Raw genomic sequence first — 51317 nt, 5'->3', positions numbered from 1 at the left:
CTCGTGAACCAACCCACCGTCCGCGACAGATCCGCCCCCGCAACCACACCCTCCTCACGCCCATGCCCCTCCAACCGCACCAACACCGACGCCTCATCCACACCCCGCGCACGCCGCCACCCCACCACCGCCAACGCCAGCCCCGCCAACAACCCATCCACCGCACCACTGCGGAACACCGCCGGCAACCGCGTCAACAACGCCTGTGTCACCCCCGGCGACAACCGGGCCCAGACGTGGTCCACCGTGGACACGACGTCCACCGAGGGATCCAGGGGCCGTCGGCCGAGCTGCGGGTCGGGGCCCTCGACCACCGAGCGCCACCAGGCCAGTTCCGCGACACGCGACTCCGAGACCGCCTCATCGGCCAGCGCATGCGCCCAACGACGCACCGACGTCACCACCTCCGGCAACACCACCCCACTCCCCGCCCGCACCCCACGCCACGCCTCCGCCAGATCCGGCAGCAGAATCCGCCACGAAACCCCGTCCACCACCAAGTGATGCAACACCAACAACAACCGACCCGCCGGAACGAACCACACGCACTGCACCATCACCCCCGCCACCGGATCGAGCCGCCCCGCCGCCGCCTCCAGTTCCGCGGTCGCCAGCTCCTCCCAGGGGCCGTCCTCGTCCACCCGGTGGACGAGGGATGCCGCATCGGCCGCCGGGTGCCCGACGACCTCCAGGGCGCCGTCCACCAGCCGTGAACGCAGCACGTCATGGCGGGCGAGCACCGCGTCCAGCGTGGCGTGCAGGCCCGGCGCGTCGATGCCGTCCGGCAGGTCGACCACCATCGACATGGAGAACCGGCCGATGCCGCCGCCCAGTTCGCACAGGTACTTCGCGACCGGCAGCAGCGGCATCCGGCCCACGGCGCCGCCCGCCAGCTCCGCGAGCCGCACGCCGACGGCCCCCGTGCTGCCCGCCACCAGGGCGAGCTCGGCCACCGTCCTGCGCTCGAAGATCTGCCGCGGGGTGATCTCCACGCCCTGGGCGCGGGCCCGCGACACCACCTGGATCGAGCGGATGCTGTCCCCGCCGACCGCGAAGAAGTCGTCGTCGACACCCACCCGCTCCAGGCCGAGCACCTCCGCGTACACCCCGGCCAGGATCTTCTCCGTCACGGAGTCCGGCGCGCGGTACGTGCCTCCCTTGAACTCGGGTGCGGGGAGCGCCGCCCTGTCCAGCTTTCCGTTGGGCGCCAGGGGCAGCCGGTCCAGCACCACGAAGGCCGCGGGGACCATGAACTCGGGGAGCCTGCCCGAGACGAAGGCGCGCAGTTCGGGCACCGACACGCCCGCGGTCAGGTCGATGTCGATGTGGCCGATGCTCTCGACGGTGCCCAGGTTGCCGACGGCCACCGGGACGACGTAGCCGACGAGTTGGGTGCCGAGCGGCCCCTGGTGGGTGGTGACCACGGCCTGGGCGACGCCGGGGTGCGCGGTCAGCGCCGCCTCGACCTCGCCGGGCTCGATGCGGAAGCCGCGCACCTTCATCTGCGCGTCGTCCCGCCCGGCGAACTCCAGCTGTCCCTCGGCGTTCCAGCGCGCGAGGTCACCCGTGCGGTACATCCGCGATCCGGCGGGGCCGTACGGGTCGGCGACGAACCGGTCGGCGGTCAGCGCGGCGCGGCCGTGGTAGCCGCGGCCCACGGCGCCCGCGACATAGAGCTCTCCCACGACTCCGGGCGCCGCGGGCAGGAGCCCGGGGCCCAGGACGTACGCGCGCATGTTGCCCAGCGGCGTCCCGATCGGCGCGCTGCCCGACGCGTCCCGGTCGGCGGGACCCGCGACGAAGGCCGTGGCGTAGAAGCTCTCGCTCTGCCCGTAGGCGTTGACGACACGGACGCCGTCGAAGGCCTCCTGGACCCGGTGCACCAGGGAGGCGGGCAGTGCCTCACCGGCGAAGACCACGGTCTCGACGGTCGTCGTCCTCGCGATGTGGTCGACGAGCTCCGCGAAGACCGAGGGCACGGTGCTGATCACGCTGCCCGACCAGGACGGGCGTTCGCCGAGCGCCAGCACGTCGCGGACGATCTCCACGGTGCCGCCGACACCGAGGGTGGTGACGATCTCGAAGACCGACACGTCGAAGTTGACGGAGGTGCCGGCGAGCATCCGCGATCCGGGGCCCACACCGACCACGGAGGCCAGCCGGGTCACGCCGTTGACGACGCCGTGGTGGGTGATGGCGACGCCCTTCGGCGTCCCGGTCGAGCCGGACGTGTACATCACGTACGCGAGGTTCTCCGGCCGCACGGGCGGCGCCGGGGCCTCCGGGGACTGGTCCGCGGGCGGGAGTTCGTCGACGTGGAGGCGGGGAGTGCCCTCGTCGGGGAGCTTCGGCGCCGTGGCCGTGTCGGTGAGGATCAGCCGGGGCCGCGTCTCGGAGAGGATGAAGTCCAGTCGCGTGCTCGGGTACCGGGGGTCGATCGGCAGGTAGGCGGCGCCGGACTTCAGGATGCCGAGCAGCGCGACGACCAGGTCGTCGGAGCGGGGCAGGGCCAGGGCCACGCAGGTCTCGGGCCCCGCGCCGTGCCGGTTCAGCTCGCGGGCCAGACGGGTGGCGCGGGCGTCGAGTTCCCGGTAGGTCAGCTCCCGCGCCCCGTGGACCACCGCGACGGTGTCGGGCGCCCGCAGGACCTGGCGCTCGATCAGCCCGGTGACCGTCAGCTCGGGCGTGGGGGCCGCGGTGTCGTTGAACCGGGCCAGCAGGGCGTGTTCGGCGGGGGCGAGCACGTCCACCGCGCCCAGCCGGGTGCCGGGGGCCCGGGTGAGGTGGTGCAGAACGCGCAGGAACCGCTCCCCCATGGCCTCCACCGTCGACCGGTCGAAAAGGTCGGTGGCGTACTCCAGGTTGCAGATCATGCCCCGGCCCGGGGCGAGGGCCGCGAAGTTGAACTCCAGGTCGAACTTGGCGGTCGGGGTGGGCGCCGCCGTCAACCGCCCTGTCAGACCGGGGAGTTCGAGGTCGAGGGCGGCGTTGTTCTGCCAGGTGAACATGGTCTGGAACAGCGGGTGGTACGCGGTGGAGCGCTCCGGGTTCAACGCCTCCACCAGGCGCTCGAAGGGCACGTCCTGGTTGTCGTACGCGCGCAGCGCCGTGTCGCGCACCCGGTCCAGGAGCTGGTCCAGGGTCGGGTTCCCCGAGAGGTCGGCACGCAGCACCCAGGTGTTGACGAAGAACCCGACCAGGTCGGTCAGCGCCTCGTCGCCCCGCCCGGCGATCGTGGAGCCGATCGTGACGTCGTCCCCCGCACCGAGGTGGTGCAAGGTGGCGGCCAGCGCCGTCTGCATCACCATCGCCGTGGTCACGCCCCTGGCCCGGGCGAGGTCCTCCGCGGCGGCGAGGAGACCGGGCTCGACGGCGAACTCGACCATGTCGCCGCGGTGGCTGGCGGCTGAAGGGCGCGGCCTGTCGGTGGGCAGCCGCAGCTGCTGGGGAGCGCCCGCGAGCTCGGCGCGCCAGTACCTCAGCTGGGTGGCGAGGACGCTGCCGGGGTCGTCCTCGTCGCCGAGCAGTTCACGCTGCCAGAGCGTGTAGTCGCCGTACTGCACGGGCAGTTCGGGCCATCGGGGCGGCTCGGAGCGCAGCCGGGCCGTGTACGCGGCGGCCAGGTCGCGGCCCAGCGGCGCCATGGACTCGCCGTCGGCCGCCGCGTGGTGGACGACCAGCACGAGCAGGTGCTCGTCGGGGCCGTGGCGCAGCAGGCACGCGCGGAGCGGGATCTCGGTGGCGAGGTCGAAGCGGTGGGCGAACGCCCGGGCGAGCGCGTCGTCCTCGCCCGGCCGGGCCTCGTCCGGCGCCGGGGCCCCGTCGCGCGGCGCCACGTCGATGACCGGCACCGTGAGGTCCAGGTCGTCCGCGGGGACGACGGCCTGCGTGGGCAGGCCGTCGTCGTCCACGACGAACAGCGTCCGCAGGCTGTCGTGGCGGGCGACCACGTCGCGTACGGCCGAGGCCAGCGCGGCCACGTCCAGCGCACCGTTCAGCCGGAGCACGAACGGCAGGTTGTAGGTGGCCGAAGGCCCTTCGAACCGGTCGATGAACCACAGCCGCCGTTGTGCAAAGGACAGGGGGGTCACTCCGCGTCTCCTCATCGGTCGGTCATCCTGCGCAGGCGCGGCCTGCTCGCGGGGGCCAAGGTGCCGAGCGCGCCCGACAGTTCGGCGATGGTGGTGTGCTGGAAGACGGCGCTGACCGGGAGGTCCCTGCCCAGTTCGGAGCGGATGCGGCTGATCAGCCGCATCGCCGTGAGGGAGTGCCCGCCCAGGGCGAAGAAGCCGTCGTCGATGCCGACCCGGGCCACGCCGAGCACCTCGGCGAACAGCCGGCACAGCGTCTCTTCGCGGGTGTCGCGCGGCGCCCGGTAGGCGGCGCCGGTGAGTTCGGGTTCGGGCAGGGCCGAGCGGTCCAGCTTGCCGTTGGGCATCAGCGGGAAGCGGTCCAGGACGACGAACGCCGTGGGCACCATGAAGTCCGGCAGCTTCTCGGCGACGAAGCCGCGCAGCTCCTCGGGGGAGCCTCCGGGGGCCACGTACGCGATCAGCCGCCGTGCCGCGCTCGCGCCCCTGCCGTCCCTCACGGTGACGACGGCCTGGTCGACGTCGGGGTGCGCGGTGAGCGCCTCCTCGACCTCCGCGGGCTCCACGCGGGCCCCGCGGATCTTGACCTGGGCGTCGCCGCGTCCCGCGTACTCCAACTGGCCCTGCGCGCTCCAGCGGGCCAGGTCGCCCGTGCGGTACATGCGGGCGCCCGCGGGTCCGAACGGGTCGGCGACGAAGCGGCCCGCGGTCAGTGCGGGTCGCCCGCGGTAGCCGCGGCCGACGGTGGCCCCCGAGACGTACAACTCCCCCACCACACCGGGCGGTACGGGCAGCAGTCCCGCTCCGAGCACGTACACCCGGACGGTGTCGAGCGGGGTTCCGATCGGGGCTCCCGTGCCCTCGCCCGTCCACGCGTCGGTGCCGTCGACGCGGTAGGCGGTGGCGTAGAACGTCTCGCTCTGGCCGTAGCCGTTGACGACGCGGACGCCGGGGATCGCCTCCCTGATGCGGCGCAGCAAGGAGACCGGGAGCGCTTCGCCCGCGAGCATCACGGTGCGGGCGCTGATCCGCCCCGGCAGCTGGTCGAGGAGTTCGGTGAAGACCGAGGGGACGGTGCTGACGACGCCGCCGGACCAGCCGTCGCGCTCGCCGAGCGTCAGCACGTCCCTGACCACCTCGACGACTCCGCCCGCGCACAGCGTCGAGAAGATCTCGAAGACCGACACGTCGAAGTTGACCGAGGAGCCCGCCAGCATGCGCACACCGGGCCCCGCCTCCACGCTCGCCATGAGCGCGGGCAGGCAACTGGTCACGTTGGCATGGGTGATGGCCACGCCCTTGGACGTGCCGGTGGAGCCGGAGGTGTACATCACGTACGCGGTGTTCTCCGGGCGCGGACCGCTCGGGTGCCCGGTCGCGTGCTCGGCATCAGGGTCCCCGGCGTCCGGGTCCCCGGCGTCCGGGTCCTCGGCCGGCAACAGGGGTACGTCGGCCGGCGGCAGCGTCCGCCCGGTGGCTTCGTCGGTGACGATCAGCGAGGGACCCGCGTCGGCGAGCAGGAACTCCAGGCGGCTGCCCGGATACCCGGGGTCGAGGGGCAGATACGCGGCGCCGGACTTCAGCACCCCCAGCAACGCGACGACCAGCGACTCGGTCCTGGGCAGGGCGATCGCCACCAGCGCCTCGGGGCCCGCCCCGCGCGCGGCGAGGCGGCGCGCCAGCCGGTCCGAGCGCGCGTCGAGTTCCCGGTAGGTCAGCGACCGGTCGCCGCAGACCACGGCGACGGCGTCCGGAGTCCGCCGCGCCTGGCTCCGGAACAGCTCGGGAACGGTCGTCGCCCCGGCGTCCGGCACCGCCGTGTCGTTGAACTCCCGCAGCAGCCGCAGCCGTTCGGCCCCGTCCAGGAGGTCGACCGAGCCGACCCGCGCCGCGGTGCCGTCGGCGAACCGGCGCAGCACCCGCCCGAAGCGGTCGGCGAGGGTGCGCGCCTCGGCGTCGTCGACGGCGCTGTGCCGGTGCTGGAGGACCAGGCGCAGGGGGGCGCCGTCGCCGCCGGGGAGCGCCAGCACGGAGAGCGGATAGTGCGTGGTGGCGAAGGGGCGCAGCCCCGTGAAGGCGATCCCGGCCTCCTCACCGGCACCGGCGATCCCCGCCTTGTCGAGCGGGAACGACTCGAACGCCACATACGTGTCGAAGAGAGCGGGGGCGCCGACGGTCCGCTGGATCTCGTGCAGAGGGTGGTGGTGATGGTCCAGGAGTGCGCCCTGCCGGTCGTGGAGTGCGCTCAGCACGTCGGCCAGGGTGTCGCCCGGCGCGCAACTGACGCGTACGGGAACGGTGTTGAGGAAGAGCCCGACCATGGACTCCACGCCGGGGAGCCCGGCGGGGCGACCGGCCACGGTGGCCCCGAACACCACGTCCTGACGCCCCGTCAACTGTGCGACGAGCACCGCCCAGGCGCCCTGGACGACGGTGTTGAGGGTGACGCCGAGCTCCGCCGCGCGCCGGGCGAGGTCGCGCGCGGTCGCCGCGAGGAGCGGTACGTCGACCTGGCCGATGCCGGGCCGCGCGGTGCGGGGCCGGGCGGTGTCGGGAACCAGGAGCGTGGGCTCGCCGAAGCCGTCCAGCTCCGCCGCCCACACCCGGGTCGACTCGGCGCGGTCCTGGCGGGCCAGCCAGGCCAGGAACTCGCGGTGGGAACGGGCGCGGGGCAGTACGGAGGCATCGCCGCCGGAGCCGTACAGCCGGAGCAGGTCCTGGGCGAGAACCGGGATCGACCATCCGTCGAACAGCACGTGGTGCGCGGTGAGCACCAGCTCGAAGCGGCCCGCCCCTCTGGCGACCAGGGTCATCCGCAGCAGCGGCGGCGCCGCCGGGTCGAAGTGCGCGGCCAGGTCGTCGGCGAGCAGCCGGGCGAACGCCTCGTCGCCCGCCGCCTCGTCGAGGCCGCTCAGGTCCCTCTCGTGCCAGGGCAGGGTGACGCCTTCCACGACCAACTGCACCAGGTCCCCGGCGGCGTTGGGCACGAAGGCGGCACGCAGAGCGGGGTGCCGGTCCAGGAGCGCTTGTGCCGCGTCCCGCAGCCGGGCGGCGTCGACGGGTCCCGACAGATGGAGGGTGTACTGCACCTGGTAGGCGTCGAAGGCGGAGTCGGTGGCCATGGACTCGAAGAGCAGGCCCGCCTGGAGGGAGGTCAGCGGCCAGATGTCCACGAGGCCCGGGTGGCGCCGCTCCCACTCCTCGATCTCGCTCTGCCGGACGTCCACCAGGGGGACGTCTGACGGGGTCAGCCCGCCCGCGCCCGGCTGCGCGACGTGCCGGGCAAGGCCTTCGAGCGCGGTGGCCCACAGGTCGGCGATGTGCCGCACCTCCTCGGGCGGCAGCACTCCGGTGGGCGCGCCGAACAGGGCGCCGAGCCGGGGGCCTTCCGGGGTGTCGGTGACCATCGCGTTGACGTCCACCTCGCAGAGCGCGGGCATCCGGGCGTCGTGCCCCGCGTCCAGTTCGGCCAGTTCGGCGAATTCCGTGAGGTCCTCGGTCTGCGTCCAGCCCAGGCCCCGCAGCTCCTCGGGCATGTCGGCGGCGGAGAACCGGCCCAGGTAGTTGAACCCGATCTGGCCCAGCGGATGGTCGCGGAGTTCGGCCGCGGTCTCGTCGTTGAGATACCGCAGGAGCCCGTAGCCGAGGCCCTTGCCCGGGATGGCGAGGAGCTGTTCCTTGACCGCCTTGAACGCGGCGGCGGCCGCGGGACCGCCCGCCAGCGCCTCGTCGACGTCGAGGCCCGCCAGGTCGAGCCGGACGGGGAAGACGCTGGTGAACCAGCCCACGGTGCGGGCCAGATCGGCGCCGGGCACGGCATCCTCCTCGCGGCCGTGGCCCTCCAGCCTGAGCAGCGTCGAGGGCACGTCGTCCCCCTTGCCGCGGCGCCAGCGCGTGACCGCGAGGGCGAGTGCCGCGAGCAGCGCGTCGGCCGTGGAGCCGTGGAAGGCCTGCGGTACGGAGGTCAGCAGCGCCTCGGTGACGGGCACCGGCAGCAGGATCCTCGTCTTGGCCACGGTGGCCATGGTGTCCACCGCGGGGTCCAGGCGGCGGGCCCCGAGCAGCGGGTCGGGGCCCTCGACGACGGATCGCCACAGGGGCAGCTCCGCCGTGCACTCGGCGGTGGCGGCCCTCTCGGCCAGGGCGTGGGCCCAGCGGCGCACCGAGGTGCCGACGGCGGGCAGTTCGGGGAGGTCGCCCGCCCTGACGCGCTGCCAGGCGGCGGCGAGGTCCGGCATCAGGATGCGCCAGGACACGCCGTCGACGACCAGGTGGTGCAGCACCACGAGGAGGCGGCCGGGGCCGACGGCCGGTTGGGGGGCGGCGTCCGGCTGGAGGACAGCGCCCGGCTCAAAGGCGGCACCCGACTGGAGAACAGCGCCCGACGGCAGGGCGGCGCCCGGCGGAAGGACAGCGCCCGGCTCAAGGGCGGCGGCCGGCGGGAGGACAGTGTCCGCCCGGGAGGCGGCGGCCGGCGGGAGGACAGTATCCGGCTCAAGGTCGGCACCCGGATGGAGGGCAGCGTCCGGCTCAAGGACCGCGCCCGGCTCCGGGTCGAACCAGACGAACTGTGCCACCACGCCCGACGCCGGGGAGAGCCGGCCCGCGGCCCGGTCGACCTCGTCCACCAGCAGCTGCCGCCAGCCGTCGGAGGACCAGTCCCCCGTGCATGCGACACGGCGGACGAGCGCCCCCGCGTCGACCGACCCCGGTGGGCCCGTGAGCAGCCCGTCGGAAGTCAGCCGGGTGCGCAGCAGGTCGTGCCGGTCGACGACCGCCGTCAGGGTCGCGGTCAGCCCGTCCCGGTCGATGTCCGAGGGCAGTTCGAGCACCGCGGCCTGCGACAGCCGGTCGAACCCCGGACCGAGTCCGCTGATCCATCTGGCCACCGGCATCAGCGGCATCGGCCCGACCCCGCCGCCCGGCAGCTCGGCCAGCTCCGGTGGCCGGCCGCCGCGGTCCCCGCCCGCGGCCGCGGCCTCGGCCAGGGCGGCGACCGTACGGTGCCGGAAGACCTCGCGGGGGCTGAGCGTCAGCCCTTGCGCGCGGGCCCGCGTCACCACCTGGATCGCCTGGATGCTGTCGCCGCCCAGGGCGAAGAAGTCGTCGGTGACGCCGACCCGATCCAGACCGAGCACCTCGGCGAGAAGACCGGCGACGGCCTTCTCAGCAGGGGTGCGGGGCGCCTGGTACGTACCCCTGGTGAGCTCGGGGGCGGGCAGCGCGGCGCGGTCGAGCTTGCCGTTCGGGGTGAGCGGCAGCCGGTCGAGGAGCACGAGCGCGGTCGGCACCATGAACTGCGGCAGGCGCTCCGCGAGGAACCCGCGCAGCTCGCCGGTGGCGGGCCCGGAGCCGAGCGCGAACTCCGCCGCGCCGCCGGTCCCGCCCGCCGCGCCCCGGCCCGCCCTCGCCGGCACCACGTAGCCGACGAGCTGTCTGGCCGACCCGGCTCCCGCCGGCTCCCGGACGACGACCGCGGCCTGTCCGACGCCCGGGTGGGCGAGCAGCACCGACTCGACCTCGCCCGTCTCGATGCGGAAGCCCCTGAGCTTCACCTGGCCGTCCGCCCGGCCGCGGTACACGAGTGCGCCTCCGGGGGTGGCCTCCACCACGTCCCCCGTCCGGTACATGCGCTCGCCCGGCGCGCCGAACGGGCAGGCGACGAACCGTTCGGCGGTCTGCCCCGCCCGGTTGAGGTAGCCGCGCGCCACGCCGATGCCCTCGATGTACAGCTCGCCCGGTGTGCCGGGCGCCACCGGCCGCAGCTCCGCGTCGAGCACATGGGTGCGCAGGTGGTCCAGCGGCCGTCCGACGGGGACCTCCGCGCCGATCTCCTCGGCGGGCCCCACCGGGTGGCAGAGGGCGAACACCGTGGTCTCCGTCGGCCCGTAGGCGTTCACGAACACGGTGTCGGGGCAGGCCTCCCTGGCCTTGCGGACCGCTTCGGGCACGACGCGCTCGCCGCCCGCCCACACCTCCTTCAGCCCGCCCAGGCAGCGCGCGTCCTCCTCGACGAGCAGGCTGAACAGGGCGCTGGTGAGGAAGATCCCGGTGACGCCGTGCCGTGCCACGAGCGCGGTCAGCGACGCGGGGATCAGGTCGGGGGCGGGGTCCACGACGACCCGGCCGCCGCTCAGCAGCGGCACCCACAGTTCGTAGACCGAGGCGTCGAACGCCAACGGCGAGTGCAGCAGCACCCGTTCGTGGTGAGGCCCGCTCAGGCCCCGGTCGGCCGCGAGTCCCACCACGTCCCGGTGCGTGACGCCGATGCCCTTGGGGATGCCGGTCGACCCGGACGTGTAGATCACGTAGGCGAGCCGTCCCGGGTGCGCGGGCTCGTCGAAGTCCGGTGCGGGAGCTGGGCCTTGGAGGTGCGCCGGATCCGTGTCCCGTGCCAGGTCGGCGAGGTCCACGACGTCGAGTCCCGGGCAGTCTTCGGCGAAGCGCTCCGCCGTCTCCGTGGCGCCGATCAGCAGGGCGGGCCGGGCGTCGCGCACCATGAACTCGACGCGCCGTGCCGGGTAGTCGGGGTCCATCGGCAGGTACGCGGCACCGGCGCGCAGCACCCCGAGGAGAGCCACCGCCAGCTCCGTCGACCGGGGCAGCACCACGGCCACCAGCGACTCGGGACCCACCCCGCGCCCGCACAGCTCGCGCGCCAACCCGGCCGACCTGACGTCCAGCTCCCGGTAGGTCAGCAACCGGTCGCCGCAGACCACGGCGACGGCGTCGGGTGCCCGCCTCGCCCAGTACCCGAACAGCTCGGGAATCGTCGTGCCGGGGACCGGCGTCGCCGTGTCGTTGAAACCCTCGAGTGACCGGTACGGCTCCACCGGATCACGCACGTGCATCACCCCACCGAACAAATGGATCGGAGAATCGGTTTGCATTGCGCTGATGTCCACGACATCAATCAGGGAAAACCTGAAGAAGGTTCAGGGAAGGGGGTGGCGCACCACCCGAGCCAGCCATCGGTTAATCCCCGCGGGATTTACCGGACTTGATACCTGCAGGGCACATCACCCCTCAGGTCCGAGCCCAGCTTCATGCCTGTGAGCTGCCTGGGTCAAGCTTTCGCCGCGTTCGTGCGGCCGCCTCGCGGATTCACCGGCGCCCGGCGGCCGAGGGCCGTTCCGTCCTGTCGACGGGACATCCGGCAGGGCGCCGACTCGCCTCGCACCAGCGGGACCTGCGGCAGGAGCCGCCCCGCGCCGCACGGTGCGCGGGCGGGCCCGGCGAGTCATTGCACGGCATTCGCCGCCTCGGATAGCCTCCCGGCAAATCAGCGGATGCACTGCCCGCACCATTGACTTTCCGATTCTCCGGTAACGGCCTGAGCCGTTTCGCCATCGTTCTTCCGTCCCGGAACCGTGCGGTTCACCGGGCCCCAGCCGGCAGTCCGAGAAAGAACGAGGAACCCATGTCGTCAGAGCCCTTGTCCTTGGTTTGTCTGCCTTTCGCCGGGAGCGGTGCGGGTTTCTACCGCGCCTGGACGGAGGTGCCCGCGTACGGCATCACGGTGCTGCCGGTGCAACTGCCGGGACGTGAGGAGCTGTTCCTGGAGGAACCCTTCACCGAGGCCGCCGACGCCGCCGCGCGGCTCACGCCCGAGATCGTCGACCTCACCGCGGGGGCGGGCAGGTTCGCGCTGTTCGGCCACAGCCTCGGAGCCGTACTGGCCTACGAACTGGCACACGAACTGGCGCGGCGCGGGCACCCGGGCCCCTCGCACGTGTACGTCAGCGGTTCACCGGGCCCGTGGAACGGACGGGACGAGCGGGCGACGGGGCTCAGCGACGACGAGTTCCTGGAGCGCGTACAGGAGTTCGCCGGGTACAGGCACGAGGCGTTCGACAACCCGGACCTGCGCGAACTGCTGCTGCCCGTGCTGCGGGCGGACGTGGCCATGCACGAGAACTACAAGCCGTCGTCCGACGAGCCGCTGCGGGTCCCTGTGACATCGCTGCGCGGCGCGGACGACACCCTGGTCACGCGCGAGCACGCACGGCAGTGGTGCTCCACGACCAGTGCGGAGTTCCGGTACGCCGAACTGCCGGGCGGCCACATGTACCTCGCCGAGTCCCCCGAAGCACTGCTGCGCACCATCGCCGGATGCTGACGGACCCCCTGAAGGGAGAGCGCGGGCATGTTGCTCAAGGGCAGAACAGCCGTGATCACGGGAGCGGCGCGCGGGCTGGGCAGGGAGTGCGCGATCAGGTTCGCGCGTGAAGGCGCCGATCTGCTGCTGCTGGACATCGGCCACGATGTCGAGGGCGTCGGCTACCCGCTCGGCAGCCGGGACCAGTTGGCGTACACGGCGCAGTTGTGCGAGCGGCAGGGCGGCGCCGTCATCGCCTCCGAAGTCGACGTGCGGGACCTGGAACGCACCGGCGCGGCGGTCGACGAGGCGCTCGACCGTTTCGAGACCATCGACGTACTGGTCAACAACGCGGGGATCGCCACGCCTTCGGGCGTGCCCGTGCACGAGATCCGCGAGCCGGACTGGCTGCTGATGCTGGACACCAACCTCAACGGAGCCTGGCGGATGATCAGGGCCGTCGTACCGACCATGATCGAGCAGCGGTCCGGCAGCATCATCAACGTCTCGTCCACCGCCGGCCTGGTCGGATACCGCAATTTCGGCGGGTACGTGACGGCCAAGCACGGCCTCATCGGGCTGACGAAGGCCGCGGCCCTGGACTGCGCGCCCTTCCACATCCGCGTCAACGCGATCTGTCCCGGCTCGGTGCGGGACAACCCGCTGGCCGACGGGCGGATGCTCGCGGAGATCGCGCGGTCGCTCGACATCCCGCCCGACGACCACGAAGAGGTCTTCCTGCGGGACCAGCCGATGAACGCGCTCGTCGAGACGTCCAGCGTCGCGGGAGCCGCCGTCTGGCTGGCCGGTGACGACTCAAGCCAGGTCACCGGCACGGTGGTCACCGTCGACGGCGGCTTCACCAGCCGGTGAGCTCCCCCGGCCCGCTCCATGCCATCGCACTGCCCGCACCCCCCGCAGGAGGCCGCACCATGGCGACAGCCGCGAAGAATCCACGACGCGCAGCCGACGAGGGCGCCACCCCCGGCCTCGGCCGAGGAGGAGCGCCCGGGGAGTTCGCGGCGCCGTCCGGTGTCCCGCTCTCCGGCGTCCCGCTGCCCGGCGTCCCGCTGTCCGGCCGGGGACGCCTGTGCCACAGCCTGCTCCTGCGCCTCGCCGAGCCCGTCACCACGGCGGAGCTCTCCGGCCGGCTGGCCGAGGCCGTCGCCCGCCGCCCCGCGCTGCGTCCGGCGCGACTCTGGGAGACCGCGGTGCCCGAGCCCCGCGCGGCGGCGGCCGCCCGGGAGCGGGCCCGGCGGGAGGCGCTGCGGCCGGTGGGCGACGGCAGGGCGCCGCTGCGCGCCCTCGTGCTGCGGTACGCGGACGGGGCGGCGGACCTGGTGCTCGTCGCCGACCGGCAACGGGTACCGCGCGGCGTCCTGGACGCCGTGGCCGACCTGTTGGCGTACGGCTCCGAAGCCGGGGGGCCGCCTCCCGCGGAGCCCTCCGGGGCCGTGCGCCCCCTCGGCCCGTGGGCCGCGCCCGACTGGGGGCTGGGGGATCCGCACCGCGCGGGTCTGGTCGGTGCGCGGCCGCTGGCCCTGCCGGACGGCATCGCGCGGAACGCCGGGCCGGCGCTGACGGCCGCCGTGGCGCTCACCCTGGCCCGGTACAGCGGTGAGGGGACGGTCGAGGTCGGGCGGTACGAGGCAGCGCGGGACGCCCCGCGCGCGGAGCTGCTGCGCATCGCGGACGCCGACGGCGCCGAGGGGCCCGCGGAGTTCCTCGCGCGGGTGGGCGCCGTGTCTCCCACCGATGCCGGTCCGCTGCTCCCTCCGGTCGGCGTCGTGCTGTCGCGTACGAAGGACGACCGCACCTGGGTGCCGTGCCTGGCACCGGTCTTCCCGCTCACCGTGTTCGGGTCCGAGCGGCCCGACGGGACGTTCGAGGGTTCCTGCTGGTTCGACGAGGGCGCGGTGTCGCCGCGGGTGGCGGAGCTGTTCTGCGCCTCCGTGGAGCGGCTGGCCGCGCGGTTGGCGGCAGCGGCCCCCGAGGACGAGGGGGCCCCGGACGCCGCGGTGAGCGCGCTGTCGCGCATCCCGTTCCTCGACGCCCGGGAGACCGAGGAGGTCCTGCGCCTGGGCGGTGCGGGCGTGCGGCCCGGGCCCGCCGCGCGCATCGACGTCCTCTTCGACGACGTCGCGCGGCAACGCCCGGACGCCGTGGCGGTCGTGGACGAGGCGGGCGAACTGACGTACCGGCAACTCGGCGAGCGGGCCGAGCGGATCGCGGCGGGGCTGCGGGCGCTCGGCACCGCGCGCGGCCACCGGGTCGGGGTGTTCCTCGACCGTGACGCCTCCCTCGTCGCCGCCCTGCTGGGGATCCTCAAAGCGGGCGGCGCCTATGTGCCGATGGACGTCAACTACCCGGCGGACAGGGTCGGTTACATCACCGAGAGCGCCTCGCTGCGGCTGGTGGTCGGCGAGCCGGGGACCTTCCCGGACCTGCCTGGGGTCCGGGTGGTGAGCCCCGACGAGCTGATGGCCGCCGGTGAGGCCCACGGCTCCCCCGGCGACGGTGCCGGGGACGGGGAGGCGGGCGTCGACGACGACGCGTACGTCATCTACACCTCCGGGTCGACGGGCCGCCCCAAGGGCGTGGTCGTCCCGCACCGGAACGTGGCCGCCCTGCTGGACGCCACGACCGCCGACTTCGGCCTCGGGCCCGACGACGTGTGGACGCTCTTCCATTCGAGCGCCTTCGACTTCTCGGTGTGGGAGATCTGGGGCTGTCTGCTGACCGGCGGGCGCCTGGTCGTCGTCTCCTACTGGGTGGCCAGGGACACCCACGCGTTCCACCGGCTGCTGGCGGAGCAGGGCGTGACCGTCCTCAACCAGACCCCGTCGGCCTTCGCCCAGCTCGTCCGCACGGACCAGCAGGGGAAGGGCGAACTCCCGGTTCGGCTGCTGGTGTTCGGCGGCGAGCCGCTCGACGTCGGCCTGCTCACCGCGTGGTTCGCCCGGTACCCGCCCTCGCGGTGCCGGGTGGTGAACATGTTCGGCATCACCGAGACCACGGTGCACGTGACCGCGCGGACCGTCACCCCCGCGGACGTCGTGGCGGGCTCCCGCTCGGTCGGCAGGGCGCTGCCCGGCTGGTCGGTGTCGGTGCGGGACGCGGCGGGACGGCTGCTGCCGCCCGGGGCCGCCGGGGAGATCTACGTGGGCGGGGCGGGACTGGCGGACCGGTACCTCGGCCAGGAGGAACTGACGGCGCGGCGGTTCGTCGTCGACGAGGAGAGCGGGACGCGTCTGTACCGCAGCGGCGACATGGGGCGGCTCCACCCCGACGGGACCCTCGACCACCTCGGCCGCCTCGACGGCCAGGTCAAGATCCGCGGGCACCGCATCGAGTTGGGCGAGATCCGCCACGTGCTCCTGGACGATCCGCTGGTCGCCGCGGCCGTCGTGGTGGTCGGCGAGGCGGCGCCCGGCGACCCCGCGAGCAGCAGGATCGACGCCTACATCGTTCCCGCGGACGCGGCGGAAGGGCTCGGGGAGGGCTCCGCTCAGACCCGCGCCCAGCGGATCCTGGCCGGCGCCCGCCGGATCCTGCCCGACTACATGACGCCCGCCACGCTCACCGAGATCCCCTCGGTGCCGCTGACCGCGAACGGGAAGCCGGATCCGACCCGGCTGCCGCCGCCCGCCCCGGCCGGGCGCGGGGCCGGGCGGCCGACGCCAGGGCCCGCGTCCGCCCCCGGGGCGTCGGGCGAGCCGGCCGCGAGCATCCTCGACATCTGGAGCCACTGTCTGAGGACCGAGGTGGGAGCCGACGACAACTTCTTCGAGCTGGGCGGGAACTCGCTGCTGGTGGTCCGCGTCCTCGCCGCGATGCGCGAGCGCGGACTGCCCGAGGTGACGCCCCGGGACTTCTACGCGCACTCGACCGCCGCCCGGTTCATCGGGCTCGTCGAAGAGCGGATGCCATGACGCGGAAGGAGCCGCGCCGCCCCGCGGCGGCGCGGCTCGCCCCGAACGGACGGAGCGTCAACCAACGGGCTCAGTCACGGAGTTCGAGGGTGCAGCACTTGGCGCTGCCGCCGCCCTTGAGCAGTTCGGAGAGGTCCACCTGCCAGGGCGTGAAACCGCGCTCCCGCAGCCGGCCCGCGAGGCCGGTGGCCGCCTCGGGCAGGACGACGTTGAGTCCGTCGCTGACCGCGTTGAGCCCGAAGGCCGCGGCGTCCTCGGGCGCGGCGAGGACCGCGTCGGGGAAGAGCCGCTCCAGGACGGCGAGGCTGCCCGGCGAGAAGGCCCGCGGGTTGTACATCACCTCGTCGCCGTCGAGCACCGCGAGGGCGGTGTCGAGGTGGTAGTAGCGGGGGTCGGTCAGTTCGAGGCCTATCACGGGGCGTCCGAAGAACTCCTGCGCCTCGGCGTGCCCCTCGGGGCTGCTGCGGAAGCCCCGGCCCGCCAGCACCCAGCCGGCGGTGACGAGGAAGTCGCCCTCGCCCTCGTTGATGTGGACGGGGTCGTGCACCTCGGTGTAGCCGTTGGCGCGGAACCACTCCAGATAGGCGGGGCCTTCGTCGTACCGCTCGGCGTTGCGGAAGCGGGCGCCGAGGACCCTGCCGTCCACGACGGTCGCGCCGTTGGCCGCGTACACCATGTCCGGCAGACCGGGGACGGGCTCGATGAGGTCGATCCGGTGCCCCAACTCGCGGTAGAGCTCGGCGAGTCGCTCCCACTGGGCGACGGCGAGCGCGGTGTCGACGGGCTTCGAGGGGTCCATCCACGGGTTGATGGTGTACGTGACGTCGAAGTGGTCGGGCCGGCACATCAGGTAGCGGCGCGGCCGCGGGCTGCGCATTCTCATGGCACTCCGATCGTGGTGAGTGAGGGAAAAGCCGCGGCGGCGCGGGCCGAAGCGGAAGAAATCCTCGGCTTCGAAGTACGGCCCGGACAAAGGAAATCACGGCCGCTCTGCGGGGCGCCGAACATACCACCCCGGAAGCATTTATCCACCCGCACCGATTGTTTCCCTGGGCCCGCAGGAATCCCGTGCACGAAAGAGTGGCAGAGAGCCGGGGCGACGAACTATCGTCTGCACGCCATGAACACCGAGAGCACCACGGCATCGAGAAAGGAGCCCCGTATGTTCGTTCCCGATCAGTACCGTGAACCGGATGGGTCGTGGATCGTCAATCTGATACGCGAGAATCCGCTGGCCCAGTTGGCCAGCAATGGCGGCGCCGGCGCCGCACCGTACGCGACGCACGTGCCCGTCATCTTCGATCCCAGGCCGGGGCAACCGCCTGCGGAGCTGCCGGGCGCGACGCTGTGGGGCCATATGAACCGGGCGAATCCGCACTGGTCGGCCCTGGCCGACGGGGCGCCCGCCGTGGTGACGTTCACGGGGCCGCACGCCTATGTCTCACCGACGCTGTACGGGCGCACGCCGGCCGCTCCGACCTGGAACTTCACCGCGGTTCACGCGCGCGGGACGCTGACCAGGATCGAGTCGCCCGAGGAGACGCTCGAGGTCATCAAGGCCACGGTGAGCGCTCTGGAGGCGGAGTTCGGCGCCGGTTGGGACATGTCGGCTTCGGTGGACTACTTCCGCCGGATCCTGCCCGGCGTCGGCGCGTTCCACATCGCCGTCTCGCAGGTCGACGGGATGTTCAAACTGAGTCAGGAGCAGGAATACGACGCCCGAGAACGGGTGCGCTGCTCGTTCGCCTCCGGCCCACCCGGAAAACAGCGCGACGTCGCCTCGATGATGGGCCGCATATCTCCTTCCCGGTAACGTTCCACATCCGCCGGACCGCTCCTGTTCCACACTGGTTCACATGCGTTCCGCCCGACTTCCCCGACCTTGACAGGCGCAAGGCGGCACTTGAACACTGGACAGCGAATCGCATCCGCGTCAGCCGAATCCTGATCCCCCAGGAGGGATATCTTCCGTGTCTATGCCCGTGGATCAGTGGGACATACACCCGAACCATTTCTGGCTGACCGGAAAGCAGCCGGAACGGTCCGTCGAATACAACGAAGAGTTGGAAATGTGGATGGTCTACGGCTATCCCGAGACGGTCGAAGTCCTCACCCAGCCCCAGAAGTTCTCGAACGACGGATGGCGTCTGGTGGACGCCGAGGTCGAGGACTGGGTGAAGGAGGGCGACTTCCCGCAGATGGACCCACCGCTCCATCGCAAGCTGCGCGGTCTCGTGGACTTCGCGTTCACCCCCAAACTGGTGGCCGCCCTCCAGCCCCGGGTCGAACAGATCATCCACGAGCTGGTCGACGGCCTGGTGGACCGGGACCGTTTCGACCTGGTCCTGGACTTCGCCAACCCGCTGCCGGTCGCGGTCATCTCCGAGCTGCTCGGCGTCCCGCACAGCGACCGCGACCTGTTCAAGCGCTGGATGCACGGGCTGCTCGACGATGCGGGCGAGCTGGACTCGCCCGAGAGCATCAAGGAGCAGGAAGCCACCATGGACGACCAGTTCGGCCTGCTCCGGGAGATGCGCGACTACTGGGCCGAGCAGGCCGCCGAGCGCCGCAAGCACCCCCGTGAGGACCTGCTGAGCCACCTCGTCCATGCGGAGTTCGAGGGCGAACGGCTCTCCGAGGGAGCGGTGTTCAACATCGCGAACCGGATGCTGATCAACGGACACCACACGACCGAACTGCTCGTCGGCAACACGGCGCTGTGCCTCATCGAACTCCCCGACCAGGCGCGGCGGGTGCGCGACGACCGGTCCCTGGTGCCCGCCCTGATCGAGGAGTCCCTGCGCTACCTCAGCCCGCTCGCGGGGGTGATGCGCGTGAGCACCACCGATGTGGAGGTCGGCGGGCAGCTCATCCCCGGGGACCGGATGGTCATGGCCTGGTGCGGCGCGGCCAACCGCGACGAGCGGGTCTTCGCCGACCCGCACACCTTCGACGCCGGCCGCTCCCCCAACCCGCACCTCGGGTTCGGCCGCGGCGTCCACTTCTGCATGGGCAGGAGGCTGGCCAGGCTGGAGGCCAGGACCGCGACGAACATCCTCCTCGACCGCCTCCCCGAGCTGCGCACCGACCCGGCACACCCGCCGAGGTTCGGGCACGTGGTGGACGCCACCGGCGTGGCCAGACTGCCGGTCCTCAACGGCTGAACCGGCTGCGCCAGTTGGACCGGGCGGACCGACCGAGCCCCCGTACCCCTCCCTCCCGGAAGAAGAGTGATCTGATGACGACGGTCGTCGACCGGTGGAACATCCACCCGGACCACCGCTGGCTGCGCGGCCAACGCCCGGCCGCACCCGTTCAGTTCGACGAGGCACAGGGGCTGTGGAACGTCTACGGCCACGCCGAGTGCCTGGAGATCCTCAGCACCCCCGGCACGTTCTCCTCCGACACCGCCCGGCTCCTGCCCGTGAGCGTCGACCCCTCGCTGACCGAGGGCGACATGTCGCAGATGGACCCGCCGCGCCACCGCGCGTTCCGCGGCCTGGTCAGCCGGGCCTTCACCCCCCGGCTGATCGCCGGCCTCGAACCGCGGATCACCGAGATCGTCGACGACCTGATCGAGGAGATGGACGGCAGGTCCGAGCTGGAGCTCGTCGCCGACCTGGCCTACCCGCTGCCGGTCATCGTCATCGCCGAGCTCCTCGGCATCCCGGACAGTGACCGCGACCTGTTCAAGAAGTGGGCCGACAACATCATCGAGGGCTTCAGCGGCGCCTCGTTCCTCGACGACAGCGAGGAGAGCACCCAGGAACTCCAGGACGCGACGGAGCGCCTGAAGCCCCTCCTCGCCTACCTGGCGGACCACGTCGCCGACCGCCGGCGCCACCCGAAGGACGACCTCCTGACCCAGCTTGCGCTGGCGGAGGCCGACGGCGAACGCCTCACCGACAACGAGGTCGTCAACGTCGCGAACATCCTCCTGGTCACCGGGCACATCACCACCACCATGCTGCTCGGCAACACGGTGCTGTGCCTGGACGCGTCGCCCGAACAGTTCGCCCGGGTGCGCGCGGACCGGTCGCTGGTCCCCGGCGCCATCGAGGAGGCGCTGCGGATGCTGCCGCCCTCGGCGACGCTCGCCCGGGGCACCACCGGGGACGTGGAGATCGCCGGGCAGCTCATCCCCAAGGACCAACTGGTCTTCCTGTGGCTGGGCGCCGCCAACCGCGACCCGCTCCGCTTCACCGACCCCGAGGTGTACGACCCCGCCCGCTCCCCCAATCCGCACTTCGGGTTCGGCCGCGGCATCCACTACTGCATCGGTGCCGCGCTGAGCCAGCTGGAGGGCCGCATCGCGCTGAACAAGCTCCTCGACCGCTTCCCCGTGCTCCGTACGGACCCCGGGAAGGCGCCCGGGTTCTTCCCCACCGCCGACATGATCGGCGTCAACTCGCTGCCCCTGTACACCTCGTGAGGCGTGCCCGCACCGGAGAACGTCCCCGCGACGCAGGAAGAAGAGGAACCCGTGACGATCGAACAGCCCCTGGCACAGATGTCCTTCGGCTACATCCCCGCGCAGATCCTCTACACCGCCACGGAGTTGGGGGTGGCCGAGGCCCTCGCTGACGGCCCGCTCGACCACCGGGACATCGCGGACCGGACCGGCGCCGACCCCGCCGCGCTGCGCCGCCTGCTGCGGGCGCTGGTGGGGCTCGGCGTGGTCGACCAGCAGGACGCGACCCGCTTCGCCCTCACCGGGTCCGGCCGCCTGCTGACCCGGGACGCGCCCGGCTCGCTGCGGGACGAGGTCCTGCTGTCGGCGATGCCGGAACTGTGGCGCGCCTGGGGCGAGTTGCCGCGGGTCGTACGGGACGGCGAGGTGCCGAGGAACCCCGACACCGGACTGACGCCGCACGAGATGCTGATGCGCGACCCGGAGCTCGCCGAGAAGTTCCGTCTCGCGAAGATCATGGGCAACCAGGTGCTCACGGCGGGCATCACGGAGGCGTACGACTTCTCCCGGTTCGCCGTCGTCGCCGACCTGAGCGGCGACGAGGCCACCCTGCTCGCCGCGGTCCTGGCCGCGGCGCCGGGCCCGCGGGGGCTTCTCCTGGAGCGGCCCGAGGCGCTGGAGCGCGCGGCGGCAGCGCTGGCCGGCGCGGGTGTCGCGGAACGCTGCGAGACCTTCCCCGGGGACGTCCTCGGACCGGTGCCCCCGGGAGCCGACGTCTGCCTGCTGGGCCATGTGCTCAGGGACCACGACGACGACCGGGCCACGGCGATCCTGCGCAACTGCCGCGCGGCCATGGTGCCCGGCGGCCGGGTCGTGGTGGTGGAGACGCTGGTCCCCGCCGTGCTCACGCCGGAGGACTCCGCCACGTACGGCATGACCGACCTCAACAACCTGGTGTACGCCGGCGGCAGGGAGCGCACCGAGGACGAGTTCCGGGCGCTGTTCGAGGGTGCGGGCTTCGCCCTCTCCTCGACGGTCGCCATGAAGCTGGAGCCCGGCATGCCCGCGTACCACCTCATGGAGGGGACACCGGTCGCGTAGCGGGTCCGGATGGCCGCAAGACCGAGCGGCGCGGGGCGGCCGAGCCGGACCCGGCCGCCCCGTTCCGCTCTTCGTGATCCCGACCGAGTCGTCTGTGAGGCCGAGAAGATGGAGTACTGCGTACTGGGTCCGGTCGAAGTGCGGGACCGGGGCACCCGGCTGCCGCTCGACGGCGAGAAGCAGCGGACCGTGCTCGCGGCCCTGCTCCTCACCGAGGGCGGTTTCCTCTCCGACACCGAGCTGACCGCCCTGCTGTGGGGCTCCCGTCCGCCCGGGACGCACAACGCCCAGATCTACAACTACGTCTCCCGGCTGCGGAAGGCCGTGGGGCCGGCGAGCATCGTCCGCCGCTCGCCCGGCTACCAGATGCGGGTCGGCGCCGCCTCGCTCGACCTCGTCGAGTTCCAGGAACTGGCGGCACGCGGCCAGAGCGCGCTCGCCGCGGGACGGCACGAGGAGGGCCGCCGCCTGCTGTGTTCGGCGCTGGCCCTGTGGCGCGGGCCGACGCTCGCCGACGTCTCGGAGCAGCTGGCCGACGCGGAGCGGCCGCGGATCGACGAGGCCCGGATGTCCGTCCTGGAGAGCCGGATCGAGGCGGACCTCGCGGTGGGCAGACACGCCCAGGTGCTGCCCGAACTGACCTGGCTCGTGGGGCAGCACCCGTTGCGCGAACGCTTCCGGGCCCAGTTGATGACCTCGCTGTACCGGTGCGACCGGCAGGCCGAGGCGCTCGCCCTGTACGAGCAGGGCAGGCGCACGTTGGCGGAGGAGCTCGGGGTGGGCCCCGGGGCACTGCTGCGCGAGGTGCACCACGCCATCCTCACCGCGGGCCCTGAGCCGGGGCCCGGCGCGCCGCACGACGGCGGGCGCCTGTGCTGTCAGGCCGCGGGCCAACTGCTGTACCGGCGCAGGCCGTAGAGGAGCGGCAGGCTGCCCTGGCGCCGCTCCACGGCCAGCACCTCTCCGAACACCACGACGTGGTCGCCGACCGGCACGGTCCGGTCGGCCCTGCAGTCGGCGACGGCGAGCGCGTCGGCCCACAGGTGCGGCCCCCGGTCCTCGCCGTCGAGGCGCCAGCCGACGTGGTCGAAGCGGTCCTTGCGGCCCGACGCGAACAGTTCGGCGGTGGCCTGGGCGCCCTCGTGCAGCAGGTTCACCGCGAAGCCGCCCGAGCCCCGGACGGCCGCCAGGGTCGGGCTCGCGGCGCGCAGGCAGACGAGCAGCGTCGGTGGTTCCAGGGCGACGCTGCACACCGAGGAGCAGGTCATCCCCCACGGCCTGCCGTCGGGGCCGGTCGCGGTCACGACCGCCACCCCGGTCGGGAAGCCGCTCATCATGGTGCGCAGCCCGTCCCGTGTCTCCTGCCCGACCGATCGTGTGATCGAGACGGTGGGGTCAGCCATCGAGCCCACGCATCCTGGCGAAGTAGTCGTAATGCGAGGGCAGCGTGTCGACCATGTGCCGCGCCTTGTCGCGGATGGCCGCGAACTCCTTCTGGGCGAGCTTGTCGTCGGTGAGGCCCAGTGCGGGCGAAGGGCTCGGCTGGATGCCTCCGGTCCCCAGCAGGATGCAGTTGTACGAGTACGGCGGGAGGCCGTGGTAGTAGGGGAACACGTTCTCGGAGTCGGGCAGCCGGGTCTGCCACCGCTCCAGGCGTTCGGCGAGACCGTCGGGCACGGCCCGGGTCTTGGCGTCCTTCCAGTACTGGGTGTTGTTCCGTGCCGCACCCTTGTAGTGCAGCACCAGGAATTCCCGGACGCCGTCCATCACATGGGAGACGGCGGAGTTGTACATCTTCCGGAGATTCGGGTTCCAGTCGGCGGCGGGGAAGTGCTGTACCAGCTGTTCGATCGCGTGGTGGATGAAGAAGATCCCGGTCGATTCGAGCGGCTCGACGAATCCGCTGGACAGGCCGATGGCGACACAGTTGTTCACCCATGATTCTTCGCTCCGGCCGATGCGCATACGAATGTGGTTGGCCTCGGCCTCGGCCGCGGCCGGACCCACGAATTCGCGCAGCGTGCGTTCGGCCTCTTCGGGAGAGCAGTAGTCCTTGGCGTAGACGTAACCCGTACCGATCCTGCCGAACAGCGGAATCGTCCATATCCACCCGGCGTCCTGGGCGGTGGCGGTCGTGCACGGACGGATGCCGTTCTTCTTCATGTCCAGCGGCACCTGGAGTGCCACCGCGCTGTCATTGGGCAGCGAGTCCTGGTAGGAGACGAACGGCACGTCGAGCGCGCGGTTCAGGAGCAGTCCGCGGAATCCGGTGCAGTCGACGAACAGGTCGCCGTGGATCTCGCCGTGCTCCCGGGTGACGACGTGGTCGATCCAGCCCCGCTCGTCGAGCACGACGTCGAGCACGTCGTCCACGACGTGCCGCACGCCGCGGTCCACCGAGTACCCGGTGAGGTACTTGGCCAGGAGCGCGGCCTCGAAGTGGTAGGCGTACGGGAACTGCGTCTTCCCCTGGTGTTCGGACATCGTCAGGCCGACGGGCTCCTCGCCGCCGCCGGTGACTTCGGCGCCGAGCAGGGTGCCGTCCAGCTGCCGGGGGCTGCGTCCGCTGTCGCACAGGGACGCCATGACGAAGCAGTCCTTGTCGAACCGGTCGGTCGGCCCGTTCTGCAGCCACCAGTCGGTCAGCGGGAATCCGTTGACCGATCTGACCTGCTCGAACGGGTGGTAAAAGTGGTGACCCGGACGTCGCCAGTCCTGGAACCGGACGGCGAGTTTGTAGGTGGCGTTGCAGGCCGGCATCCACTCCTCTTCCTTGAGGTCAAGGAATTCGAAGAAGTGCCGGATGTCGCTGAAGGTCGCCTCGCCGACTCCGATGGTGCCGATCTTTCCGGACTCGACGAGAGTGATGGAAACACGGTCGCCGAATGCCGCCTTCAGATATGAGGCGGTCATCCAGCCGGCGGTTCCGCCACCGACAATGACGACCTTTTCTGGGTTCTGCACGCTCACGTCGGCACCTCGGTTCAGATGGCTGGCCACTGCGCGGGGCCTGGACCCCGCCGGTCGGGCACGATTGTGCTCCGCCGTGCTATCCGGCATCTATGGCGGCTCTATCGCCGACATCTATCCCTGAATCCCCTGCCCTCAACGGCAGTTCCCGGCAGCAGAAAACGGCAGTTCCCGGCAGCACAAAGGCGGGGCCCGTGCACCGACCTTCCGGTCGGTGGCACGGGCCCCGCCTTTGTGGCGTGCGCGTACAGGAGCCGAGGCGGCCGAGGAGGGTCAGCCGACCCGCTGCAGCGCCTTCTCCCTGCGCTCGGCGACGCTCGACCCCGACTCCCGGCGCGCCATGCGGCGCAGCACGGCAGGGGCCAGGAGCAGGCCGACCACGGCCCAGCCGCCCAGGGCCACCACGGTCTCCAGGTGGCGCCACGAGTCGCCGATCTCGACGGCTGCCGCGCCGTCCGGCAGCAGCGCCGAGCGCATGCCGAGCCCGAGCCAGTAGACCGGGAACACCTGGGCGAGTCCCTGCACCCAGTCGGGCAGGGCGCTGATGGGATAGAAGATGCCGGAGATACCGATCATGGCGAGGATCGGCAGCAGCAACAGGCCCTGGCTGCGCGCGTTGGTGAACACCGAGCCGAGGACCGCGCCGATCGGCAGAGTCGCCATCAGGCCGAGCCCCAGCACCCAGGCGAGGGTCAGCCAGGCGCTCACGCTGCCGATCGCGATGCCGTCGATGATCACCAGGCCCGGGATCAGGAAGATGGCGAGGTCGATGAGCAGACAGCCGGAGACCGAGACGATCTTCCCGAAGAGATAGCCCACCATGCCGTTCGGTGTCGCCTTCGCCCGCAGCAGCGTGCCGTCCTCGCGGTCGGCCGTGAGCTGCTGGCTCATGCTGATCATGGCCATCGAGGCGTTCATGCCGAGAATGCTGGGGAGCATCAGCGTGCCGAGCAGGAAGCCGCTGTCGCCGAAGTCCTTGTCGCGCATGAAGAACATGACGGCGAGCATCAGCACGGGCCAGAAGAAGTGGTTGAAGATGTCGCCGGCGTTGGTGACGGACTGCCGGATCTCGATCACGCCGCGGGTCCAGCCCGCGCGCAGGGCGATGGTGGTCGGGTTCATCGGGCCACTCCCTGCGGCTCGTTCGCCTGGTGCCTGTGGTCCTCCGCCGCCAAAGGCCCGTCCCCGTCCGCGCCTCCCGGACGCGGTGTCTCCTCGGGCGCGCTCCGGGCCGTCTCGGCCTCCCTCACCATGGAGAGGTAGGTGTCCTCCAGCGAGGCCCTGCGGACTTCGAGCTCGGAGATCTCCTCGCCGTACCGCTGGAACAGCTGGTACGTGAACCTGGTGGCGTCGGCCGTCGACTCCTCGAAGCGCTCACCGCCACGGGTCCAGCCGACCGTGTCCTGTCCCGCGATCCGCTGGGCGAGCTCCTTCGCGGTGCCGTCCCCGATGATCCGTCCGCCGTTGAGGATCATGATGCGGTCGGCGAGCTTCTCGGCCTCCTGCAGGTCGTGCGTGGTGAGCAGGATCGTGGTCTCGTGCTCGCGGGCGAGCCTGTCGACCAGACCGTGGAACTCCCGGCGCGCCACGGGGTCCAGACCCGCGGTGGGCTCGTCCAGGAAGAGCAGTTCGGGGCGGCCCGCGATGCCGACGGCCACGTCCAGCCTGCGGCGCTGCCCGCCGGACAGCATCCGGACCTTTTTGTTCGCGTGCTCGGTCAGGCCGACCGCCGCGACGAGTTCGTCCGGGTCCCAGGGCCGCTTGATCCCATCGGTGGAGTACGGGGCGTAGTAACTGCCCAGGTGCGCCAGGAGTTCACGTACGTACCACCGGCCGTGGTCACGCCACGACTGGAGCACGACTCCGACGCGGGCCCGCCATCGCTCGTCGGCGTGCGCGGGGTCCACTCCCAGCACCTCGACCCGCCCGGCCGAGCGCATGCGGAAGCCCTCCATGATCTCGATCGTGGTGGTCTTTCCCGCGCCGTTCGGGCCGAGCAGGCACATCACCTCGCCCTGGCGGACCTGGAAGGTCACGTCGTGCAGGACATCGGTGGAGCCGTACCGCATGCGCAGACCCTCGACATCGAGCACCACCTCCTCGCTCGTGTTCATGGTCGTTCCTCTCTTCGTCAACAGAACCGTGCGGGGCACTCGTCCCTGAGGAACAGCTGCCCTGGGGGAAATCGGGGGAAATAGAGGTGTTGAAGAAGCGGCGGCCCGGAGTACCGCACGGGGGATGATCGGTTCCAGGCCGCCGCGCTGAGGGGCGGTGGGACGGTGTGCGACCGCCCCGCCGAAGGGTCCGCGGTCACGTGGACCGGCGGATCACCACGTCTCCGTCGAAGGTGGAGACACGGACCTCGACGACATCGGTCGCGTCTCCCGGTCCTTCGACGGACTCCAGGGAGTTGTGCACCTGTCCCGAGACGGTGTTCACGTCGTACTTCACCGCGGTGCCTTCGCGGATGCCGACCTCGACCTCGCCCGATGCCGCGGTGAGCAGCACCAGGCCGCGGCGGGCCTCGCCGACCCGGATGCTGCCGTGGGCCGTCTTGGCCTCGACGCCGCCGTAGGCCCTGGCGATGTCGATGTCGCCCTTGGCCCCGGTCACGCGGAGGGATCCGGTGACCTCGCCGACCGAGTTGTGGCCGTGGTCGTTCCTGATCACCGCGCTGCCGTCGATCTCGCCGATGCGGATCAGACCGGACTTGTTGGTGATCGCCCCATGGCCCGTCATCCGGTCCACGGAGATGTCACCGCAGACGGCGGTCAGCTGCAGCGGGCCGGTGCGTTCGAGCCTGATGTCGCTCTGTACGGTCTCGAACCGGCACGCGCCGAGGCGGCCCTCGGAGCGCAGCGCCGCCCACACGGAGCCGCCCCGCACCCCTGACCCCTCGGGCAGTTCGATCGTCACGTCGACCGAACCGGCGTCCTCGCGCAGCGCCTCGTTCCGCTTGAACAGCCGCTTGACGTTCCTGACCAGCAATTTCCCGCGCGAGAAGTCGACCTCCACCTGCTCGGCCGCCCTGATGTCGGACTCCTTGGAGCTGTCCGTCGGCCGGACCTCGACGACGGTGTCCCTGCGTCCGCTCGCTATCAGCCTGATGTCTCCGATGGCGATCTCCACCGCCACGGAGATCGGTTCAGGGGTATCGAAACTGACCATTGCCGGTCCTCCTCGTGGGCCCGCTTGCGTCTTCATGGCTCCGCTACCGCGCCCATCCGCTGTAGTGCCGGTTCCCCCGGTGCCCACGCCGCCCGGCCCGCCGGCCTTCGTTGCGCAGCGCAGTGGTGAGGGTGCGCACCAGCCAGGCGTTGACCGACAGCCACTCGCGGCCCGCCGCCTCCACCATCTGGCGCTTGAGCGCCTCGGGGGGACGGAAGTTGATCCGCGCCAGGCTGTCGTCGGGGCCGGCCGACGGGCCCTGCTCGACGACCTCGTCGCCGGAGACGGGTTCGGGCGGCCGTGTCACCACGAAGCTGAGATCGAGGCTTTCCAGTCGCACCTGCACCGACCCGGGAACGAGGTCGCGGGTGATCTCATCCGCGGCGTCCGACAGCGCTTTGTGCAGCGTGAGCCGGACTGACGAGTCGAATGCCGCAGTGAGGCTCTCCCCGAGAGCGAGGACCTCATCGCCGCGCGCCTCTGCCGCGGCCAGGAAGTCGAGGCGGAGTTTGTCGACGTAGGGCGTCAAGTCCATGGCGCCATAGTGGCGCAGCGATGGCACCAAAGCAAGTGCCGCGGTGACGCCCCCGCGCAGCCACTCACAGCCCAAATATCCTGTGAATCACGTCAATACACCCATATTTAGGGCTACTTGAAATGGCGCCATGTTGGCTCGTAAGGTGGCCCTCAGGCGCACCTGACCGTGCACCATGGCACCACTGTCCGGTCGACAGGACAGGACTCTTGACGCACGCCTCACGCGCCACACAGGATCCCGAGAAGCGCACCCGCACCATTGACAGAGGGGAGGGGACGCCGGTTGGACACAGAAAGCAGTACGCGGCGGAGCGGCACGGCCGGCCGACGACGCCGCCGTGCGGGCTCCGCTCGCGTACCGACCCTCAGGAGGCCCGCGGGGCGGGCACTCTCGCCACCACGACCTCGGCCGCGCTCCCGATCACGCCGAACCGTTCGGACCCGTCGGGCTCGCCGGAGCCGTCGAGGGATCCCTCGAGGTCGTCCAGCACCTGCTTGGCCGCGCCGTCGAGGGTCTCCAGCACCCATTTGTCGAAGTCGATTCCCGATTGCTTCGCGGCCTCGCGCCACCACTGGAGCCGGTCCACGGGGATCGCGAGGCGCTGGGTGTCCGAACTCTTCCTGCCGCATTCATCGGCGCCTTCACGGGAATCCCTGATGGCATCCCTGAGTTGCTTCGTGTTCCATTTCAACTGCTCTGCACGGTCCAGCAGAATTTCCTGCTCCTCGACCGAAAGAGACGCGACTTCAGCGTGGTGCTGGAAGCTCAGTTTGGGCCGCCGCCTGCTTAATTCAAATCGGCGCGACACCCATGCGTAGTTGCGCAGGGTTTGGTAGCGCAACCCGGCTCCACGCACTCCCCTCTTATAGCGGTCGGAGAAGTGGTCCTTCCCATGGACAAGCCAGTCACCAAGCCACCAGACCGAGGAATTGACCACGCCCGCAAGCTGCTGACCAGCGCGTTCCCAGTCCTCAAAGGTGAGATCGGCGGGTATCTGCAGCCCCACCCCCGTCGTGTACACCTGCCCACGCGCGGGCATTTCCCCACCGGGCTGCTGGCGTCGAAGCGTCGAATGTGAAGGCCTGCGTGGCCAAGATGTCTGTTCTTCCTGAACCTTCCTGGCAGCACACATCTGAATCACCCCGTAATGAGAGTCCAAGCACAAACAGAGCGGTCGTATTCCGGGTCAGGGAATCAAATTGTGCAGGCCATCGCAGGTGGCTCCCCCCGCACGGCCGATTCGAACCAAGCAATACTATTGCATACGACCCAGGTACAGACAATCACTCTGCCCCGCACCCGGCCATTGCCCTTTGTGCGTCCGGAAACCGCGGGCACTCCTTTGAAATGGATCTTGTTGATCCTGAAAAGGAGGTTCAGATGACACAAAACCTCCGTAACAGGAGGAGTTCCGAAGGGATGTCGTCGCGCCGTATCACGCCATCGATGACAAGGGCGTTTACGCGCCTGTGGCCGCGCGCCCCAGGGTCTCCCGGCAGACACCGGGCACGGGTCCGCGCGGGCACCGATCCCCGCACGCCCGCCCCCGAGGGGCCGTGGACGGACAGGATCCGGCCAAGGAACCCGCCTGACCGCGGGCCCAGGGCGCCGGCCGCCGATGGCCGGGCACACCTGCCGCCGCTGACCGGGCACGCCCGTTGCCGCTGACCGGGAAGAAAAGGCCGCCTGGCGCACGTCCTGCGCCAGGCGGCCGCCTATTCCGCTCGGGGTGTGAAGTGAATGGCCCGTCATCGGGGCTTCGTCCCCGAGCTCCGAGAACCTCGCCGGGAACGAGGGCCATGTTCATGAACCGTGCCCGCACGGTTCACGGGTTTCGACCGTGAAGTCCAGTCGCCTGACGGGTTTCGACCGAGAAGTCCAGTCGCCGGCGAAGGCCTGCGCGCCCCAGTGCCTCAGCCCCTCCCCGGCTCCCGCCACTCGTCCGGCGCCCCCTGCGCCGCACGCTCCCGCAGGTCGACCCTCCGGATCTTGCCGGAGATCGTCTTGGGCAGCTCCGCGGTGAACTCGATGCGCCGGATCCGCTTGTAGGGAGCCAGCACCGACCGCGCGTGCTCAAAGATCAGCTCCGCCGTCCTCTCGTCCGGCGACCAGCCCTTGGCCAGCACCACGTACGCCTTCGGGACCGCGAGCCGCACCACGTCCGGGGCCGGGACGACCGCGGCCTCGGCCACCGCCTCGTGCTCCAGGAGCGCGCTCTCCAGCTCGAACGGGGAGATCTTGTAGTCCGATGCCTTGAAGACGTCGTCGGCCCTGCCCACGTACGTGACGTAGCCCTCGGCATCGCGCGAACCGATGTCGCCGGTGCGGTAGTAGCCGCCCGCCATGACCTCCGCGGTGCGTTCGGGGTCGCCGTGGTAGCCGACCATCAGGCCCACCGGGTTCGCGCCCAGGTCCAGGGAGATCTCGCCCTCCTGCGCGCCCGGCCTGCCGGTCACCGGGTCGAGGAGCTCCACCGCGAAGCCCGGCGTGGGGCGGCCCATCGAGCCCGGCTTCAGCTTCTGGCCGGGCGAGTTGGCGACCTGCACGGCCGTCTCCGTCTGCCCGAAGCCGTCGCGGATCACCACGCCCCACGCGCGGTTCACCTGCTCGATGACCTCGGGGTTCAGCGGCTCGCCCGCGGCGACGACCTCGCGCGGCGGCGTGCGCAGCTGCGTCAGGTCCGCCTGGATCAGCATCCGCCACACCGTGGGCGGGGCGCAGAACGACGTCACCCCCGCCCGGTCCATCTCCGCCATCAGCCTCCCCGCGTCAAAGCGGGAGTAGTTGTGGATGAAGACGGTCGCCTCGGCGTTCCACGGCGCGAACAGGTTCGACCACGCGTGCTTGGCCCAGCCCGGCGACGAGATGTTCAGGTGGACGTCGCCCGGCTTGAGTCCGATCCAGTACATCGTCGCCAAGTGCCCCACGGGGTAGGAGACATGGGTGTGCTCGACGAGCTTCGGACGCGCGGTGGTGCCGGACGTGAAGTAGAGCATCAGCGGGTCGTCGGCGAGCGTGATTCCGTCGGGCTCGAAGGTCTCGGGGGCCTCGTCCACACCGTCGTACGAGATCCAGCCCGCGCCGCCGGTGTCGCCGCCGGCGCCCACCACGATCCGCGTGTAGTCGCCCGGCACGTCGTCGAACTTCGCCGTGTCCTCGGGGCGTACGACCACGTGCCGGGCGCGGCCGCGGCCGATGCGGTCGCGCAGGTCGACCGGGCCGAGCAGCGGAGTCGCCGGGATGACGACCGCGCGCAGCTTCATCGCGGCGAGGGCGATCTCCCAGAGCTCGACCTGGTTGCCGAGCATCACCACGACGCGGTCGCCCGCCCTGACGCCCCGCGCGCGCAGCCAGTTGGCGGCGCGGTCCGAGCGCGCCGACAGCCGGGCGAAGGAGAAGCGGGCCTCGTCGCCGTTCTCCTCGACGATGTGCAGCGCGGTCCTGTCGTTGCCGTCGGCGATGACGTCGAACCAGTCGAGCGCCCAGTTGAACCGCTCGGGCCGGGGCCAGGCGAAGCCCTCGTACGCGGCGGCGTAGTCCTCTCGATGCCGCAGGAGGAAGTCCCGCGCGGTACGGAACTGCTCCGTGGCATTCGTCCCGGTCCTCGTCATGTGCACCCCTCGTCGATCCCGCCGCGGTGTCCCGCTGCCCTTGAACTCGTCGCTGCGCGTGCTGCCGTACTCATTGCCGGACGCTACGTGACATCGTGTAATTCGTGATGCGGATCTCACCACCCCCGTACGGGGGTGTCCCCAGGTGGGTCGCGGAGCGAAGTCACGGGAAGTCACGGACCGAAAGGGCGAAGGGTGTCGGCTGACGGCGGCGAGACGGTGGAGATGCGAGCCGCTCTGCTGCGGCTGCGCCGCGGCACGGGGCTTCCGGTGGCCTTCGGCGGACTCCTGGAGGGCGGCGGCGCCCCCGAAGGACCGCGCAGGGTGCGGATCGGCGAACTGAGCGGCACGGCGACGCGCGCCCTGAACGGCCTCGCCATCTCCTCCGGCAACGGCCTCGGCGGCAAGGCCGTCGCCCTGTCACGGCCGTGCGCCGTCACCGACTACCACGTCTCGCGGCACATCAGCCACGAGTACGACGCCGCGGTCGCCGCCGAGGGCCTGCGGTCGGTGCTCGCGGTACCGGTGGTGGTACGCCGCAGGGTGCGCGGCGTGCTCTACGGCGCGCTGCGCGCGGCCCAACCGCTCGGCGACCGGGCCCTGTCGGCCGCGGTGGCGGCGGCGCGCGACGTGGAGCAGGCCCTTCTCGTACGCGACGAAGTGCGGACGCTGCTCGCGGCGGCCCGGGAGCCGGTGGTGGGCCCGGGGGCGTGGGAGGAGGTCCGCGAGGCGCACGGCGCGCTGCGCGCCCTGGCCCCGCGGGTGACCGACCCCGCGCTGCGCTCCGAACTCCTGGCGGTGTGCGGCCGGTTGGAGTCCGCGGCGACGGTCCCGGAGCACGAACAGGAGCGCGCCGTCGCGCTCGCCCCGCGCGAGGTGGACGTCCTGTCCTGCGTCGCGACGGGCGTGACGAACGCGGCGGCGGCCGAGCGGTTGGGGCTGCGCCCGGAGACGGTGAAGGGGTATCTGCGTTCGGCGATGCGGAAGTTGGGCGCGCATACGCGCCTCGAGGCGGTGGTGGCGGCGCGGCGGGCGGGGTTGCTGCCGTGACCGCCTCACTCCGGTGACCGTCGGTCACCGGCTCCGCCGGGCGGGCTCCCCCGTGACCCGCCCGGCGGCGTCACTCACTTGTCCGCGGTCAGCTTCCCGGCCACGCCCCAGCTGTCCGCCGGGGTCTCGTGGATCCAGACGTGCACACTCTCGGCCGGGATCCTGTACGCGTCCACGAACGCGTCGGTGATCTGCTTGACGAGCTCCCGCTTGAGCGCGACGTCGCGGGGACCCTGCTGGACGGTGACGATGGGCATGACGGAACTCCCTTGTTTGACACGGGGTTTGACCCGTTCAGGGTTTGGTTCGTACGGGATTTCGGCTCGTACGGGGTTTGGTTCGTACCGGGTTTCTCGGTACGACCCCAGTCCATCCCGGCCGCGCCCGCCGACCAAGGGGCAGCCCGCGACCGCAGCGATCAGTTCCCGTGATCGCCGCTGGTGACGGGCGCGGCGGCCGCCGCGCAGGCCGCGAGGAACACGTCGAGGCCCGGCGCCCGCTCCCCCACCCGCACGGCGAGCCCCGTGGCGAGGGCGAGCCCCGGCGCGCGGAACGGCAGGAAGGCCACCCGGGGGCTGTGCAGGACGCGCGCGTGCGAGGCGTACACGACCGTCCACTGCGGCACGACTCCCGCCCCGATCGTGGCGAGCCTGTCCTGCAGCGAGCCCCCGGCGGGCCCGGGCAGCGGTTCGAACCCGGCGTCGTGGCAGGCCCCGACGACGAGGTCCACGAGCGCGGGGTTGTTGCGCCGCGCGGTGATCGCGAGCGGCACCGCGGCGAGGTCGGCCAGGGCCACGTCCGGCCGCGCGGCCAGCGGATGCCCGGCCGGGACGACGGCGACCAGGGGGTCGTCCCACAGGGGCACGATCCGCACGCCGGGGGCGGGGTCCGAGGAGCGTACGAAGGCGGCGTCGACCCGCCCGTCGACGACCTGCTCCAGCCGCTCGCGCGCGCCGCTCGACACCAGCTCCACGGGCACGCCGGGCGCCCGTACGGCGAACTCGGCGAGGATCCGGTCCAGGTGTTCCCCGAGGCCCGTGCTGGTGGCGAGCCTCAGCCCGGCGGGCGGGGCGACCGCGGCCCGTGCCCGCTCCGCGGCGGCGAGCACCGCCCGCGCCTCGGGCAGCAGCCGCTCCCCCGCGCCGGTGAGCCGTACGTGGCGGGGCGAGCGGTCGAAGAGCTCGGCGCCCAACTCCCTTTCCAGGCGCCGTATCTGCTGGCTGACCGCGGACTGGACGATGTGCAGCCGCTCGGCCGCGCGCCCGAAGTGCAGCTCGTCGGCGACGGTCACGAAGTAGCTGAGCTGCCGCAGTTCCATGCGGGCAGCCTATGCGGGCGACCCGCACGGCCTGCGCCGCCGTCCGCCCGGCTCACAGGTCAAGGGGCACGGGCACACGAGGCACGGGCACACGAGGCAGGGGTCACGGGTCACGGGTCACGGGTCCACGACGGTCCCGAAGCGGATGTCGTACGAGGACGGGGCCGAGGTCTCGGCGATCCGCCCCAGCATGTACTCGGCCTCCCGGGTCAGCTCGTCGCGCTGGGCGCGCGTGGGCCGCCCGAACGGCTCGATGGTGAGCACGGCGGCCCCGCTCTTCGCGTCCTCCTCCAGCCGCCACAGCCCGGCGAGGAACCCGTCGAGGAGGAAGACGCAGTAAGCGAAGTTCCCCTTCCACGTGCGGCCCTTGTACTCGGCGGGGACGACGCGGGCACGGTCGGCGTGCGACAGGAGGAGGTTGTCGTACTCGGGCAGGAAGCGGGGCGGGGCCGGGGTGTCCGCGTCGGGGCGTGGCGCCTGCGGAAGGTCGAAGAGCTCGACGCCGTGCTCGTCGCGGAACGTACGCAGCCGGGGCCGCAGCCGCTCGAAGACTTCCCTCAGCCGGGTGAGGCGGGCCCAGGTCTGCATGTCCTTGACGGAGGCGGGGCCGAAGGCGGCGAGGTAGCGGAGGGCGAGGGCGTCGAGGGCGGGCAGGGCTTCGGGGGTGGCGGAGGCGGGGGTGGCGGAGGCCGGGGTGGCGCGGACGTCGGCGGCGGAGGCGGCGCGGGAGTCGGCGGCGGTGGCGCGCTCCCGCCCCTCCCCGACCCACTTCTCCACGGTGGTCAGAGCCACCTGCCCGCTGCGCCGCCACAGCCCCCGGGGCGTGACCTGGACGAGCGGCAGCGCGCACCGCGCGGCGATGGCGAGGGACTGCGGGTCGGCGTCGGGCCACCGGGCGAGCAGCACCTCGCGGAGCTGCTTCGGCGTACGGGGTGCCGCCTCGACGGCCTCACGGGCGATCCCCGCGAGCTCTCCCAGGTCGACGCCGACCAGCCCCTTGCGGAACACGCTCAGCTCGCGGTCGAGGGCGACCTGCGCGAGGGGCCGCAGCGTGCGGGCGTCGGCGGCGGTGTGCAGATGGATGGTGGAGCGCAGGGTGACCATGCGGACCAGCTCGCGCGACTCCAGGAGCGCGGAGAGCTCGGCGGGGTCGAAGCCGTCCAGGCGCGCGGCGAGGGCGTAGTAGGGCGGCCTGACGTTCTGGGCCTGGAGCCCGACGAGGTGGGCGACGGCCTCCTCGACGGAGAGGCCGCGGTCCTGGGGGCGGCGCAGGAGGAGCTGCCGGTCGAGGGTGGCGCGGTTGAGGGCGCGCGTACTCAGCACGGGACCGCCGCCTGAAGCACCCGCCGAGCTCGCCCCACCGGCGCCCGCTGCACCCCTGTTCGTCTTGGTCATGCCGGCACGCTAGCGAGACTTGCGGACACATGCGGTCCGCAACCCGGACCCTCCAGGCCCACAACCCGACCCCACCACGCCCGCACCGTGGCCACGCACCACGACCCGCCCCCCCCGCCCCGGCCACACCCGCGTCACGCCATGGCCACGCTCGCGCCTTTTGGGACGTATATCCTGCTCCGTGGCCACCTAGACACACGTTCGACATGGAGGCGCCGGCATGGCGGACCGCCGAGCCCGTCCCGCACCGACCGCGAGAAAGCACGCGTGGCGGCGCACGACGCAGCCCCCGGCGGCGCCTGAGGACGCACGCCCCTCGCGACCGGCGCGGGCCGCAGCGCGGGACGACGAGGACAGCGTCGTCCAGGCGGCGCTCTACCGCGACGGCGTCCGCGTGGCGACACCGGCCTCCCTCGCGGACACCTACCGCGAGCTGCGCGAGCAGCCGGACGGCATGGCGTGGATCGGCCTCGCCCGCCCGACCGAACAGGAACTCCTCTCGCTGGCAGCCGAGTTCGACCTCCACGAGCTGGCGGTCGAGGACGCGATGGAGGCCCACCAGCGCCCGAAGCTGGAGCGCTACGGCGAGACGCTCTTCGTCGTCCTGCGCGCGGCCCGCTACCTGGACGCGCCCGAGGAGGTCGACTTCGGCGAGCTGCACGTCTTCGTGGGCCCGGACTTCGTCATCACGGTCAGGCACGGCGCGGCCCCGGACCTGTCCGGCGTCCGCCGCCGCATGGAGGAGACCCCGGACCTCCTCAAACTCGGCCCCGAGGCGGTGCTCTACGCGATCCTCGACGCGGTGGTCGACGGCTACGCCCCGGTCGTCTCCGGCGTCCAGAACGACATCGACGAGATCGAGACCGAGGTCTTCAGCGGCGACCCGGAGGTCTCCCGCCGCATCTACGAACTCTCCCGCGAAATGGTCGAGTTCCAACGCGCCACCCGCCCCCTGGTCGGCATGCTCCACGCCCTGATGGCGGGCTTCGCGAAGTACGGCACGGACGAGGAACTCCAGCGCTACCTGCGTGACGTGGCCGACCACGTCACACACACCAGCGAACGCGTCGACGGCTTCCGCCAGGCCCTGACCGACATCCTCACGGTCAACGCGACACTGGTCACCCAGCAGCAGAACGCGGAGATGCGGGCGCTGGCGGAGGCGGGCTTCGAACAGAACGAGGAGATCAAGAAGATCTCCTCCTGGGCAGCCATCCTCTTCGCCCCCACCCTGGTCGGCACGATCTACGGCATGAACTTCGAGACCATGCCAGAACTACGCTGGGTGTTCGGATACCCCTTCGCCGTTGCCCTGATGGGGATTGTTTGCGCCACTTTGTACCTTGTGTTCAAGCGTCGAGATTGGCTCTGAGTAACCACGTCAACAATGGGGACCGTCCATGCACAAGATGCGGATCAGCCGCTCTCAGGCACACCTGGAGCCCCCTGGGGAGAATCTGGGGAGAATCGACTGGAGCCGCGCGGGCTGCAGTCGCCGCCGTGGACCCCTACCTGCAGGTGCCGCCACGTACCACCGGACTGGACCAGCCTCCGAAAGGGTGACGCAGAGTAGCCATCGGTGATACGCCGAAGGCGGCTGGGGCACAGCACTCGCTGTGCCCCAGCCGCCTTCGGTAAAGCCCCGACGCCTGTCGCTCCCCCTTATGCTGCGTGAAAGGGACCTACCAATCCGCGGGGTCGCCGTACCTCTCTGGATGCGTGGCTCGGTCGACCGCCTCTCGGCACGCCAGCCCAAACGCCTCGGCAACCGCCGCCTCGTCGGTGCCGCGGACCTGGGCCTCGACGGTCCAATCAGGACCAGGTCGTCTCTCAGTACGCCAGTGCGCCGACGACGTGCTGTATTCGTCGACCATGAATTCCCAGGCGGGCACCGACCAGGTCTGCGGGACCGCAGTCTGAAGCCTGCTGCCATCAGGCAGGAAGGCGGCATGGGCCTGGTGCACGAGGCGCCGGTCGGGAACACGATCGCGGATCGCCCGCATGCCGCCCGGCCCCAGCCTCCCCCAACGCTGGAGGTCCCACTCCTCCACAACTGCCCTCCGCCCAGGCCAGTCCTTCTGCCACTGATCCACCACGGTCTCCGCATGCTCACGATGGCGGAACGCGAGGAGATACGAGCCAATATCCGCTACGCACAAGGGGGGTTCGGGTGTGGATACCCGCGCCTCAACAGAGATGGAGACCTCCTGATCTAGCACGACGCCGTCGGGAGCGTCATCGAGCAGCGCGTCGATGGCCGAGCGCCCCTTCGCTCCGGCCTCCGGCATGAAGTGGGCGTAGAAGTCCAGGGTGATCGTCGGAGACGAATGGCCAAGCCAGCGAGCCAGCGTGACAACGGACTCCCCGGCTTCGAGGAGAATGGACGCGTAGGTGTGCCGCAGCGCATGAAAGCCGTCCTTGCGGGATGCCTGCCAGCGTGCTCCCTTCTCACGCATGGGGATGACGCCCGCCGCGGCCAGGGCTGGCTTCCACACCTCAACATTGAAGATATTCGCGCGGATGGCGTTGCCGTACGTGATGGTAAGGATGAGCGGGAACTTCTTGGTATCCAGGTCAGGATCTGGCCCGCCCCAGGGCAGCTCGACCTCGACTGCCGGATACTCGGCAAAGTACTCGGCTAGCTCACGGGCAACGGCCTCAGGCATGTCGACCGTCCGCGTCTTACCGCCCTTCGGCAGCGCGAAGTACAGCCGCCCACCCAGGAGTTGCACCTGCCGACGAACCCGGATGAGTCCGCGTGCGAAGTCAACGTCCTGTGGCGAGAGACCAAAGACTTCGCCTTGGCGCAGACCACACCCAAGCCCGAGCACAACGGCAATGCGATACCGTGCCTTGATCGCGTCCCGCACCTTCCGGGCGACCTCTAGAGGCCATGCCTCCCGCAGGTCGTCAGGCGCCTTGGGCCAGCGGACAGTCTTGGCCCGAAGTGGGTTGCGCAGCAACCGTTTGTCGTCAATCGCCGTCTCGAAGATGTTCGAGAGCACAGTGAGGATCTGCCGGGCGTAGCGGGCCGCGCATTCCTTCTCAAGGGCCGTGATGTATCCCCGGAGCACTGTTGCGGAGATGTCGCGCAGGGCAACGTCTCCGAGGTGCGGCAGGATGTGGAGCCGTACGCGCTCATCCATCCTCTTGATGGTCCCCGGCACACCGCGGACGCCTTGCCACCAAAAACGCGTCACGTAGTCGGTGAGTTCAATCGAGCCGTCTCGGGGGTCGACGAACTCACCCCGCCCCTTGTCGGTGCTGGCAGTGCTCAGCCATGTCTTGGCGTCTTCCAACGTCCCGAAGGACATGTCCCGCACACCAGGGATACCCGAAACTCGGTAGCGTTTTCCCTTGCCGTAGCGGGTAGTGCGTTCCCGCTTTCCGGTGGCTGGGTCCTTCTCCTTTTTGACCCAGCGGTCTTCTATGTAGCCAGCCAAAGAACAGTTTCCTCTTACGTGGTGCAGCAGCGAGACATGATTCGCCGGTCGCCCAGATCAGGCAAGGGGTGAAGGAGTTCGCGCTTCAGGGGATCCGTTAAGCGGATTGAGGGCGTCGTTGGAACGGGAGTCCGCTCGTTCTTGTTCAGACACCCAGGCGTCGAGGGCCGTGAGCCGATATGCCACTCGCCCACGCGGACCAAGCCGGAAGCTCGGAGGCCCCTGGCGACGATGCCGCCAGACATACAATGTATTTGGTGATATACCCAGGTATCGTGCAGCGCTCTTGACGTTCAGGAACGCCTGCTCAAACGCGTCACTTGTGCCGGACTCGCGCCCTGATGGGGTATGGGTGGGCGCCTTGCCCGGCTTCGAAGCGTGAAGAGGCATGGAGGTATCGCAAATCGGCATACGAGAGGGATCCTTTACGGAGCAGCGCACCGGGCGCCAGAACGAGACCGACAGCACCGGCGATTCCCACGCCGACCGACGAGGACGTCGTCGCCTTCCAGTGAAAGTGCTGCAGATTATGGGCGGCAGCGGGCAGGGGCCGCTTATTGCCTCCCATCTTTTGCGGCGCTGTCTACTGCATCCGCTACGGCTCCACCGCCAAGCACAGCCGAGTGCGAACACCATCAATGCTCCGGACGATCCCCGGTTTCGGTAACCGGGGATCGTCCGCTATGTATCGCGCTGCGCGATGAAACCTCGCCAAGCGCCCAGAAGGATGATTCGGTCAGGAAGCCAGCCGGTACGACCGGAGAGCGCGATTAGCGCCGTCCGTGACGAGCACCAGGAGTCCGTCGTCGGTGAGCCGGTCGAGGTTGCGGCCCACAACTCGCTCGGAGACTCCAACGCCTTGGGCAACATGCCGCGTTGCAGCCCCGGGATGGGTCGCGATGTGTGCGAGGATTGCTCGATCACGACGGTCGCCACGTTGCACCAAGTCCTCGCCGAACAGCCCGGCCGCGCAACACAGAGGCACAATGCCGTGGAGACAGCGCCGTAGTCGTCACGCTGCTGTGCGGTCCAGTCATTCAGGGCGCCGAGCGCCAAGAGGACGGGGCGGTGAAGCGGGCAGATCGGATTGCGGGATTCGACAGGTGGGTCTCCTGGGGTCGGGGGCCTCGGCGGCGAGGCCGCGTCGTGCGGGGTACGGGGTGCTCTGCCGGTCGATCTGGAAGTCAGCACCCCTCCGCTGACCTGGCGCTTTCTGGGATGTCGTACGTTGGCATGCTTCCCAAGAAGGTTCCATTCTCTTGGGGCTCTTTCTCGTCTGCCGTGGGCTGAACCCACCGCCGAGACCGGATACTCAAGGTCGCCATTGCATATCCAGCCGCATCCGGCAGGGCACCACCGTGACTGCCCGTTCCTGCTAATCAGCCGACGAATGGCCGCTCCCCCAGCAGCTGCCTGTGACGCATGAGCACCGTTCTGGCATCGCCGCGATACAAAGGCATGGCGTCACCGTGTACGGCGATGTGATCGCCGCTCCACCACCCGCCGCGCTTCATCCCTAGAGGCGCCGACTCGGCGCCGCCTCGGCTGAAATCACTCCGGTCCGCCTGGCCGAATCCGTTCGCGATGCACTCCGCCCCGGTCCACCGCCGCCAGGGCTGGGCTGCGGGACCTTTGTCGTAACAAGCTCAGCCCCCTCTTGTTGTCAGTGCCACCCTTTAGGATTCGGTCCAAGGGTGGAGTCGGGCTTCCTGAACGCGCCGACAGGAATGTGGCAGGCACACGCACCCACAAGCAGACAGAGATTGGGGACGGGGAGCCGCATGCTGGATGGCCGGTGGACGACGGTCACCGAGTCCGAGTATGAGCACGAGCGCCGCGGTCTTGAGACGATCCGCAGGCGCCTGCCGGACGAGGAGCCGTGGCGCGCCTGGTCAAACTTCGCGTTCACCGCGAACAGCGGGCACGTCCGTGAGGTCGATCTTCTGGTGGTGGCGCCGGCCGGAGTGTTCGTGGTCGAGCTGAAGGACTGGCACGGCTCGGTCCACGGCGGGGGCAACGACTGGGTGCAGACCACGTCCGGTGGGACCAGCCGTCGGCACGGTAATCCGCTGCACCTGTCGAACCGGAAGGCCAAGGAGCTATCGGGCCTGATCAACGGTGTCGCTGGTCAGCCCGCTAATCGACCGAGAATCTGGGTGGGGGAAGCAGTCTGCTTCACCGACGACCAGCTTCGGGTGAACCTTCCGGCCGCCGATATGAACGGCGTGTTCACGGTCAAGCAGCTGGTGGAGATGCTGGCCGTACCCCCGGGGGACGCCCGGTACCAGACCACAGCCGAGACGTCCCGCCGCGTCGATGCGGCTCTCAAGCAGCTCCGTATCGCACCGATCCGCCGCCAGCACGAGGTGGGCTCCTACCTCCTGGAGGCGAAGGCGTTCGATTCCGGGATGACCTGGGCCGACTATCTGGGCCGCCATTCCCAGCTGCACGATCTGGCGCGGGTACGGGTCTTCCTCAGCGAGCGTGGCGCCTCCAATGACGAGCGGCGCTCGGTGGAGCGAGCCGCCGCCCGCGAGGCGTCGGTACTCAGCCGGTTTCGTCATCCCGGCGCGGTACAGCTGAAGAACTATCTGCCGTCAGGGCATCCCGCCGGGCCCGCGATCCTCTTCGACTACCACCCGGAGACGCTGCGCCTGGACGACTACCTCGTCCAGCACGGTGAGGGTCTCGACCTGCAGGGGCGCCTCGCGCTGGTGCGGCAGCTTGCCGAGACAGTGCGCTCCGCGCACTCCCGGCGGGTCCACCACCGCACGCTGTCGGCGCACGCGGTGCATGTGATTCCGCGCGATCGTGGCCCGCGAGGGCGGGAGCTCGGCGAAGAGCAGCGCTGGCTGCGTCCGTGGACGCAGATCGCAGACTGGCAGATCGCCACCGGGGCAAGTGCCAGCCGCGGTCGGCCGCTGACTCTGGCCCCGACCAACGTGTCGGGGTTCCATGTCGCGGAGCAGGCAGATCCGTACCTGGCTCCGGAGCTGAGGATTCCGAAGGCCGATCCGGTGCGCCTCGATGTGTACGGGCTCGGAGTGCTCACGCATCTGCTGGTCACCGGGCAGGCGCCGGGCGCGAGCCAGAACGAGGTCATGGCGCGTCTGGAAGCCGGCGAGAGTCTGCGCCCAAGCGCGCTCGTCGACGGCCTCAATCCGGACATCGACGATCTGGTGGAGGCGTCCACCGCGTACGAACCCGGTCGGCGCCTGTCCACGGTCGACGATTTTCTGGAGATGCTGGAGTACGTCGAGCAGGCGTTCGTCGAGGAGGTCCCCGGCGGCGGGGATACGGCTGCAGACGCGAGCGCGGACGGTGGTTCGGCCACAGGCTCGGGCGAGGAGCGGTCCGAGCCGGAGAAGGACCCGCTGGAGGCGGTGGCCGGGGATGTGCTGGCCGGACGCTGGGAAGTCGTGCGCCGACTCGGTACGGGCTCGACCTCGCGGGCATTCCTGGTGCGAGATCTGGAGGGCGAGCCGCGGCGGAGCGGCGCCCTGCCGGTGGCTGTGCTGAAGGTCGCGCTGAGTGAGGCCAAGCACGCGGTCCTGGATCGCGAGGCGGAGGTCCTGGGCCGTATCCACCGGGATTCCAGCATCATCTCGCTGTACGAGCCGGAACCGCTGATGCTGGCCGGGCGCCGGGTCCTGGTCCTGGAGTACGTGGGCGACAGCCGGGAGCTGAAGGACCAGGACGGCAGCACGAGTAAGGGGCCGCGCCGCCGTGAGGACACCGTCGCCCGCCAGCTGCGGGACAACGGCCGCCTGGGCATGGACCAGCTGGAGGCGTACGGGAAGTACCTGTTCGGCGCGGTGGAGCACCTGGAGGCGGAGGGGATCTGGCACCGGGACCTGAAGCCGGACAACATCGCGATCCGGATTCGCCCCAACGGCACCCGACAGCTGGTATTGATCGACTTCTCGCTCGCCGGATATCCGGCGAAGGAGGTCGAGGCAGGTACCGAGGGCTATCTGGACCCGTTCGTGGGGATCATCACGCGCGGCTCGTACGACGGACATGCCGAGCGGTACGCACTGGCCGTGACGCTGCACGAGATGGCATCGAACGAGCTGCCCCGCTGGGGCGACGGCTCGGTCACGGCCCGGCAGACAGATGCAAAGGAGTGGCCCTACCCGCGGCTCGCGGCCGACGCATTCGAACCGGCCGTCCGGGACGGCCTGGTGGCGTTCTTCCGTAAGGCCCTGGCCCGGGACGTGAAGGACCGCTTCCCGGATCTCAAGCCGATGGAGCGCGCCTGGCAGCGCATCTTCCTGGACGCACAGCAGACGACGGCACCGAGCACCGGTCACGGCGAGAAGCCAGGGCGCGGAGCGAAGGGCAGCACGGACGCGGGAGCCGAGTCGGCGGCGCAGCCGCGGATCGGGCGGGAGGACGACGACGTCTCCGCCGAGCAGGTCCGCGACCAGCAGGCAGAGCGCGCCGACCGGAAGACGCCGCTGTCGGTGGCCGGTCTGACGCTCGCGGCACAGTCGCAGCTGTTCGCGATGGGGCTGAATACCGTCGGGGACGTCTTGGAGTACTCGGCGAAGAAGTTCCTCACCGCGCCGGGCATGGGCTCGCGCACCCGGGAGGAGATCCAGCGTCGGCAAAAGGAGTGGAACCTCCGGCTCGGCAAGACCGCACCCTCGCCGCTGAGCGCAGCGGCCCTCAAGGCGGCGAACCAGGAGCGCACCGCCTTGGAGCGGGCGGCCGCCGACGCAATCGCCGAGGCCGGCGTAGACGTCACCGTCCCGCAGGCGCTGAGCGGCCTGAGCCTGGACGCGCTCGCCGCTCGTCTGGTGCCGAGGCCGTCCGGCGGCAACGCCCGTTCCAATGCCAAGGAGCGCGAAGCCGTACGGCTGCTCCTGCGCCTGCCCGACGACGAGGGCCGCCTGCCCGACGGTCTCGCGTGGGTGCGCCAGCGGGACGTCGCCGAAGCCGTGGGCCTGACCGTCGGCCGTATCCCGCAGATCGTGAAGAAGGCACGCGAGCGCTGGCACGAGGATGCCGCCCTCGGGCTGCTGCGCGAGGAGCTGGTGGAGCTCCTCGCCGAGCGAGGCCGGGTCGCCCCGGTGATCGAACTCGCCGACGCACTGATCGCCCGGCGCGGCACCCAGCATGTGGGACGGCGCGACCGGCGTGCGCTCGCGCTGTCCCTGTTGCGGGCGCTGGTGGAACGCGAGAGCCGGGCGCTGGTGGAACGCGAGAGCGGGGACGACGAGTCCCCGCAGCTCTTCCGCTACTTCCACGCCCGGATGCCCAAGGGCGCCGATCCGGTGATCGGCCTGCTCGCCCTGGACGTCCGGGAGGGCGTGGACGGCCCCGATACCCCGTCGCTTCCTGCCCTGCAGGAGTACGCGCTGAACCTGGGCGCACGTGCCGACCGGCTCGCAGCGCTCGAGTCCCTTCCGACGGCGAGCACGGTCCTGACCGAACTGGACGGGGTGCGTCGGCCGCCGGGCAGCCTGGGCTGGGATGAGCGGCGCACCGCCGAGATCGCGGTCGCCGCCTCGACGCGGGCCGCGCTCACCCCACGTCTGGAGATCTACCCGCGCGACCTGGACCTCGTGCGCGCTCTGAGGATCACCCAGGCTGGTGTGGTCGCCGTGCAGCCCGGCGTCGAGGAGGACCGCCTTCCGGGCTTGACGGTGGACGCACTGCACAAGCGGGTTGCGACCCGCTTCCCCGACCTGGGTACGGATCCGCTGGTGCCGCGCAAGCTGCCCACCGGCAGCGCCCTCGTCCGCGCCCTCAAGGAGGCCGGCTTTGAGCTGAAGCTGGCCACCCGCTACGACAAGGTCCTGCGTCTTGTCCCGGACCGCCGGTCCGGGGACGCCACCGCCGGGCTGACCTCGGCGAGTTGGGGCGCCTCCGCTGCGCGTCGCTCGGCCCCGACCCAGTACGACGCGGACGCGGCGGTCGCCGCCGCGGTCAAGGCCGATCAGCGGCTTACGCATTCGGCGCGGCGGGACGGCTTCCGGGTGCTGACCGTGCCGCAGCGGCGGGCCGAGGAGGCGGTGCGATGGCTGGCCAGTGAACCGTTCGGTGCACGGCCGGTGTCGCTGACCGGACTGTTCGTTGACGAACTGCGCGGGGTGGTCAGCGAGGCGGAGCGTCCCACCTGGGAGACCGTCCTCAAGGCAGACGCCGCCGAACCGAGCAGCCGGGCCCATCAGCAGCTGCGCATCCGCACCGACAAGGCGTGGGGGCGCATCGAGCCGCGGCTGCGGGAGCGGTTGGCGGAAGGGCCCGGCCCACTGCTCCTCACCGACACCGCGGCGCTGGCCCGGTACGACGCGCTGGACCTGCTCGGGCGGCTCGCGGAGGAGGCCCGGCAGGGCGGCAACCCACTGTGGCTGCTCGTCGCGCAGTCCGATCCGGCACGGGCGCCGCGTCTGGCCGGGCAGAGTGTTCCTTACCAGGCGGGGTTCGACGAGTGGATCGTCGTGCCGGATGCCTGGGTCACCCGCAAGCACCTCGTACCTGACGCCTGACCCTCGTTACCTGATCTTCTTCCGCTCTCTCCCACTCTCCACAGGAGCCGTACGTGATCGACCGCAAGAGCCTCCTCACCGACCTGCAGAAGCAGGTCAGGGCGGCAGAGACTGACCTCGAGCAGCAGGTCAAGGCTGTCCCCGAGGTCGGGACGCGGCTACGCGGCGAGTACGACCAGGCCCGGAAGCTGGGCCGGACGGCGGCGACGTGGAACGCCTGGCTCGGTGAACGGATCACGCAGGTCGCGGTGGCCTGGGTACTGGGTACGGTGTTCGTCCGATTCAGCGAGGACAACCGACTGATCGCCGAGCCGTACATCACGGCGCCGGATGTGGCGGGGCGGGAGACAGCGCAGGCACGGTACGAGGAGTATCTGGAGAAGGATTCCGATCCTACGTATCGAGGGTGGCTGGAGACGGCGTTCGCCGAGTTGGGGGCTGGGCAGGCGGGGCGGCTGCTCTTCGATCAGGAGCACAACCCGCTGTACCAGATTCCGCTTTCGCACGACGGCGCTGGCGCGCTGCTCGCGTTCTGGCGGGAGCAGCGCGCTGGCGAGGGTTCGGTCGGCGCGGACGATGAGTCCGGTGAGGGCAGCGGCCCGGTACTCGTGCACGACTTCAGCGATCCGCTGAGCGAAGACGGCACCAAGGGGTGGGATACCCGGTTCCTCGGGGACCTTTACCAGGACCTGAGCGAGGCGGCCCGCAAGACGTACGCGCTACTGCAGACGCCGGAGTTCGTGGAGGAGTTCATCCTCGACCGGACGATGACACCGGCAGTGCGGGAGTTCGGCTTCGAAGAGCTGAAGATGATCGACCCGACGTGTGGGTCGGGTCACTTCGTGCTCGGGGCGTTCCGGCGGCTGGTGCGGATGTGGGCGTCGCAGCGACCCGAAGTCGGCCCGTACGAACGGGTGCGGGCAGCGTTGGAGTCTGTGCATGGGGTGGACCTCAACCCGTTCGCGATCGCGGTTGCCCGCTTCCGGCTGCTGGTCGCGGCGATGGCTTCAAGCGACATGCGAACGTTCGCGGAGGCGCGGAAGTATGAGTGGCCAATCCAACTCGCGGTGGGCGACTCGCTGCTGCCAACGGAACACCGGCAGGAGGGTCTGTTTGGCGACGAGCAGCTGAGCCTCGGCGACAGTGTGGAATCGGGCGACGCCGAAGCCCCCTACTACGCGCTGAGCACAGAGGACGTGTTCGAGTACCCGCAAATCCTGAACAGGGGCCGCTACCACGTGGTGGTGGGGAATCCTCCGTACATCACAGTCAAGGACAAGACTCTCAACGAGCTGTATCGCAAGCTGTACGACGCGTGCGCTGGTACGTACGCGCTGTCGGTCCCGTTCGCGCAGCGCTTTTTCGAGCTTGCGGTTCGGGGCGAAGAGAAGTCCGGGCTCGGCTACGGCATGGTCGGTCAAATCACGGCCAACTCGTTCATGAAAAGGGAGTTCGGGTCGAAGCTGATCGAGATTTTCTTCCGGGATCAGGTCGAACTGACAGAGGTCATCGACACGTCGGGGGCGTACATCCCGGGGCATGGGACGCCGACGGTCATCCTCGTCGGCCGCCCGCTGGATTACACGGGCGCCCGCCGGGCCACCATCCGCACGGTCCGTAGCGTTCAGGGGGAACCAGCCGCACCGGAGAACGCGGCAGAAGGGCTGGTCTGGCGATCGATCGTAGAACAGATCGACCGTCCCGGAAGCGCAGGGCAGTGGGTGTCCGTGGACGATCTGGAACGCGGACGGTATTTCGCGAAACAGCCTTGGGTACTCGCAGACGGCGGACGAGAGCTTCTCGAAACACTGTCCGAGAAGGCGCCGGAGACTCTGCTTCATGCGATCGACCCAGGCATTGGACGGGCAGTACGAGTTGGCGCTGACGATGCCTACGTGAGGCCCGTCCGACAGACCTACCAGACCAAAGCGGACCAGACAGCGCTGCGTCCGTTCCTGACCGGCGACGGAGTGAGGGATTGGAGCTCGAAGGCGAGCAACCGGATCTGGTTCCCCTACGCGGAGGGGATTGACCGGCAGCAATTTCAGGAAGAACTGTGGGCATTCCGCACTGACCTACGTGAACGCCGGACATTCCAAGGTGATATGGCTGATGCAGGGCGCGAATGGTGGGAGTACATGCAGTACACGTCCTCTGCCTATGCAACGCCGCTCTCCCTGATGTTCGCCTTCGTGGCGACGCAGAACCACTTCGTCTTGGATCGAGGCGGCAGCATCTTCAACAAGCACGCTCCTGTAATCAAGCTGCGCAAGGGGGCGAGCGAGGAGGAGCATGTGCGGCTACTTGGGCTGCTCAATAGCTCCACCGCTGGGTTCTGGCTGAAAATGGTGAGCCAAGCGAAAGGGGGTAGCGGTTTGGGTCGGGGAATCCAAAGCGAAGCCTGGGAAGAGCGCTACGAGTTCACGGGCACCAATTTGGAGGAATTCCCTCTTCCTGCTGAATACCCAACCACTCTCGCCACCGAGCTCGATTCCCTCGCCCAGCAACTCGCCGCGACATCCCCCGCCGCGCTCGCCGCCGAGGCCGTCCCCACCGCCGCCGCGCTCCGTGAGGCTGAGGCCCACTACAACTCCACCCGCGCACGCATGATCGCCCTCCAGGAGGAGCTGGACTGGCAGGTGTACTCCCTCTACGACCTACACTCCGAGGATCTGCGCCTGCCCGACACCTCCACCGCGCCCGAACTTGCCCTAGGCGAGCGAGCTTTCGAGATCGTGCTCGCACGACGGATCACGGCCGGTGAGGCCAGTGGCGAGTGGTTCAAGCGACACGGCTCGACGCAAATCACGGAGATCCCCGCGCACTGGCCCGCCAACTATCAGGCGCTCGTGCAGCGGCGGATCGAGGCCATCGAGTCGAACCGAGCCATCGGAATGGTGGAACGCCCCGAGTACAAGCGGCGCTGGACCACCGAGGGCTGGGACTCCATGCGCCAGAAGGCGCTGAAGTCCTGGCTGCTCGACCGGATCGAGGACCGCGCCCACTGGTTCGACCCCAGCGGCAACCCCACCGTCATCGCCCTCGCCCGCCTCGCCGAAAACCTGTCCGCCGACGAGGACTTCACCTCCGTCGCCGAGCTGTACGCACCCCGGCAGGACCTCGTGAAGACCGTACGGGGGCTGCTGTCCGAGGAGCACGTGCCCTTCATCCCGGCCCTTCGCTACAAGCCGGCCGGGCTGAAGAAGCGCGCCGACTGGGAGCACGTCTGGGGCCTCCAGCGTGAGGAGGACGCCGCGCCCGACGAGCCCGCCAAGCGCAAGATCCGTGAGCGGATTCCCGTACCGCCGAAGTACACCTCGGCTGATTTCCTGAAGCCGAGCTACTGGCGTGCGCGCGGCAAGCTCGACGTTCCCAAGGAACGGTTCGTGTCCTACGGCACGGTCAACGCGCAGTCGCCGGAACTCTACGGGTGGGCCGGCTGGGATCACCTGGAGCAGGCGCTCGCGCTCGCCTCGTACATCCAGCAGGCCGGGCTCGGCGAGGACGAGCTCGTGCCGTATCTGGCCGGGTTGCTGGAGCTGCAGCCGTGGCTGGAGCAGTGGTATGGCGAGTACGACCCGGAGTTCGGAGCATCACCGGCTGCCGAGATCCTGGCGTTCCGGCAGTCGAAGCAGGGCGAGCTCGGGCTGACGGACGACGCGCTGCGGGCCTGGCGCCCGGCAGCCGCCACCCGCGGACGCGGCGCGAAGAAGGCCGCCACCCCGAAGAAGCGCGCCGGCGCGAAGGCCGCCGACCCGGCGTCCGACACGGACACCATTACCAACGCAGCAACCGATGCCGCCATCGGCACCGAGTCCGACTGAGCAGGGCGAGGAGAAGCAGACACATCATGGCGTTCATGAGCAAGAGCAACACTCGCCCCGAAGACCGGCCGCTGCTGCGCGAGTTGATCGACATCCCGGAGTCGGTGTCGACCTCCGACTTCGTGCTGAAGCTGAACGAGGCGGTCACTCCCGAGGGTGCCGAGGCTGCGCTGAAGGACTACGTCGTCACCGACCGGCTGCTCGGCAACTTCGACGAGGCGCTCGACCTGATCAAGTCGGCGCTGGACAGTCATTCGTCCAAGGCGGCCTATCTGCACGGTTCGTTCGGTTCCGGTAAGTCGCACTTCATGGCGGTGCTGTATGCGCTGCTGTCGCGGAATCAGGCTGCTCGGGCCCGCGCGGATCTCGATCCCGTACGGACGCGGCACTCCTGGCTGGACTCGGACGACCGCAAGTTCCTGCTGGTGCCGTACCACATGCTGGGCTCCAAGTCCCTGGAGCAGCGCGTGCTCGGCAAGTACGTGGAGCACGTACGCAAGCTGCACCCCGGATGCCCGTTGCCGCAGGTCTATCTGACCGACGGGCTGTTCGAGGACTTCGCCGAGCAGCGTCGACGGAACGGCGACGAGCGGGTGATCGAGCAGCTCGCCGATGCCGGTGACGGCCAGGAGGACGAGTGGGGTGACTCGTTCGCCTGGACGACCGAGCTGCTCGATCAGGCGGTCGCCGCGCAGGAGGAACACGACAACACCAAGAGCCTCGACCTGGAGAGCCCCTCCACGCCACAAGAATTGAGGGCCCGGCTCGTTCAGGACCTCACCCAGACCCTGTTCCCCTCCTTCGCGCGGAACGCCTCCGAGGACGCCGACGGCTTCGTCTCTCTGGACAAGGGGCTCGGCATCATCGCCGCCCACGCCAAGGACCTCAACTACGACGGGCTCGTCCTGTTCATGGACGAGTTGATCCTGTGGCTGGCCTCTCGTATCCACGACCAGAAGTTCGTCTCCCGCGAAGCCGACAAGATCACGAACTTTGTGGAGGGCGCAGACGAACGGCGCGCCATCCCGGTCGTGTCGTTCATCGCCCGCCAGCGCGATCTGCGCGAGCTGGTCGGCGAGGAGATGTCGGGGGCCGCCGAGGCCGCCGTACAGGACACCTTGAAGTTCAGTGGTGGGCGCTTTGACAAGGTGGTGCTCGAGGACCGGAACCTTCCGCAGATCGCACAGGCCCGGCTGCTCAAGCCGGCCACCGACGAGGCCGAGGCGAAGGTGGAGGCCGCGTTCGCCGACGCCAAAAAGCTCGGCCCGGATGTGTGGGACACCCTGCTCGGTCACGACAAGTCGACCACGGGGGCGGATGAGACCGCGTTCCGGCGGACGTATCCGTTTCCGCCGGCGTTCATGGACACGCTGGTGCACATCTCGGCCGCGCTGCAGCGCTCCCGTACCGGTCTGAAGTTGATGAGCCAGCTGCTCGTCGATCACCGCGACGACTGGCGGCTCGGGCAGCTCGTGCCGCTCGGTGATCTGTACCCGGCGATCGCGGGGGGCGGTGACAAGGCGTTCAGCGGGGAGACCAGTGTTCACTTCGAGGCCGCCGACAAGCTGTACCGGGACAAGTTGCGCCCGTACTTGCTGAAGGCCAACCAGGTCACTGAGGACCAGGTCGAGGCGTACCGCCGTCATCCCGAGACCCTCAACGATCCCCAGCTCACGGCCCGCTGCCGGGACTTCACCGGTGACAGTCGGCTGCTGCAGACGCTGCTGCTTTCCGCACTGGCGCCGAGTGTGCCCGCTCTCGCGGATCTCACCCTCGCGCGGCTGCATGCCCTCAACCATGGTTCCATCACCACCCGTATCGCGGGTACCGAGGTCGGCCGCCTTGAGCACAAGGCCAAGGAATGGGCGGT

General features: G+C 70.5%; 29 protein-coding genes and 1 pseudogene (1 of these 30 cut by a window edge). 13 read left to right on the top strand and 17 right to left on the bottom strand.

Translation table 11 applies throughout. The features are described from left to right. Together ACZ4D5_RS30625 and ACZ4D5_RS30620 are read right to left on the bottom strand one after the other, a co-directional pair. On the bottom strand, nucleotides 1-4091 hold a 4091-nt coding region (locus tag ACZ4D5_RS30625; protein WP_467775680.1), incomplete at its 3' end, for an amino acid adenylation domain-containing protein. An 11-nt stretch (nucleotides 4092-4102) separates the two neighbouring features. Further along, complete coding sequence (locus tag ACZ4D5_RS30620) at nucleotides 4103-10936, bottom strand: amino acid adenylation domain-containing protein (protein ID WP_467775679.1); 6834 nt, start codon at nucleotides 10934-10936, stop codon at nucleotides 4103-4105. 575 nt (nucleotides 10937-11511) lie between these two features. Between ACZ4D5_RS30620 and ACZ4D5_RS30615 the strand changes: the two genes are divergently transcribed. The 3 genes from ACZ4D5_RS30615 to ACZ4D5_RS30605 are packed head-to-tail and all read left to right on the top strand — an operon-like array spanning nucleotide 11512 to nucleotide 16121. Next, nucleotides 11512-12210: a thioesterase II family protein gene (locus ACZ4D5_RS30615; protein ID WP_467775678.1), complete on the top strand. Its 699-nt coding sequence runs from the start codon at nucleotides 11512-11514 to the stop codon at nucleotides 12208-12210. Nucleotides 12211-12237: 27 nt separating this feature from the next. Next, nucleotides 12238-13062 carry an SDR family oxidoreductase gene (locus ACZ4D5_RS30610; RefSeq protein ID WP_467775677.1) on the top strand — a complete coding sequence of 275 codons (825 nt, stop codon included), beginning with the start codon at nucleotides 12238-12240 and terminating at the stop codon, nucleotides 13060-13062. 59 nt (nucleotides 13063-13121) lie between these two features. Then, nucleotides 13122-16121 carry an amino acid adenylation domain-containing protein gene (locus ACZ4D5_RS30605; RefSeq protein WP_467775676.1) on the top strand — a complete coding sequence of 1000 codons (3000 nt, stop codon included), beginning with the start codon at nucleotides 13122-13124 and terminating at the stop codon, nucleotides 16119-16121. Between the two features lie 70 nt (nucleotides 16122-16191). On the opposite strand, the gene ddaH is transcribed toward ACZ4D5_RS30605, so the two are convergent. Beyond that, complete coding sequence (ddaH, locus tag ACZ4D5_RS30600; RefSeq protein ID WP_467775675.1) at nucleotides 16192-17004, bottom strand: dimethylargininase; 813 nt, start codon at nucleotides 17002-17004, stop codon at nucleotides 16192-16194. 279 nt (nucleotides 17005-17283) lie between these two features. Between ddaH and ACZ4D5_RS30595 the strand changes: the two genes are divergently transcribed. From ACZ4D5_RS30595 to ACZ4D5_RS30575, 5 genes are all read left to right on the top strand, one after another. Continuing rightward, nucleotides 17284-17934: an FMN-binding negative transcriptional regulator gene (locus ACZ4D5_RS30595; protein ID WP_467775674.1), complete on the top strand. Its 651-nt coding sequence runs from the start codon at nucleotides 17284-17286 to the stop codon at nucleotides 17932-17934. Between the two features lie 163 nt (nucleotides 17935-18097). Next, a complete protein-coding gene (locus tag ACZ4D5_RS30590; protein ID WP_467775673.1) occupies nucleotides 18098-19285 on the top strand; it encodes a cytochrome P450 in 1188 nt (395 codons plus the stop codon). 74 nt (nucleotides 19286-19359) lie between these two features. Then, entirely contained in the window at nucleotides 19360-20553 is a 1194-nt protein-coding gene (locus ACZ4D5_RS30585) for a cytochrome P450 (protein ID WP_467775672.1), read from the top strand. Nucleotides 20554-20604: 51 nt separating this feature from the next. Then, on the top strand, nucleotides 20605-21633 hold the full coding sequence (locus ACZ4D5_RS30580) for a methyltransferase (RefSeq protein ID WP_467775671.1): 1029 nt from the start codon (nucleotides 20605-20607) through the stop codon (nucleotides 21631-21633). A gap of 108 nt (nucleotides 21634-21741) precedes the next feature. Next, a complete protein-coding gene (locus tag ACZ4D5_RS30575) occupies nucleotides 21742-22551 on the top strand; it encodes an AfsR/SARP family transcriptional regulator (protein WP_467775670.1) in 810 nt (269 codons plus the stop codon). On the opposite strand, the gene ACZ4D5_RS30570 is transcribed toward ACZ4D5_RS30575, so the two are convergent. From ACZ4D5_RS30570 to ACZ4D5_RS30535, 8 genes and pseudogenes are all read right to left on the bottom strand, one after another. Continuing rightward, nucleotides 22512-23036: a flavin reductase family protein gene (locus ACZ4D5_RS30570; RefSeq protein ID WP_467775669.1), complete on the bottom strand. Its 525-nt coding sequence runs from the start codon at nucleotides 23034-23036 to the stop codon at nucleotides 22512-22514. The two genes, ACZ4D5_RS30575 and ACZ4D5_RS30570, sit on opposite strands and share 40 nt — an antisense overlap. Continuing rightward, a complete protein-coding gene (locus ACZ4D5_RS30565) occupies nucleotides 23029-24546 on the bottom strand; it encodes a tryptophan halogenase family protein (protein ID WP_467775698.1) in 1518 nt (505 codons plus the stop codon). The genes ACZ4D5_RS30570 and ACZ4D5_RS30565 overlap by 8 nt, the downstream gene beginning before the upstream one ends. Nucleotides 24547-24876: 330 nt before the next feature. Continuing rightward, the gene (locus tag ACZ4D5_RS30560; RefSeq protein WP_467775668.1) at nucleotides 24877-25725 is read right to left on the bottom strand and encodes an ABC transporter permease; all 849 of its coding nucleotides are present in this window, start codon (nucleotides 25723-25725) and stop codon (nucleotides 24877-24879) included. After that, nucleotides 25722-26717 (bottom strand): ABC transporter ATP-binding protein, encoded by a 996-nt coding sequence (locus ACZ4D5_RS30555; protein ID WP_467775667.1) that lies wholly within the window; start codon nucleotides 26715-26717, stop codon nucleotides 25722-25724. The genes ACZ4D5_RS30560 and ACZ4D5_RS30555 overlap by 4 nt, the downstream gene beginning before the upstream one ends. 196 nt (nucleotides 26718-26913) lie before the next feature. After that, entirely contained in the window at nucleotides 26914-27771 is an 858-nt protein-coding gene (locus tag ACZ4D5_RS30550; RefSeq protein WP_467775666.1) for a DUF4097 family beta strand repeat-containing protein, read from the bottom strand. 43 nt (nucleotides 27772-27814) lie between these two features. Then, nucleotides 27815-28306, bottom strand: a complete 492-nt coding sequence (locus ACZ4D5_RS30545; RefSeq protein ID WP_467775665.1) for a hypothetical protein — start codon at nucleotides 28304-28306, stop codon at nucleotides 27815-27817. Between the two features lie 367 nt (nucleotides 28307-28673). Then, nucleotides 28674-29255, bottom strand: a pseudogene (locus ACZ4D5_RS30540) (LmbU family transcriptional regulator); the annotation flags it as partial. A gap of 967 nt (nucleotides 29256-30222) precedes the next feature. After that, nucleotides 30223-31920 (bottom strand): AMP-binding protein, encoded by a 1698-nt coding sequence (locus tag ACZ4D5_RS30535; RefSeq protein WP_467775664.1) that lies wholly within the window; start codon nucleotides 31918-31920, stop codon nucleotides 30223-30225. A gap of 225 nt (nucleotides 31921-32145) precedes the next feature. On the opposite strand from ACZ4D5_RS30535, the gene ACZ4D5_RS30530 reads away from it, so the two are divergent. Next, nucleotides 32146-32970: a response regulator transcription factor gene (locus tag ACZ4D5_RS30530; protein WP_467775697.1), complete on the top strand. Its 825-nt coding sequence runs from the start codon at nucleotides 32146-32148 to the stop codon at nucleotides 32968-32970. A gap of 74 nt (nucleotides 32971-33044) precedes the next feature. Here the strand turns inward: ACZ4D5_RS30530 and dmpI are convergent, their stop codons facing one another. From dmpI to ACZ4D5_RS30515, 3 genes are all read right to left on the bottom strand, one after another. Next, a complete protein-coding gene (dmpI, locus tag ACZ4D5_RS30525; RefSeq protein ID WP_467775663.1) occupies nucleotides 33045-33227 on the bottom strand; it encodes a 4-oxalocrotonate tautomerase DmpI in 183 nt (60 codons plus the stop codon). 161 nt (nucleotides 33228-33388) lie between these two features. Then, nucleotides 33389-34288, bottom strand: coding sequence for a LysR family transcriptional regulator (locus ACZ4D5_RS30520; RefSeq protein WP_467775662.1), 900 nt, complete (start codon nucleotides 34286-34288; stop codon nucleotides 33389-33391). A gap of 117 nt (nucleotides 34289-34405) precedes the next feature. After that, the gene (locus ACZ4D5_RS30515) at nucleotides 34406-35683 is read right to left on the bottom strand and encodes a winged helix DNA-binding domain-containing protein (RefSeq protein ID WP_467775661.1); all 1278 of its coding nucleotides are present in this window, start codon (nucleotides 35681-35683) and stop codon (nucleotides 34406-34408) included. A 220-nt stretch (nucleotides 35684-35903) separates the two neighbouring features. On the opposite strand from ACZ4D5_RS30515, the gene ACZ4D5_RS30510 reads away from it, so the two are divergent. Further along, entirely contained in the window at nucleotides 35904-37055 is a 1152-nt protein-coding gene (locus ACZ4D5_RS30510) for a magnesium and cobalt transport protein CorA (RefSeq protein WP_467775660.1), read from the top strand. 310 nt (nucleotides 37056-37365) lie between these two features. On the opposite strand, the gene ACZ4D5_RS30505 is transcribed toward ACZ4D5_RS30510, so the two are convergent. From ACZ4D5_RS30505 to ACZ4D5_RS30495, 3 genes are all read right to left on the bottom strand, one after another. Further along, nucleotides 37366-39126, bottom strand: coding sequence for a tyrosine-type recombinase/integrase (locus ACZ4D5_RS30505; protein WP_467775659.1), 1761 nt, complete (start codon nucleotides 39124-39126; stop codon nucleotides 37366-37368). 57 nt (nucleotides 39127-39183) lie between these two features. Continuing rightward, nucleotides 39184-39516 (bottom strand): helix-turn-helix transcriptional regulator, encoded by a 333-nt coding sequence (locus ACZ4D5_RS30500; protein ID WP_467775696.1) that lies wholly within the window; start codon nucleotides 39514-39516, stop codon nucleotides 39184-39186. A gap of 346 nt (nucleotides 39517-39862) precedes the next feature. After that, nucleotides 39863-40069, bottom strand: coding sequence for a winged helix-turn-helix domain-containing protein (locus ACZ4D5_RS30495; RefSeq protein WP_467775658.1), 207 nt, complete (start codon nucleotides 40067-40069; stop codon nucleotides 39863-39865). An 838-nt stretch (nucleotides 40070-40907) separates the two neighbouring features. Between ACZ4D5_RS30495 and pglW the strand changes: the two genes are divergently transcribed. The 3 genes in view from pglW to pglY are tightly spaced (at most 53 nt apart) and all read left to right on the top strand, a layout consistent with a single transcriptional unit that may run on beyond the window. Then, on the top strand, nucleotides 40908-45623 hold the full coding sequence (gene pglW, locus ACZ4D5_RS30490; protein WP_467775657.1) for a BREX system serine/threonine kinase PglW: 4716 nt from the start codon (nucleotides 40908-40910) through the stop codon (nucleotides 45621-45623). 53 nt (nucleotides 45624-45676) lie between these two features. After that, nucleotides 45677-49447: a BREX-2 system adenine-specific DNA-methyltransferase PglX gene (gene pglX, locus ACZ4D5_RS30485; protein WP_467775656.1), complete on the top strand. Its 3771-nt coding sequence runs from the start codon at nucleotides 45677-45679 to the stop codon at nucleotides 49445-49447. A 26-nt stretch (nucleotides 49448-49473) separates the two neighbouring features. Further along, nucleotides 49474-51317, top strand: the beginning of a protein-coding gene (gene pglY / locus ACZ4D5_RS30480) for a BREX-2 system ATPase PglY (protein ID WP_467775655.1). 2056 nt of this gene lie beyond the right edge of the window; the window shows 1844 of its 3900 coding nt (coding positions 1-1844); the start codon lies at nucleotides 49474-49476; its stop codon lies beyond the right edge, outside the window.

This window comes from Streptomyces sp. NPDC025651, assembly GCF_055558735.1.
Note: the sequence above shows the minus strand (reverse complement) of the source record. Positions and strands in the feature narration are given on the sequence as shown.

Bases quoted from the DNA above. Each gene is read 5' to 3' on its own strand.
- ACZ4D5_RS30615 (WP_467775678.1), top strand. From the start codon at position 11,512: ATGTCGTCAGAGCCCTTGTCCTTGGTTTGTCTGCCTTTCGCCGGGAGC.
- ACZ4D5_RS30610 (WP_467775677.1), top strand. From the start codon at position 12,238: ATGTTGCTCAAGGGCAGAACAGCCGTGATCACGGGAGCGGCGCGCGGG.
- ACZ4D5_RS30605 (WP_467775676.1), top strand. From the start codon at position 13,122: ATGGCGACAGCCGCGAAGAATCCACGACGCGCAGCCGACGAGGGCGCC.
- ddaH (WP_467775675.1), bottom strand. From the start codon at position 17,004: ATGAGAATGCGCAGCCCGCGGCCGCGCCGCTACCTGATGTGCCGGCCC.
- ACZ4D5_RS30595 (WP_467775674.1), top strand. From the start codon at position 17,284: ATGTTCGTTCCCGATCAGTACCGTGAACCGGATGGGTCGTGGATCGTC.
- ACZ4D5_RS30590 (WP_467775673.1), top strand. From the start codon at position 18,098: ATGCCCGTGGATCAGTGGGACATACACCCGAACCATTTCTGGCTGACC.
- ACZ4D5_RS30585 (WP_467775672.1), top strand. From the start codon at position 19,360: ATGACGACGGTCGTCGACCGGTGGAACATCCACCCGGACCACCGCTGG.
- ACZ4D5_RS30575 (WP_467775670.1), top strand. From the start codon at position 21,742: ATGGAGTACTGCGTACTGGGTCCGGTCGAAGTGCGGGACCGGGGCACC.
- ACZ4D5_RS30570 (WP_467775669.1), bottom strand. From the start codon at position 23,036: ATGGCTGACCCCACCGTCTCGATCACACGATCGGTCGGGCAGGAGACA.
- ACZ4D5_RS30565 (WP_467775698.1), bottom strand. From the start codon at position 24,546: ATGACCGCCTCATATCTGAAGGCGGCATTCGGCGACCGTGTTTCCATC.
- ACZ4D5_RS30560 (WP_467775668.1), bottom strand. From the start codon at position 25,725: ATGAACCCGACCACCATCGCCCTGCGCGCGGGCTGGACCCGCGGCGTG.
- ACZ4D5_RS30555 (WP_467775667.1), bottom strand. From the start codon at position 26,717: ATGAACACGAGCGAGGAGGTGGTGCTCGATGTCGAGGGTCTGCGCATG.
- ACZ4D5_RS30550 (WP_467775666.1), bottom strand. From the start codon at position 27,771: ATGGTCAGTTTCGATACCCCTGAACCGATCTCCGTGGCGGTGGAGATC.
- ACZ4D5_RS30545 (WP_467775665.1), bottom strand. From the start codon at position 28,306: ATGGACTTGACGCCCTACGTCGACAAACTCCGCCTCGACTTCCTGGCC.
- ACZ4D5_RS30535 (WP_467775664.1), bottom strand. From the start codon at position 31,920: ATGACGAGGACCGGGACGAATGCCACGGAGCAGTTCCGTACCGCGCGG.
- ACZ4D5_RS30530 (WP_467775697.1), top strand. From the start codon at position 32,146: ATGCGAGCCGCTCTGCTGCGGCTGCGCCGCGGCACGGGGCTTCCGGTG.
- dmpI (WP_467775663.1), bottom strand. From the start codon at position 33,227: ATGCCCATCGTCACCGTCCAGCAGGGTCCCCGCGACGTCGCGCTCAAG.
- ACZ4D5_RS30520 (WP_467775662.1), bottom strand. From the start codon at position 34,288: ATGGAACTGCGGCAGCTCAGCTACTTCGTGACCGTCGCCGACGAGCTG.
- ACZ4D5_RS30515 (WP_467775661.1), bottom strand. From the start codon at position 35,683: ATGACCAAGACGAACAGGGGTGCAGCGGGCGCCGGTGGGGCGAGCTCG.
- ACZ4D5_RS30510 (WP_467775660.1), top strand. From the start codon at position 35,904: ATGGCGGACCGCCGAGCCCGTCCCGCACCGACCGCGAGAAAGCACGCG.
- ACZ4D5_RS30500 (WP_467775696.1), bottom strand. From the start codon at position 39,516: ATGCCTCTTCACGCTTCGAAGCCGGGCAAGGCGCCCACCCATACCCCA.
- pglW (WP_467775657.1), top strand. From the start codon at position 40,908: ATGCTGGATGGCCGGTGGACGACGGTCACCGAGTCCGAGTATGAGCAC.